Source organism: Streptomyces nogalater (assembly GCF_039532885.1).
GTDB classification, from domain to species: Bacteria; Actinomycetota; Actinomycetes; order Streptomycetales; family Streptomycetaceae; genus Streptomyces; species Streptomyces nogalater.
Genome location: NZ_BAAASM010000015.1, coordinates 1 through 50298 on the forward strand (window position 1 = coordinate 1; position 50298 = coordinate 50298).

Here is a 50298-nt window from a genome sequence, read left to right on the forward strand (position 1 = left end):
GGGTGATGCCGTTGATCTCCATCGGCCCGGAGATGATCTTCCCGACCGTCTGCCGCGGATTCAGCGACGAGTAGGGATCCTGGAAGATCATCTGGATCTCGGAGCGGATGGGGGCGAGCTGTCTGCGCGTGGCGTGGCTGATGTCCCGGCCGCGGTAGGTGATCGTGCCGCCGGTCGGCTCCAGCAGGCGGGTGATCAGCCGGCCGGTGGTCGACTTGCCGCAGCCGGACTCGCCGACCAGGCCCAGGCTCTCGCCCTCGGCGACCTGGAAGTCCAGTCCGTCGACGGCCTGCACGGCACCGACGGTCCGCTTGACGGGGAAGCCGCCCTTGATCGGGAAGTGCTTGGTGAGCCCCGAGACCTCCAGCAGGGGCTCCGGCGGCGCGCCGGCACCGGGCTCGCGGGCGGCGGGGAGGACCAGGTCCTCTGTCATGACGGTTGTCCTCCTAGCCCAGTCGGGGCTTGATCTCTTCGGCGAAGATGGTGCGTTTCTGTTCGGCGCCGAGATGGCAGGCCGAGGAGCGGCCCGGTGCCAGCGCGGGGCGCTCGGTGACGCAGCGGTCGCCGCCGACCCGGTCCCGGAAGGCGCACCGGGGGTGGAAGCGGCAGCCGGACGGCGGGGTGAGCAGGCTCGGCGGCGTCCCGGGAATGGGCGACAGCGGGGTGGCGAGGTCGGAGTCCAGCCGGGGCATGGAGTTCAGCAGGCCCCAGGTGTACGGGTGCCGCGGCGAGCGGAGCACCTCGTCGACCGTGCCGCGTTCCACCGCGCGTCCGGCGTACATCACCATGATGTCGTCGGCCACGTCGGCGATGACCCCGAGGTCGTGGGTGATGAAGACGATCGCGGTGCCGAACTCCCGCTGGAGGTCCTTGAGCAGGTCCAGGATCTGGGCCTGCACGGTCACGTCCAGCGCGGTGGTCGGCTCGTCGGCGATCAGGAGGTCCGGGTCGCAGACCAGCGCCATGGCGATCATCGCGCGCTGGCGCATACCGCCGGAGAACTGGTGCGGGTAGTCCCGGGCACGCTCCTGCGGGTGGGGGATGCCGACCTTGCCGAGCATCTCCACGGCGCGTTCCCAGGCGGCCTTCTTCGAGGCGCCGGTGTGCTTCCTGTACGGCTCGGCGATCTGCCGGCCGATGGTGTAGAAGGGCGACAGCGCGGTGAGCGGGTCCTGGAAGATCATCGCCACCCGGTTGCCGCGGAGCTTCTCCAGCTCCTTCTCGGTGGCGGTGATCAGCTCCTTGCCGTCCAGGACGATCTCCCCGTCGACCGTCGTGAACAGCGGGTCGTGCAGCCCGAGGACGGTCAGGTTGGTGACCGACTTGCCCGAGCCCGACTCGCCCACGATGCCGAGGGTCCGGCCGCGGTCGACATCGAAGGAGAGCCCGTCGACGGCCCTGACCGGGCCGTCCTCGGTGGAGAACGTCACCTGGAGATCGCGCACCGAGAGAAATCCGCCCGGCCCGGTCGGGCCCGGCGCGCCCTCGGCCTTGGTCACTGTGGTCACGATGGCTGGTCTTCCTAGGAGAGCCGGATGCGGGGGTCGATCCACGCGTAGGTGATGTCGGTGAGGATGTTGATGAGCAGGATGAAGAAGGCGCCGAACAGCATCACTCCCATCGTCAGCGGCAGGTCCTTGTTGACCGCGCCGTCCACGGCAAGCCGGCCGATGCCCTGGAGGGAGAAGGTCAGTTCGGTGACGACGGCACCGCCCAGCAGGGAGCTGAGGTCGATGCCGAGGATGGTGACGATGGGGATGAGCGAGCCGCGCCAGGCGTAGCGCAGGAAGACGTACCTGCGGGACATGCCCTTGGCACGGGCGGTGCGCACATGGTCCTCGGCGAGCTGCTCGATCATCGACGAGCGCGCCATACGGGTGTACTGCGCGGTGAAGATCGTGGCCAGCACGCAGACGGGGATCGACATCCCGACGAACCAGCCGACCGGGTCCGAGGTGAGGGGCACGTACTTCGGGTCCTCCATCCAGCCGGTGCTGTACACGAGGATCGTCAGCACGACCGGGCCGAGGAAGTAGATCTGGAAGGAGCTGAGCACCATGGAGGTGCCGGTGGCGACCTTGTCCACCAGGGTGCCGCGCCGGTAGGCGGCGAGCATGCCGGCGCCGATCCCGATGAGGAGGAAGACGACGGCGCCGCCGGCGGTCAGGGTGAGGGTCAGCGGGAACCGGTCCATGATGGTGCTCCAGACCATGTCCCCGGAGTAGAACGACACGCCCAGGCAGGGCGCCGAGCAGTGACCGGTGGGGAAGTCCCGGCCCGTCACGACGCCCGACATGAAGTCCCAGAACTGCCGGGCCAGGGGCAGATCGAGCCCCAGTACCTCCCTGATGTCCGCCAGCCGCTGGGGCGAGCAGTCCTTGCCGCAGGCCAGGGAGGCGTAGTCGGAGGGTGCGGCCACGAAGAGGAAGAACGTCGCCGCCCCGATGAGGAACAGCGTGACGAAGGCGCCGACCGTGCGCCGGATGATGAACTGGACCATGGCGGGCTGGCTGCTCTCTGCGGAGTCGGTGGGGGACGGATGGCGGGCCGGGACGGCCGGGGAGGCGGGGCGCCCGCCGCGCGGCGCGCCCGGCGTCCCCGGCCGCGCGTCACGACTTCAGGTACAGCCGGTTGATGTCGATGAGGCTGGACACCGTGCTGTAGCGCCCGCCGCCCACGTTGGAGCCGGAGAGCTGGAACTTCTTCGCGTACCACAGCGGGGCCGCCGGGATGATGTTCTCCAGCAGGTAGTGGTGGGCTTCCTTCCAGGTCTTGGCGGCCTCGGCCGGCTCCTGGGTCAGGGCCTTCTTGATGAGGGCGTCGACCTTCGGGTCCTTGACGTGCGCGTAGTTGGAGGACCCGTCGAACACCTGCGAGCCGTCGTAGATCGGTGTGACGACCGTGCCGGGGGACGGCCAGTCCTGGCCCCATCCGGTGATGTAGATGTCGTAGGGGTTGTCGAGCTTGCCGATCTGCTCGTAGTAGCTCGCCGCGTCGACCTCCTTGGCGATGACGTCGAAGCCGGCCTTGCTCAGCGCGTCCTCGACGGCGACCTTGCGGCGCTGGCCGATCTCGCTGTTGGCGTAGGCGAAGACGAGCCTCTTCGCGGCGGCGGGGAGGTCCTTGAGGATCTCCTTGGCCTTGGCGAGGTTGCCCTGCGGGGTCTTCAGACGGCCGTAGGGGTCGTAGGCGGGTTCGTAGCCGGGCAGCGTCGGCGCGAAGAGGTTCGGCGCCACGTCGCCGCCGTAGGCCCCGCCCTCCCCGGCGATGAGGGACTTGGAGTTGACCGCGTAGGCGGCGGCCTCGCGGACCTTCTTGTCCTTGACCCGGTCGAGGTTGAAGGTCAGCGACATGACGTACGGCTGGTAGCCCCTGACGGTGCGCTTGTTGACGTCCGGGTTCTTGATGACGTCCTGGATCTGGGTGGCGTCGACACCGCGGGTGAGCTGGATGGCGTTCTTGTTGTCGCCCTCGTCGGCGATCAGCCGCTTGGTCTGGGTGGACTCGGTGACGCCGAACCGGATGTCGAAGCCGTCGACGTACTGGTGGCGCACGGAGTCGGTCTTGGGGTCCCAGTGGGTGTTGCGCACCAGCTTCAGGTTCTTGCCGGCCTTGTTCTCGGCGATCTTGTACGGTCCGGTGGCGACGGGCTTCTTCTCGTACCGCTCCTTGGTGTCGCCCTTGGCGGGGACGACGGCGTAGCCGGGCAGGGCGAGCGTCTGCGGCAGGTCCGGGCGCGGCTGGTCGAAGTGGAAGACCACCGTCTTGTCGTCGGGGGTGTCCAGCACCGAGGCCGGCAGGTGCTTGCCGTCGTAGCCGCCGCCGGGCAGGGCCTTGCGGTAGTCGGTGCCGCTCAGCCAGGTCTGCAGATAGGTGGGGCCGTCGAAGATGAACTTCGCGTACTGGCGCTCGACGGTGTGCCGGATGTCGGCCGAGGTGAGGGGGTTGCCGTTCTCGTCCTTGACGCCCTCCTTCAGCGTGAACGTCCAGGTCCTGCCGCCCTCGGAGGGCTTGCCGGAGTCGGTGGCGAGGTCGCCGGCGACCGTGACGTTGCCCTGGTCGTCCTCCTGGAACTGGGTCAGTCGGCGGAAGAGCAGATTGGCGACCTGGCCGGAGTCGGCGACGTAGATCTGGCCGGGGTCCAGATGGGACAGGCCCGCTTCCTGGTAGACGGTGATCGTGCCGCCGGGCCGGGCGCCGGGCACGTCCTCGGCGGGGCCGGTCGATCCCGCGGCGTCGGCGTAGGCGACCGCCTTGGACTGGACCGCCGCCTCCTTCTGGTCCTCCTTGGTGTCCTTGCCGGCCTTGCCGCCCTCGTTCTTCGAGCAGGCCGTGAGAGCGAGGGAGCCGGCCGCGAGGGCGATCACGACGGCACGCGCTGCGCGGGCACGCTGAGACATCATGTGGCCTATCCACCTACCTGTCGGGTCTGTGATCCGTGAGATCTGCCGGGCGCCGGCCGGGCCGGCCGGCGGGGGCGGCAGCCACCCCCCACCCAACGGACGTCCTAGCGCCCGGACTTGGGGTCGAACGCGTCCCGTACGGAGTCCCCGAGGAGGTTGAAGCACAGGACGAAGATCACCAGCGCCACCCCGGGGAAGAACATGAACGCCGGGTCCTGCTCGGCGTACCGGGCGCCGGCCGCGAAGAGGCGTCCCCAGTCGGGCGTCGGCTCGACGAAGCCGACCCCGGCGAAGGACAGGAAGGCGATGCTGAGGATGGTGCTGGGCAGCTGGTACGTGAACTGCACCAGGATCGGGGTGACGACGTTGGGCAGGATCTCCTTGCGTACGATCCGCCACGGCGAGGCGCCCGAGACCCTGGCCGCCTCCACGAACTCGCGCTCGCGCAGGGAGAGCACGGTGGAGCGCACCAGCCGGGCCATGCCCATCCAGCCCAGCAGCCACAGCACGATCAGCATGGCCACGGCGCGGAAGTAGGTCGGCGTCTCCTCGCGCGGGTCCACGAAGAACGACGTCACGACGGGCATGAACGCGATGAAGAACAGCTGTTGCGGAAAGGAGAGGAAGAAGTCGGTGCCGCGGCCGATCCAGTAGTCCGTGCGGCCGCCGAAGTACCCGCCGACCAGGCCGATCACGACCCCGGTGAGCATGATGAGGGCGGTGATGCCGAGCGCCATGTACAGGGAGGTGCGCATGCCGTACAGCAGCATGGCGAAGAGGTCGCGGCCGTACTGCGGCTCCACGCCGAACCAGTGCTCGCCCGAGACGCCCCCCAAGTAGCCGAGCGGCAGCCCGAATTCGTCGAGGACGGGATGGTCGGCGTAGGTGGGGTCCTGGCCGTAGAGGGTGTACGGATCGGTGCCGGGCAGCCTCACCAGCAGCGGCGCGAGCAGCGCGACGACGAAGTAGCCGATCACCACCACGGCGCAGACCACGCCCGTGCGGTCACGCCGGAAGCGCAGCCACATCAGCCGGCCGGGCGACCGGCCCGCGAGTTCGACGGCCTGGGCCCCCGGCTCCGGCCTTAACTCCCCGGAGGCGACGACCGACGCCCCGCCGCCCTCCGTATCGATAGGACTTGTCACGGTTCGTCCGTTTCACAGGTGTAAGCGTGAGAGATACCCGGGTACTCCGAGAACGCGCGGACACCCCCTGGTGCTCGTGAGCCGGACGCCGTCCCCACGGCGCGAGACCCATTGACCCGAGCGCTACGCCGCTAACTATCTGCCATCGGTCGACTACCGACCACCGCCCGTAGATCTCAATTCCGTCACGGCTCGCGCGTAGACCTTCCAAAAACTGGACAAACTGTTCGCCGGAAGAAGGCGCGAAACGGACTTGTTACATGGGTATCGGGCACTGATCACCACATGTCGGACATCGATGCCCGGAAAACGGGTTGCAAAAAGCCCGGGTGCCCCCCCGTGACGGGGGCACCCGGGCTCAAGTGCCGGGAGATCAGCCGTGCTTGGCGCGGCTCGCGGCGCGGGCGCGGTCGCGCTGGTCGAGCACGACCTTGCGGATGCGAACGGCCTCCGGGGTCACCTCGACGCACTCGTCGTCGCGGCAGAACTCCAGCGACTGCTCCAGCGACAGCTTGCGCGGCGGGACGATCGACTCGGTCACATCGGCCGTCGAGGACCGCATGTTGGTGAGCTTCTTCTCCTTGGTGATGTTGACGTCCATGTCGTCGGAGCGGGAGTTCTCGCCGACGATCATGCCCTCGTACACCTCGGTGCCCGGCTCCACGAAGAGCACGCCGCGCTCCTGGAGGTTCGTCATCGCGAACGCGGTGACGGCACCGGAGCGGTCGGCGACCAGGGAGCCGTTGTTCCGGGTCTGCAGCGTGCCGAACCAGGGCTCATGGCCCTCGTGGATGGAGTGGGCGATGCCGGTGCCGCGGGTCTGGGTCAGGAACTCGGTGCGGAAGCCGATCAGACCGCGGGACGGCACGACGAACTCCATGCGGACCCAGCCGGAGCCGTGGTTGGACATGTTGTCCATGCGGCCCTTGCGGACGCCCATGAGCTGCGTGACCGCGCCCATGTGCTCCTCGGGCACGTCGATCGTCATGCGCTCGACCGGCTCGTAGACCTTGCCGTCGACCTCCTTGGTGACGACCTGCGGCTTGCCGACGGTCAGCTCGTAACCCTCCCGGCGCATGGTCTCGACCAGGATGGCGAGCGCCAGCTCACCACGGCCCTGCACCTCCCAGGCGTCCGGGCGCTCGGTGTCCAGGACCCGGAGGCTGACGTTACCGATCAGCTCACGGTCCAGGCGGTCCTTGACCTGGCGGGCGGTGACCTTGCGGTCCTTGACGGCCGCCTTGTTGTCGGCGCCCTTGCCGGTGGCACCACGGCCGACCAGCGGCGAGGTGTTGGTGCCGATCACCATGGAGATGGCCGGCTCGTCCACCGTGATCAGCGGCAGCGGAACCGGGTTCTCCGGGTCGGCCAGGGTCTCGCCGATCATGATGTCCGGAATGCCGGCGACCGCGCAGATGTCGCCCGGGCCGGCCTTCTCGGCGGGCTTGCGGGTGAGCGCCTCGGTCATCATCAGCTCGGAGATCCGCACGTTCTGCACGGAGCCGTCGCGCTTGATCCAGGCCACGGTCTGGCCCTTGCGCAGCTCGCCCTGCTCGACCCGGAGCAGCGCGATACGGCCGAGGAAGTTGTCGGCGTCGAGGTTGGTGACGTGGGCCTGGAGCGGGGCGTCCTTGTCGTAGGTGGGCGCCGGGATGTGCTCCAGGATCGTGGAGAAGAACGGCTCCAGGCTGTCGCTGTCGGCCGGGACGGTGCCGTCGGCCGGCTTGGTCAGCGAGGCGACGCCGTCACGGCCGCAGGCGTAGACGATCGGGAACTCGATCTGCTCCTCGTCCGCGTCCAGGTCGAGGAAGAGGTCGTAGGTCTCGTTGACGACCTCGTCGATCCGGGCGTCCGGGCGGTCCGTCTTGTTGATGCACAGGATGACGGGCAGGCGCTGCTGGAGCGCCTTGCGCAGCACGAAGCGGGTCTGCGGCAGCGGGCCCTCGGAGGCGTCGACGAGCAGGACGACACCGTCGACCATCGACAGACCACGCTCGACCTCGCCGCCGAAGTCGGCGTGGCCGGGGGTGTCGATGATGTTGATCGTGATCGGGTCCCCGCCGTCCTTCGGGTGGTACTTGACCGCCGTGTTCTTGGCGAGGATCGTGATGCCCTTCTCACGCTCCAGGTCGTTCGAGTCCATCACCCGGTCGTCGACCTGGTCGAGCTGATGGGCGGCGAAGGCGCCGGCCTGCTTCAGCATGCCGTCGACGATGGTGGTCTTGCCGTGGTCGACGTGGGCGACGATGGCGACGTTGCGGATGTCGTGACGCGTAGAAAACGCAGTCATATTGTGGCGTACTCCCGGAGTGTGCGGACTGCCCTGCGCGTACGTCCGTGTCGCGCGGGCCCTGCCGGGCTGGACACGCCACGGCCTCACCCCATGGTACTTGGCCGCCGCCGAAGGGGCTCGCCCGGGCCGTCCTACCCCTTGCCCGGGCCGGGCGAGACCTTCGCTCCCTTCTTCAAGAAGCCCATGTCCTCGTACACCGGCGTCCGGAATCCGAAGGCCCCCGCGTTGACGACGTTCGTGCGCGCTGCCACCAGCTGGGGGCGCTGGTAGAGCGGGATGGAGCCCGCCGCCGCCCAGATCCGGGAGTCGGCCTTCTTGATCAGGTCCCGCGCCTCGTCCTCGTCCAGCGTGGTCGCGGCCTGGTCGAAGAGCTGGTCCACCTGGTCGGTGCCGACCCGGGTGTAGTTCTGCTCGACGTTCACCGAGCCGTCCGCCGCCGGCAGCGGCTTGGCGTAGACGGGCCGGGCGTCGGTCGCCGGGAAGGCGGTGGCGGGCCAGGAGTACAGGGCGAGGTCGTAGTCGCCGGCGGCGATGTGGTCCTTGAAGTAGCTCTCGTCCGAGACCTTGGTGATCGTCGCGCGGATGCCGACCTGCTCCAGCATCACCGAGATCCGCTCGGCGACCGAGTTCAGGGTGTCCGAGCCCGGCCCGGAGGGCAGCACGAAGCGCAGCGCGAGCGGCTTGCCGTCCTTGGCGAGCGGCCCGGCCGGCGCCGCGGCCGGGGCGGCCGTGCCCTTGGGGGCGTAGGCGCCGGCGGCACCGCCGTGCCGGCCCTCCCGGGCGAGCTGCGGGTCGGTGCGCTCGTGCTGGTCGCCGGCCGTCTCGTGGCGGTTGCCCTTGTCGTCCTCGCCGACGACGTACGCGCCGTCCTCGCCGCCCGGCGAGACGTCCTCGCCGTGATGCTCGGAGCCCGCCGCCTTCCGGGTCTTGTCCTGCTCCTTGAGCGGGCCGCCGCGCACCCAGCCGGCGTCGGCGAGCAGCGCCTGGGCCTCCTTGGCGTCCTGGGCGCCGAGCGCGCCGCTGTTGTCGGCGTAGGCGGCCTGCCCGGACAGGGCGAGGTGGCTGCCGACGGGTACGGCGGGCAGCCCCAGCGGGGTGAGCACCAGCCGGGCCAGTTCCACGCGGTCCAGGGCGCGGGCGACGGCCCGGCGCACCCGCTCGTCGGCCAGGGGGCCGCCGCCGCCGTTGAGGGCGAGCTGGGTGTAGGCGGGCTCCAGCGATTTGCGGATCTCCACGTCCCGCAGCGCCTGCTGCTGCTCCAGGTACCGGCCGATGGTCCTGCCCAGCTCTCCCCGGCCGGTGTCCTTCCCGGCCTCCAGACCGTGGGCGAGCGCCCAGTCGCGCAGCTTCTTCACGGAGGTGCGGCCGCCGCCCTGGAGCGGGGTCCCGGTGCCCCCCGCGCGGTGGGCGAGCCCGATCCGCTGGGCGTCGGCGGTGTCGACCTCGGCCAGGTCCACGCTGCCGTCGGCGAGCGCGGCGGCCCGCTGGTCGCGGGGTACGGCGTGCAGCACGAGCCGGTCGAGCTTGGCCGGCCTGCCCCACCAGCGCGGGTTGCGGGTGAGCACCACGTCCTTGTTCGCGGTGTCGACCTTCTCCACCCGGAAGGGGCCGGCGGTGACCTTCAGCTTGCGGCGGGCGCCGTCGTTGAAGGCGTCCGGGGTGCCCATGACGTCCTTCGGGTACAGCGGGGAGAACAGCGACTTCCAGTCGGCGTAGGGGCGGGAGAAGGTGACCCGGACCTGGAGGTCGTTCTCGCCGCGCTCGATCTTGGCGATGCGGTCGTAGCCGGCGTTGCGGGCGGTCCAGTAGGCGCTGTTGCGGCCGGACAGGGCGCGCCACTGGGCGGCGAAGTCGGCGGCCCCGATCTCCCGGCCGTCGCTCCAGACGGCCTGCTGGTTCAGCTTGTACAGCACCACCTGGCGCGGCTCGGTCTCGATGACCTCGGCGGATTCCAGGTAGGCGGGGTTGGCCACCGGCCGGCCGTTCTCGTCCAGCCGGAACATCGAGGGCAGCACGGCCTGGGCGACCCGGCTGGTGCCGGCGTCGGCGTCGGCCTGGAAGGTGTTCAGCGTCTCCGGCAGGGCGTCCACGGCCCACTTCAGGGTGGAGCCGTCGGCGACCAGGTCCCGGGCGACCGGGGCGATGTCCTGCCCGGCGAGCGGGGCGGGGGGCTTGTCGTCCTCGCCGCAGCCGGCGAGCAGCGGCACGGCGAGGGCGCCGGCGGTGAGGAAGGTGAGCGAGCGCAGGGCGCCGCGCCGGAGGGCCCGGGGTGCGGTGCGGGCCGGGCGCCGGCGTGTCGTGGCCGGCCGCGCGCCTGTGGGGCGCGGCCCCGCCGCGACCGCGTGGGGGGCGTCGCCGTCGTAGGACATTTCTGCTACCTCCGGGGAGCCACGGGCCTTATGCTCGCATTTGGCGGTATATGGAGCTGATCAGATCTATGCCGCCACTGAAGAGGAAAGGATCCGGTCACGGCGGGCGACACGGCGGCGACAGCCGGTAAGCCCACCCATGCGGCGCACACCGCCCGGACGATGCACCCGTACGCCCCGGCCAATCGCCGCACATCCCTTCACACCGGCAGGCCGAGGCGCGACACTCCAAGGCGCATGAACGTTGCCGCCCATGGCCCGCCGGTCCCGTGGAAGCGAGGGCAAGTCATGTCCGTGCACGACGACATCAACGCCGTCCAGCGCTGTCTGGACGATCTCAACCGCTCGCTGGGCCGCCTGGAGCACCAGCTGGGCCGCGGCGGACTGGAGATACGCCGGGTCCGGCTGGACGCCGCGCACCTGCGCGAGAGCCTGGCCCTGCTGCGGGAGACCGCCACCGCCCCGGCCGCGCCCCCTCGGCCCGACCTCGTCACCATCTCCGACACGCCCTACGACATCAGCCTGTGGACGGACTCGGACGACGAGGGCCTGGGCGCCCGCGACCGCCGCGCCCCCTGAACCCGCTACCGACCGGAGTCCCGACTTGGCCACTGGTACGGAATCCCCCCAGCAGCGCGGCGGCGTACGCACCGGTACGCGCGCCGCGATCACCGCACCGCACCTGCGGACCGACCGCTGGTGGCTGGCGCCCGCCTGCACCGCGGCCGGTCTGCTCGCCTTCGTCGTCTACTCGACCTGGCGGGCCTTCGCGAACGCGCACTACTACGCCGCGCCGTACGTCTCGCCGTTCTACTCGCCGTGCCTGGCGGAGAACTGCCGGGCCATGCGCGCCGGGCCCAACGCCGACCTGTTCGGCGGCTGGTGGGGCGTCTCGCCCGCGATCATCATCCTGATCTTCCCGCTCGGCTTCCGCCTGACCTGCTACTACTACCGCAAGGCGTACTACCGCGCCTTCTGGGCGTCCCCGCCGGCCTGCGCGGTGGCCGAGCCGCACCGGTCGTACACCGGCGAGAGCCGCTTCCCGCTGATCCTGCAGAACGTCCACCGGTACTTCTTCTACGCCGCCCTGCTGGTGGCCGGGGTGCTCACCTACGACACCGTGCTGGCCTTCCGGGACGAGCACTACCGGTGGGGGCACATGGGCCTGGGCACCCTGGTGTTCCTCGCCAACATCGTGCTGATCTGGGCGTACACCCTCTCCTGCCACTCCTGCCGGCACATCGTCGGCGGCAAGCTCAAGCACTTCTCCAAGCACCCGGCGCGCTACCGGGCCTGGCAGTTCGTCGGGCGGCTCAACGCCCGCCACATGCAGCTGGCCTGGGCCTCGCTGCTGAGCGTGGCGCTCGCCGACTTCTACGTGTACCTGGTCGCGTCCGGTGTCTTCGACGATCCGAGGTTCTTCTGATGGCAGCGGTGGAACGGCAGCAGTGGGACGTCGTGGTCGTCGGCGCCGGCGGCGCCGGGCTGCGGGCCGCGATCGAGGCCCGCGAGCGGGGCGCCCGTACGGCCGTGATCTGCAAGTCGCTGTTCGGCAAGGCGCACACGGTGATGGCGGAGGGCGGCATCGCGGCGGCGATGGCCAACGCCAACGTAAACGACGGCTGGCAGGTCCACTTCCGCGACACCATGCGCGGCGGCAAGTTCCTGAACCAGTGGCGGATGGCCGAGCTGCACGCCCGGGAGGCCCCGGACCGGGTGTGGGAGTTGGAGACCTGGGGGGCGCTGTTCGACCGGACCGAGGACGGGCGGATCTCCCAGCGCAACTTCGGCGGCCACGAGTACCCGCGGCTCGCGCACGTCGGCGACCGCACGGGGCTGGAGCTGATCCGCACCCTCCAGCAGAAGATCGTCGCGCTCCAGCAGGAGGACCACCGGGAGACCGGGGACTACGAGTCCCGGCTGAAGGTCTTCCAGGAGTGCACGGTCACCCGCGTACTCAAGGACGGTGAGCGCGTTGCGGGGGTCTTCGGCTACGAGCGGGAGACCGGCCGTTTCCTGGTGCTGGAGGCCCCGGCGGTGGTCCTGGCGACCGGCGGCATCGGCAAGTCCTTCAAGGTCACCTCCAACTCCTGGGAGTACACCGGGGACGGCCACGCGCTGGCGCTGCTGGCGGGCGCTCCCCTGGTGAACATGGAGTTCGTGCAGTTCCATCCGACCGGCATGGTCTGGCCGCCGTCGGTGAAGGGCATCCTGGTCACCGAGTCGGTGCGCGGGGACGGCGGGGTCCTCAGGAACTCCGAGGGCAGGCGGTTCATGTTCGACTACGTCCCGGACGTCTTCAAGGACAAGTACGCCGAGTCGGAGGAGGAGGCCGACGGGTGGTACGAGGACCCGGACCACCACCGCCGCCCGCCGGAGCTGCTCCCCCGCGACGAGGTGGCCCGTGCGATCAACTCCGAGGTGAAGGCGGGCCGGGGCTCCCCGCACGGCGGGGTCTTCCTCGACGTCTCCACCCGGATGCCCGCCGAGGTGGTCCGGCGCCGGCTGCCGTCGATGTACCACCAGTTCAAGGAGCTGGCGGACGTCGACATCACGGCCGAGCCGATGGAGGTCGGGCCGACCTGCCACTACGTGATGGGCGGGGTCGCGGTCGACTCCGACACGGCGGCGGCGCGCGGGGTGCCCGGGCTGTACGCGGCCGGGGAGGTGGCCGGCGGCATGCACGGCTCGAACCGGCTCGGCGGCAACTCGCTGTCCGACCTGCTGGTGTTCGGCCGCCGCGCGGGTCTGCACGCGGCCGGGTACGCGCGGGGCCTGGCGAACCGGCGCCCGCCGGTGGACGAGGCCCAGGTGAGCGCGGCGGCGGCGGAGGCACTGCGCCCGTTCTCCGCGGAGGCCGCGGGTGAGCCCGCCACCGGGGCCGGAGGCTTTGCCGGGGCCGGGGCTTTTGCCGGGGGTGAGGCGGGGCCGCCGGAGAACCCCTACACCCTGCACCAGGAACTCCAGCAGACCATGAACGACCTGGTCGGCATCATCCGCCGGGCGGGCGAGATGGAGCAGGCCCTGCGCAGGCTGGCCGAGCTGCGGGTCCGGGCCCGGCGGGCCGGGGTGGAGGGCCACCGCCAGTTCAACCCCGGCTGGCACCTCGCCCTGGACCTCAGGAACATGCTGCTGGTCAGCGAGTGCGTGGCCCGGGCCGCGCTGGAGCGCACCGAGTCGCGCGGCGGGCACACCCGCGAGGACCACCCGGCGATGGACCGCGCCTGGCGCAACGTGAACCTGCTGTGCGCCCTCGCCGACCCCACCGGCACCCTCGCGGCCGCCGACCCCGCCCGGGCGCAGATCCGGCTCACCCGCGAGAGAACCGACCCCATCCGCCCGGACCTGCTCGCCCTCTTCGAGAAGGAGGAGCTGGTCAAGTACCTCGCCGAAGAGGAGCTGTACGAATGAGCGGCTACGAGGCCCGCTTCAGGGTGTGGCGGGGCGACGCCGACGGCGGCGGTCTGCGGGACTTCACCGTCGAGGTGAACGAGGGCGAGGTGGTGCTGGACATCGTGCACCGCCTCCAGGCCACGCAGGCACCCGACCTGGCCGTGCGCTGGAACTGCAAGGCGGGCAAGTGCGGTTCGTGCTCGGCGGAGATCAACGGCCGCCCGCGGCTGATGTGCATGACCCGCATGTCGGTCTTCGACCCCGCCGAGACGATCACGATCACCCCGCTGCGCGCCTTCCCGGTGATCCGCGATCTGGTGACGGACGTCGGCTTCAACTACGACAAGGCGCGGGAGGTCCCGGCCTTCGTGCCGCCGGCCGGGCTGGGGCCGGGCGAGTACCGCATGTTCCAGCAGGACGTGGAGCGCTCGCAGGAGTTCCGCAAGTGCATCGAGTGCTTCCTGTGCCAGGACACCTGCCATGTGGTGCGCGACCACGAGGAGAACAAGCCGGCGTTCGCCGGTCCGCGCTTCCTGATGCGCGTCGCCGAACTGGACATGCACCCGCTGGACGCGGCGGCCGAGGCCGGCCTGGACCGCGCCCGCGCCGCGCAGGACCAATACGGCCTCGGCTACTGCAACATCACCAAGTGCTGTACGGAGGTGTGCCCCGAGGGCATCAAGATCACCGACAACGCGCTGATCCCGCTGAAGGAACGGGCCGTGGACCGCAAGTACGACCCGTTGGTGTGGCTCGGTTCGAAGATCAGGAGGCGGTCGGGGGCGTAGCCGCCCAGCCGTCCCGGTACGCCCGCCAGTCCGCCTCGGTGGCCGCGAAGTCGACGTAGAGGGCGACGCCGAAGCGGGCGCGGCCGGCGTCGGTGCGGCTCAGGCCGAGCCGGACCCCGCGCACGGCGGCCGGGACGGTCTCGGCGTGCGCCCAGTGGCCGAACCGGTTCTCGTGGTAGAAGGGCAGGCCCATCAGCAGGTCGGTGCCGTCCGGGGTGACCTCCAGGGCGAGGCTCGTCTGCTGGGCCACATAGCCGCCGTACAGGCTCTGCAACGGCTGCATGGTGTCGTACGACATGACGGCGATCTGGTCCACCCGGCGGGCCACCTGCCCGAAGTGCGCCTGCGACCACCACTTGGGGTGGCCGGTGGTCGTGCCCCAGAAGGAGTGGAAGGCGGGCAGCGGGTCGATCTGGTGGGCGGCGACGGACAGCACGGCGCCCCGGGCGTGGGTGAGGGCGCGCAGGTCGTCGAGGAGGGCGAGGTAGTCCTGGTCGCCGGAGTGCAGGGGCTCCAGGTCGAAGTGCGCGCCCTGGAAGCCGGCGGCGAGGACGGCGCGGGTGGAGTCGAGGATCGCGGCCCGGGTCGCCGCGCGCTCCAGGCGCAGCCCGTCGGGGGTCTCGGTGGCCAGCACGTCGCCGAGCCATGCCTGCACCCGGACGCCGGGGAGTTCCCGGTGCACGGCCGAGGTGAACCAGCGGGCCTTCTCGTACGCCGACGCGGGCAGGGTGCCGTCGTGTTCCAGGGGGCCCGAGTGGACGTACAGATCCCGGATGCCGGTGCCGCTCAGCCGCCGGGCGAGGGCCCGGACGTCCCGGTCGGTCTTCCGGCCGTCCACCCAGGCATGCCCCAGCCAGAGGGCGTCCCGGTGCCGGGTGCGGGTGCCGGGGGCCGGGTCGCCGGTGTAGTTGATCCGGAGCGCGGTCTCGGCGGTGAGCAGCGGGAGCAGGAGGAGGGCGAGGAGAGCGGCGAGGAGACGCAGGACCCGTCGCCTGCGGCTGTTGCCGGCCGCGTGGGTTTCGTCCGGCCGGCTCTCCGGCGCGGGCTTTTCCCCGGCCGCTTTCTCGTCCGCGTGGCTGTCGTCGCCCCGGACCTCGTCCATCGGCTTCTCGCCCATCGGCTTCTCGCCCATTCCGCCCCCTCGTGTGGCTGGTCCCCCGCCCGTATCCGCCCGCTCGCGGAGCCGTCCACCCGCCCATACGCTCCGAAAGGTGACGTCCTTCCTGATCCGGGGCCGGCCCCGGCGCGCCACGGCGCACATACGGGTACGGGTGGCGCATGCCCTGCTGGGCGTCCTGACGGGGACCGTGTGGCTGGTGTTGCCGCTGACGACGGTCGAGGCCCCTGGTCCGGTTCCCACGGCCCGCGCCGGCGCGACGGCGCGCTCCGCCGCGCCCCGGCCGGAGGGGACGCCGGCCGCCGACCTCGTGCTGCCGCTCATCGCCGGGGTCGCGGCCGTGGCCCTGGCCGGGTACGGCCGGCTGCGGCGCGCCCGGCGGGCCCGCACCCGGACGACTCCGGGGAACGTCCGGGCCGTCGCCGCCACGCGTACCTCCCCCGGGGGAGGGCGACGGTGACTGCCCGCCCGCCCTCCAGGCGGCCGGGCCGGGTGAGCGGGTGGGCGAGGAAGGGTCAGAACAGGCTCAGCAGGGCCTCCGCCGGGTCGGTGAGGCCGCCCTCGCCTCCGGGCAGCGGCAGCTCGAACCACACCGTCTTGCCGCGGGGCGTCCGCCGTGAGCCCCACGCCGCGCTGAGCAGGCCGACCAGTTGCAGGCCCCGTCCGCCCTCGTCGGTGTCGCGGGCGCGCCTGCGGCGGGGCTGGACCAGGCCGGAGTCCCAGACCTCGCACACCAGCGTGCGGTCCAGCAGCAGCCGCAGCCGGATCTCCCCCTCGCCGTACCGCAGGGCGTTCGTCACCAGCTCGCTGACCAGCAGCTCGGTCGTGTCGACCAGCGCCTCCAGGCCCCAGGACTGCAGCCGGTTCCGGGCGTACTCGCGGGCCCGGCCCACGCTGCGCGGCTCGCGGGGCAGCGTCCAGTCCCCGACGGAGTCCGCGGGCAGGCCCTGCACCCGGGCCATCAGCAGGGCGATGTCGTCCTCGCCGTGGTGGGTGTCGAGAGTGCTCAGGACGTGGTCGCAGACGTCCTCCAGCGGCCGGCAGGGATCCGTGAGGGCCCCGATGAAAGCCTGGAGGCCCTCGTCCAGCGGATGGTCGCGGGACTCGACCAGGCCGTCCGTGTAGAGGGCGAGCAGCGCGCCCTCCGGCAGTTCGACCTCGACCTCCTCGAACGGCTCGCCGCCCACCCCGAGCGGCATGCCCGGCGGCACGTCCAGCATCAGCGCCGGCTCGCCGGGCTCGACCAGCACCGGCGGCAGATGGCCCGCGTTGGCGAACGTACATCGTCTGGTGACGGAGTCGTAGACGGCGTAGACGCAGGTCGCGAGGTACACCTCGGACAGGTCGGCGTCCCTGGGCTGCCGGGCGGTACGGGTGGCCTGCTGGACCCCGCCCGGCGTGCCGAGGCCGCGGGCGATCTCGTCCAGCGCGGACAGCACTTCCGCCGGTTCCAGGTCCAGCAGCGCCAGGGTGCGTACGGCGGTGCGCAGTTCGCCCATCGCGACGGCCGCGCGCAGGCCCCGGCCCATCACGTCGCCGACGACCAGCGCCGTGCGGTGGCCGGGCAGTTCGATGACGTCGAACCAGTCGCCGCCCACCTCGGTCGCCGCGTTGCCGGGCAGATAGCGGCAGGCGATGTCCAGACCGGACGCCTCCGGGTCGCCGGGCGGGAGCAGGGATCGTTGCAGTATCAGCGCCCGTTCGTGTTCCCGGCGGTACAGGCGCGCGTTGTCTATGCAGACGGCGGCGCGCGCGGCCAGTTCGACGGCGAGGTCCCGGTCCCGGTCGCCGAACGGCTCGCTGCCCTTGGTGCGGGCGAACTGGGCGAGCCCCACGACCGTGTCGTGGGCGACCATCGGCACGGCCAGCGTCGACTGCACCAGGCCCCCCTCCTCGGCGGGCACCCGCTGCGGGCGGGCGGTGCGCAGGGCCTCGGCGCAGGGCGAGTGGAACGGGAAGTGGTGGACCGCGCCGACGTCGACGGGCTGCCCGGAGCTGCTGAAGGGGGCGCCGGAGACCGCGCTGGCGAAGGCGACGCGGCGCAGTTCGGCGCTGCCGTCGGCGTGGCCGGGCGGGGTCTCGTCGCCGGCCAGCAGGCCCTGGTACAGGTCGACGGTGGCCAGGTCGCAGAAGCCGGGGACGACCACGTCGAGGAGTTCCCGGGCGGTGGTCTCCAGGTCGAGGGAGTTGCCGATGCGGGCGCCGGCCTCGTTGAGCAGCGCGAGGTTGCGGCGGGCGGCGGCGGCCTCGCGGGCGGCGGCCCGGCGGGCGGTGATGTCCGTGCCGAGCCAGGCGACGCCGATGGGCCGGCCGCTGCCGCTGTGCACGCGGTAGAGGTTGATGGACCAGTGCCGGCGTTCCTCGGAGCCGGGCACGTACCCGGTGACGTGCATGTCGGTGATGGACTCGCCGGACTCCAGCACCCGCCGCATGGTCGCCGAGACCCGCTCTGCCTCGGGGCGCGGCAGATAGTCGTGCACGCCCTTGCCGCGGTGGTCGTCCGGGATGCCGCCGAAGATGGAGGCGAACCGCTCGTTGGCGCGGCGGACCCGCAGGTCGGTGTCGATCAGCAGGAAGCCGAAGGGCGACTGGCCGAATATCGCCTGCGAGGCGGCGAGATCGGTCTCGATGCTGCGCAGGGTGCGCACGTCCACGACGATACAGACGGCGGCCTTCTCGCCCTCGGCGGTGCGCGTCGGCATGACGTACACCTCGGCCAGGCCCTCCTCGCCGCGGCTGCCGTCGGGCCGGTCCGGCATCCGGAACGGCACCACTCCGGTCCACTCGCGCCCGTCGAGGATTTCGGCCATCTTGCGCTGGCCGCGCTCGCGCAGATCGGGATCGACGAAGGCCTCTATGGGGTCCATGCCGACGGCGCGGTCGGCGGGGATGCCGAACAGCTGCTCGGCGCGCAGACTCCACTGGTCGACGAGGCCGCCGGGACTGATGGAGAAGGACGCCACCCGGATGTAGTCGTAGATGGATCCGGGCGGACTGCTCTGCCACATGGCGTCGCCGCGTGCCGCCTCCGCCTCAGCCTCCGCGGCCTGACTCCTCGCGCCGTCCGACGGGTCCTCGGACTCCGTGGCCTTCGCTGGTATCTCGCTCACGCGAACCGTCCCCTCCAGCTCACCGCGTCCGGCACCGGTCACCGGGGGCGGCTGCCCGCAGTATCCAGCACTACGGCGCCACAGGACACGGTGTTCACGATCACAGGTCGGTCCAGATGTTTTTCGGACCGGTCCGTGACAACACTTCCACTCTTCTAACCAGGGAACACACCGCCGAACCACCCGCCGTCGAACCATGTGCGCCCCCGGCGCGCACGCCGTACGGCACGTCGACGGCCGTACACCCCCGTGCCCCGCGGGTGCCCCCGGCTCACCCGGGCACCGCGAGCTCGAACCAGACCGTCTTCCCCTTCGCCCCGGGCCGGGTGCCCCAGCGGCGGGAGGAGCCGGCCACCAGCTGGAGGCCGCGTCCGCTCTCGTCCTCGGGGTGGGCGACGCGTTCGCGCGGGGGGACGGGGAGCGGGTCGGAGACCTCCACCCGCAGGGTGTCGCCGAGTCCGGCGGGGCGCAGCAGCCGTACGCCGATGGGGCCGGTGGCGTGCCGCAGCGAGTTGGTGACCAGTTCGCTGACGAGCAGCGCGGCGAGGTCGGCGACGCAGTCCAGGTCCCAGCCGTGCAACTGGCCCCGGACCACCGCGCGGGCGGAGCGCACGGCGCCCGGCTCCGCGGGAAACGTCCACTCGGCGCAGCCGCCATCGGTGTCGATCACGCCGATCACTTCCCAGGCCAGCGGAGCCCACCCACGTCCGGTTTCGTGGGGTTAATGGGGACATACCCGATATGCGGTGGGCAGTACCGCGCGGGACGGCGCACTGTGGCACGAACGGCGTACGGGGTGCTCCGCGGGGGTCGCCGGCCCCCGGCGTCCCGGGTCGGCGCGTGTCCCCGGGTTTCGTCAGGGCCGGCCGTCTCCCGCGCTCCAGCGGGCGACGACCTCGCGCACCGCCGGGACGTCCTGGCCCAGCCAGTCGACGTCCCAGACGCGGTCCGGGGTGAGCCAGCGCAGCTCGTCGTGGTCCTGGAGGGGCCGGGGGGCGGGCGAGCCGGGGCGCAGGCGGACGGTCCACACCCGCAGGACGTACGGCGCGCGCAGCGGCCACTGTCCCGGCACACGTTCGACCGGTTCGGCGTCGACGCCCAGCTCCTCGCGCAGTTCACGCGCCAGGGCGTCCTCGGGCCGTTCGCCGGGCTCGACCTTGCCGCCGGGCAGTTCCCAGCGCCCGGCCAGGTCGGCGGGCGCGCTGCGGCGCGCGGCGAGCAGCCGGCCGTCGTCGAACAGGGCGGCTCCCACCACCACGATCGGTTCCACCCGGGCAGTCGTGCGCGTCATGGAGGGGAGCCTACGGGAGCGCGCGCCCGGTCAGTTCTGCGCGCCGTCCCCGTTCTGGCCGATGCGCTCGACCCAGTAGAGCTGTTCGCGCCCCTGGCCGCCGAGGCTGTCGGCGGTCTTCTGCGCCTCCGCGCGGGTCGCGTACCGGCCGACGCGGTAGCGATTGCCGTTGTCGTCCTGCCGTATCACGATCCAGGGCAGGGAGACCGTGCCCTCACTCATCGCCCCCACCGCCCGTGCCCCTTCCCGCACCGTCCCACCCGCCTTCCGCGGACGAGGAAACCGCACTCCGCATATGCCCGAGCGTACGCCCTACCTTCACGCTGCGCATACGGCTTTTCACAAAGAGGTACGCAACCAGCCAGAACGCCGGGGGCGCACACCACCGAACGCGCCGCCGGGGATACCACCGCCCCGGCTCACGGCCCCGCCGGGCCGACCGGGGGCCCACCTGGGACGACGGCCGGATCCCCGGGGCGCCGGGAGAGAACGGCGGCGCCCTGCGGACACCACCGGCCGGCCCGGCGGCGCACGGTGGTGTGCGCTAGCTCACTCCGAGCGGATGACACGATTCCGCCCGCCGCGGCCGCCGACCGGGGTGACCGGGGTCATCCGCCGGGCGGGGCCGGGACCATCCAACGGGGTGGGACCGAGGGAACGCGACGGGCGGGGCCGGGGCCATCGACAGGCAGGGCCGGTGGCAGGCGTCGGGCACCGTCCGGGCGGGTGGGGTCACTTCACGGGCAGGTGGTAGGCGACTCGGTAGCGGTCGGCCGGGATGACCACGTCGGCGGTCTCGACCGGGCGGCCGGAGGCGAAGTAGGTGCGCTGGACGACCAGCACCACATGGCCGGGGACCCCGCCGAGCAGGTGCAGTTCCTCGGCGAGGCCGGGGCGGGCGCCGACCTCCTCGGTGACGTTGTCCACGATGACGTCGATGGCCCGCATCCGCTCGACCACGCCCATCCCCCCGAGCGGGCCCTCCTCGGGCAGCATCACGGGCGTGCGGCCGGTGACCGCGAGGGGTTCCCAGGAGGTGGAGAGCATCATCGGCTCGCCGGCCTCCCGGAAGACGTACCGGGTGCGCATCACCCGGTCCCCGGCCTGGATCGCGAGCCGTTCGGCGACGGCCACGCCGGCCTCGGCCTGCTCGCTGCTGGACTCCCAGGTGCCGCGCACCGAGGTGTCGGCCTGCTCCTGCCGGAAGGGGGTGGCGCCGCCGGCCGGGCGGTATCCGGAGCGGGCCACCCGCCGGGGCACGGGCCGCTCGCGCACATAGGTGCCCGAACCGGAGCGGCCCTCGACCAGCCCCTCGGCCATCAGCACCTTGCGGGCCTCCAGCGCGACCGTGTCCGAGACGCCGTACTCCTCGCGGATGCGGGCCTGCGAGGGCAACCGGGTGTGGGGCGGCAGCAAGCCGTCGACGATCTTCTTGCGGAGATCCCCCGCGACGCGCAGATACGCCGGCTGCTCACCGAAAGCCACTGGCCACTCCCCTCAGGTTGTACAGACAGCAACAGCCTGGCAACCGTGGGTTGAGCGGTGCAAGCAGAGGCCAGAGAATCACTCGATGTGATGACTTGGTGGCGGGTAGGCCTTTACGCAGGCACTTTTCCTCTCGTATAGGTGCCCTCGGTCCGCACCGGCTCACACCTGCATGCCGCTGCCTCTTCCCGCGTCGTCCGCTGCCGTGGGCGGGGTCGTGGCCAGCCCGAGGACCGACCGGACGAACACCGCGCGGACCGGATCGATCAGGTCCAGGCCGTTGTCGTAGTGCGTGGTGAAGGTGTCCGCGTCCCCGGCCGCGGCCGCCTCGGCCCACTCCGCGCGCGCCTTGTCGAGGTCGGCGGTGAGCGCGGTGACCGGCCCGGCGGCGTCGGCCGGCCAGGAGTGCGCGCGCAGCATCCGGGCCTGCTCGCCGAGCGCGGCCGACACCCGGCCCGCCCACGCCCGGTGGCCCGGCAGGTCGTCCTCCGCGTACTCCTCGTCGGGGGCGGTCTCCAGCGCCGCGTTGAGCACGTGGGCGGCCTTCAGATAGGCGACCTGGTCGGCGTCCAGGTCGGTCTCGTCGTTGCGCAGCGTCCCGGTGAGGTCGCCGCCCTCGTCGGTGTGCCCGAACACGCAGGTGACCTCGCGGTCCCCGGCGTCCCAGCTCTCCTCGGTCGGCGTCAGGAAGTACACGTCGACGTACCCCGGCACGGCCCAGCCGTCCATCGCGTAACCGTCCCGCAGCGCCTGGCAGCGCTGGTCGGCGCTCTCGGTGACGGCGTCGTCCCCCGGGTAGGGGCCGCCGCCCGGCAGCCGGAAGACCGCGAAGGCCTCGCCGTCGTGCGCGCCGGTGCACGGCACCGTGTCCACGTCGTACGTCACACCGGACAGCGCACCGCCCGGCGCGTTGAAGCACTGACCCTCCGTCAGCGAGGCGGTGGCGCCGTCGCGTGCGCCCTCTTTGATTCCGTGCCACAGGGCAGAGGCACCGCCCGTGGCGAACAGCAGCGCCCACAGCAGCAGTCCCACCCCGGACAGCACCGCGCCGCCCACGGCCAGTCCGGTGCCGCGCTCGCCGCGCCGGCGGATCTGCCGCAGCCCGGCCAGCCCGAGCACCAGCCCGACGCCGGGCAGGAAGCACAGCGCCCCGAGCACCAGGGAGGCGATGGCGAGGCCGTTGACCGGCGCCGGGACGGCGTGGGGGCGGTAGCCCTGCGTCCACGGCTGATACGCCGGCGGTCCGGGAGAGGCGTGCGGGGGCCGGGGGTACGGTGGCGGGCCGTACGGCCCCTGGGGCGGCGGGGCGGATCCTTCTGGCTGGTGGGGGCCGGAAGGCGGGGGTATGGACACCGGTACCGTGCTCCTGGGTCGGGCGGCGGCAGCACAGGACCGGCGGCCGGCCGGCGGCTGGACTGACGTACGACTGGCCGCATGGTAAGCGGGGCCCGGGCGGGGGCGGAACACGGCCCCGGACGGGCACGGGACGAGCGGGGGCGGGCAGGCGATGAGCGGGACGGGCCGGGAGGGGCGCGAGTGAGCGGGGTGGCCGAGGAGACGGTCCGGCGGGTCAACGGGCTGACGGCCCGCTGGGCGCAGGCCCTGACCGGGGGGACGGTGTTCTCGGCGCCGGGCGCGTGGCCCCTGCTGGCCTTCCTGGCCGACGGCGCGGCCGGCCCGGCGCGCGCGGAGCTGTCCGGTGCCCTGGGGGTGCCGGCCGGTCAGGCGGCCGGGGCCGCCCGGGAGTTGCTGGCGGGGCTCGCGTCGGTGCCCGGTCTGGACGCGGCGCTCGGCCTGTGGACGCACCACTCGCTGGTCCTCGCCGAGGAGTGGCGGGCCGGGCTGCCCGCCGGCGCCCACGGCCGCTTCGGGGACGACCTGGTCACCGCGCAGGAGCGGCTGGACGCGTGGGCGGCCGAGCGGACCGGCGGGCTGGTCGAGCGGATGCCGGTGACGCTGACCCGCGACAGCCTGATGGTGCTGGCCAGTGCGCTGGCGCTGCGGACCCGCTGGCGCCAGCCCTTCACCGAGCTGCCGTTGCTGCCGGATGCCGGGCCCTGGCGGGACCGGACCCTGCGCGGGCTGTACCGGCGCAGTGTGCGGCCGGACCGGGTGGGGGTGACGGGCACCCCGGACGGTTTCGTCACCGCGCTGACGGTCCCCGGGGACAACGGCGTCGACGTCCATCTCGTGCTGGGCGAGGAGCGGATGGCGCCGGGCCAGGTGCTGGCGGCCGGGGTGGGCATCGTGGAGCGCGGTCTGCCGCTGACCGGGGGCGGTGCCCTGCCGCACGGGCATGTCGGCCCCGGCCTGCATGTGGAGCAGCAGCCGGCCGTCACACCGGAGCCGAGGACGCTGGACGTGCGGACGGTGGCGTACGAGGTCCGGGCCGACCACGATCTGCTCGCCCTGTCCGGCCTGTTCGGGCTGACCACGGCGATGGACCGCCGGGCCGGGCACTTCCCGGGGGTGAGCGACCGTCCGCTGGCCGTCGGCGAGGCCCGGCAGTCGGCGGTGGCCCAGTTCGGCGCGCTGGGCTTCCGGGCGGCGGCGGTGACGGCGGTGCCGATGACGCCGGGCGGACTGCCGGAGTACCGCTACGAGACCACGGTCGTGCGGGTCGCCTTCGACCGCCCCTTCGGCTTCCTCGCCGCCGACCGCGACTCCCGTCTGGTGCTGGCCGCGGGCTGGGTCACGGACCCGGCGCCGTACCCGGCCACGGCCCTGGAGCCGGGCGTTCCGGCGGCCCTCTGAGTGCCGCCGGGGGCCGGCCGTCCACCGGGCCCCGGACACCGGCCGGTGGTGGTCCGGTGGCGGCCGGTTGGTGATATCGGGCCGGTATAGCTCCCGGCGGGACGCTCGTGGTCATGACGGAGACCATCACCTGGGCCCCCGCGGAGATCACTCCGGCGGACGGCCCGCTGCCCGGCCTGCTGGCCGGGCGCCTTGACGAGTTGCTGCCGAGCGCCGGTGCCGTGGTGTTCCGCGGTTTCGGGATCACGCCTTCCGCGCTGGACGGCGTACTGGACCGCGTCCTGCGCGACCGGCTCGCGTACGTGCACGGCAATTCGCCCCGCAGCCATGTGGGCGACCGCGTGTACACGTCCACGGAGTACCCCGCCGAGCACACGATCTCGATGCACAACGAGTTGTCGTACTCGGCGCGCTGGCCGGCCCGGCTGGCCTTCTACTGCGAGACCGCGCCGGGTTCGGGCGGTGCCACCCCGGTCGTGTCCGGCGCCGCCTGGCTGGCCGCGCTCCCGCCCGGGCTGCGCGCCGCCTTCGCCGGGGGTGTGCGCTACACGCAGAACCTCCATGACGGCCACGGCTTCGGCAAGAGCTGGCAGGAGACGTTCGAGGCCGCCGACCGGGCCGAGGTGGAACGGTATCTGGCGGGGATGCCCGGCACGGCCTGGGAGTGGAAGCGGGACGGCGGGCTGCGGATCACGCAGGTCCGCCCGGCGACCGTCACCCATCCGGTCACCGGCACGGAGGTCTGGTTCAACCAGGCCGACCAGTGGCATCACGCGGCGCTCGGCGACGAGACCGCCGCCGCGCTGGCCCGGATCATGCCGGAGGAGGACCTGCCGCAGCACGTCACCTTCGCGGACGGTTCGCCGATCGACCCGGCGTACGTCCTGGAGATCCGCGACCGGGGCCTGGCCGCCGCGGTGGACGTCGACTGGCGGGTGGGGGACCTCCTGGTCGTCGACAACGTACTGGTGGCACACGGGCGCAGGCCCTATACGGGGCCGCGCCGCGTCCTGGTGGCGATGTCCGGCTGAAATCCCGGACCGCACACGGAAAGCCCGCCTCCGCGATCAGGGAGCCGGGCTTTCCGTGTGCGCTTGGAGCGCATTTCCGCACTTCGGCCGTATCAGCCTTTGTATAGGGCTCTTATAGCGCCTGGGCCAACGGTTGCGGGAGGTACTTCGAGGAGGAGTGGCTATGGACGGAACGGCTGCGGGCAGCATCCTCGGAACAGTCGGGGGCACGCCCTTGGTGGAGCTGCACCGGCTTCTGCCCGGATTCGGCGGAAGGGTATTCGCCAAGATCGAAGGTTTCAATCCGGGGGGCAGCATAAAAGACCGGACCGCGGTGAGCATGGTCCTCGACCGGATCCGCAGCGGGGAAATCGACCCGGCCCGTTCGGTGGTGGTCGAATCCAGTTCGGGCAATCTCGCCGTGGGAATCGCCCAGTTGTGCCGCTACCACGGAATCCGGTTCATCTGCGTCGTGGACGCGAAGACGTCGCGGCAGAACCTGGCGATCCTGCGGGCCTACGGCGCCGAGATCGACGAGGTGACCGAACCGGACCCGCGCACCGGCGAGTTCCTGGAGCGCCGGCTGGAGCGGGTCCGCCGGCTGGTGGCGGCCATCCCCCACGCCTTCTGGCCCAACCAGTACGCCAACCCGCTCAACCCCGCCGCGCACGAACACACGATGGGGGAGATCGCGCACGCCCTGGACGGCCGAGTCGACTACCTGTTCTGCGCCACCAGCACCACCGGAACCCTCCAGGGCTGCGCCCGGTACGCCCGGGCCCACGGCCTGGGGACGACCATGGTCGCGGTCGACGCCGTCGGCAGCGTGCTCTTCGGCGACGGGGGCCGGGTACGGCGCCTCATCCCCGGGCACGGCGCGTCGGTCCGGCCGGCCCTGTTCGATGCCTCGGCCGCCGACCGGGTGGTGCACGTGACCGACCTGGACTGTGTGGTGGGCTGCCGGCGGCTGGTCGGCAGCGAGGCGGTGCTGGCCGGCGGCTCGTCCGGGGCGGTGGTCGCGGCGCTCCAGCAGATCCGCGACGAGATCCCGGACGGCGCCACCTGTGTGCTGGTCTTCCCCGACCGGGGCGACCGCTATCTCGACACCATCTACGACGACCTCTGGGTGAGCGAGCGGTTCGGCGAGGTCTCGCAGCTGTGGAAGCCGGAACTCCCCGTCCCCTCCTCCTGAGCGGCCGCCGGGCGCGCGGATCCGGCAGCCCGGCGGCCCGCCGTTCCCCCGGCGGCCCGCCGCCCGGCCCCACCGGCGCCGGCCTTCCGGCCGGCCGGTGGTCCGCGCGGCCCGCCGCCTCCACCCGACTTCGCAACCGGGATCTGTCACGCCTTCACCGACACCGCGCCGGCCCCGCGCCGGTGCCGCCGCCACGGGGCCGGATGTGCCGTTGCCCGAATCCCGAATATGGAGCGGGTATGGCGGCCGTCGCCAGCATCGGAAGGCTGATAGTCATCCATGACTGGAAGAGGCCGAGATGACCCCGAGAGAATCCGTGATGGCGCAGCCCGCCGACGAGGTGCGCGCCGAGCTGCTGCGGCAGCGGCTGGCCGGAGGGGGGCGGCGCGCGCGAGCGGTCATCGAGCCGGCCGATCGCTCGGGCGCGCTGCCGCTGTCGTTCGGCCAGGAACAGATGTGGTTCCTCAGCCGGCTCGACCCGGGCAGCACCGAGTACCTGGTCCCGGTCTCGTTCCGGCTGCGCGGACCGCTCGACGCGGGCGCGCTCGGCCGGGCCTGGGACGCGATGGTCGAGCGGCACGAGATCCTGCGCACCCGGCACGTGCTGACCGGCGCCGAGCCCGAGCAGGTCGTCGACCCGGCCCGGCCGGGCACGCTCGCCGTCGCCGAGGCGGGCGACGAGGCACACGCCCGCGAGACGGTGGAGGACGCGTGCGCGCGCGCCTTCGACCTGGCGCGCGACTGGCCGACGCGGGCCCTGCTGATCCGGCTCACGGACGACGACCACGTGCTGCTGCTGGTCTCCCACCACATAGCCTGCGACGCCTGGTCGACCGGCATCCTGGTCGCCGAGCTGGCGGCCGCCTACGCGGCCGGAGCCGAGGGCCGAAAGCTGCCGCTGCCCGCACCCGCGCTGCAGTACGCCGACTTCGCCGCCTGGCAGCGCGGGCAGGCCTCCGGTGACCGGTTCGCCGGGCAGCTCGCCTACTGGAAGTCCCAGCTGACCGGCGTGGAACCGCTGGAGCTGCCCTTCGACCGGCCGCGTCCGGCGGTGCGCGGCCACGAAGGGGCCGAGGTCGGCCTGGACTTCCCCGAGGGCCTGGCCGAGCGGGTCGGATCGGTCGCCGACGAGCGGGGCACCACGGTGTTCACGGTGCTGCTCGCCGCCTATCAGGTGCTGCTCGGCCGCTACACCGGCCGCCGGGACGTGGCGGTCGGCACCGTCGTCTCCGGGCGCACCCGGCCCGAGTTGCAGGGCATGCTCGGCTACGGCGTCAACACCCTGGTGCTGAAGACGCGGTGGGCCGCCGACGACTCCTTCGCCGCCCTGGTCGACCGGGTGAAGCGCACCAGCCTGGACGCGTACGACCACCAGGCCGTTCCCTTCGCCAAGGTCGTCGCCGAGGTCGAGCCCGAGCGGGACCTCTCCCGCACCCCGCTCTACCAGGCGGTGTTCACCCTGCACGAGGGCGGTGGCGCCCGGTTCGGGCTGCCCGGCGTCACGGCCGAACCCTTCCTCGCCGACGGCGGTGTGGCCCGCTGCGACCTCGAACTACAGGTGCGCGACTCCCGCGCGGACGGTTTCACCGGCCGGCTGATCTACGCCACCGACCTGTTCGACCACGACACCGTCGCCCGGATGGGCCGCCACCTCGTCCGGCTGCTGGACGAACTCACCGCCGCCCCCGGACGTCCGCTGTCCGCCGTGGAGATCCTGGACGACGCCGAACGGGACCGGTTCCTGGCCGCGGGCCGGGGCGCGCCCGCCGCCCCCTACCGCTCCGTGCCGGAACGGTTCACCGAGCGGGTCGCGGCCACCCCGGACGCCCCCGCCGTCACCGGCGCCGGCGGCACCGTGTCCTTCCGGGCCCTGGACGACCGCGCCGGAATCCTCGCCGGCCGCCTGGCCCGGCGCGGTGTGGCCGCGGAGGCGGTCGTCGGCGTGCTGCTCGACCGCGGCCCCGACCTGCTCGCCGCCCTCCTCGGCACCTGGCGCGCGGGCGGCGGCTACATCCCGCTGGACCCGGAGTTCCCCCCGGAGCGCTGGGCCGCGCTGCTCGCCGACGCGGGCGCCTGGGTCGCCGTCACCGACCGGGCCCGGGCCGGCCGGCTCGCCGAGGTCTTCCCCGGCGAGATCGTCGTGGTGGACGAGGCCGATCCCCAAGACGCCCCCGGCCCCCGCGTGCTGCCCGGCCCCGACGCGCTGGCGTACATCATCCACACCTCGGGCTCCACCGGCCGCCCCAAGGGCGTGCAGATCTCGCACGGGTCGCTGGCCGTGCACCTCGACTGGGTGCTGGCCGAGTACATCGGCGGCACCCGGGCGACCGGCGCCCCGCTGTTCTCCACGGTCGCCTCCGACGTCGTCGTCCCGGTGCTGTTCGGCCCGCTGCTCGCCGGGCTGCCGGTGCACATGCTCCCGCAGGACCTCGACCTCGCCGACCTGGGTGCCCTGCTGACCCGGGACGCGCCGTACGCGTTCGTCAAGCTCACCCCCGGCCACCTGGAACTGCTGGGCCACCAGCTCGCCGACGCCGACATCGACGGGCTCGCCCATACCGTCGTCACCGGCGGGGACGCCCTGCTCGGCCCGACCGCGGAACGCTGGGACACCCTGCTGGGCGCGGGCCGCCTGGTCAACGAGTACGGCCCCACCGAGATCACCGTCGGCAACTCGACGCACACGGTGGCCGGCGCCCAGCGCGAGGTCGTCCCGATCGGGCTGCCCATCCCCGGCACCACCATGTACGTGCTCGACGAGACCCTCTCCCCCGTCCCGCCCGGGGTCACCGGCGAGGTCTGCGTCGGCGGCGCCGGGGTGGCCCGGGGCTACGCGGGACGGCCGGCGGCGACCGCCGACACGTTCCTGCCCGACCCCTACGGCGAGCCCGGCTCCCGCCTGTACCGCACCGGCGACCTCGGCCGGGTCCTCGCGGACGGCACCGTCGAGTTCGCCGGCCGCGCCGACCGCCAGCTGAAGATCCGCGGGTACCGGGTGGAACCGGCCGAGGTGGAGGCCGCGCTGGCCGGGCATCCGTCCGTCACCGAGGCGCGGGTGCTCGCCGTGGACGGCAGGCTCGCCGCGTACTACGTGCCCGAGGGGGACGCCCCGGACCCGGGCGCGCTGCGCGAGCGGCTGGCGCTGAGCCTGCCCGAGCACATGATCCCCGGCACGTTCACGGCGCTGGAGCGGATCCCGCTCACCCCGGTCGGCAAGCTGGACGTGGCGGCCCTGCCCGCCCCGGGTCCGGCGCGGGACGCGGCCGGGACGGCCCCGCGCACCCCGCTGGAGGAACGGGTCGCCGCGGTCTGGGCGCACGTCCTGCCGGGCGGCGCGGTCGGCGTCCACGACAGCTTCTTCGACCTCGGCGGCGACTCCATCCGGGCGGTCGCGCTGGTCGGCGCGTTGCGGGAGGCGGGTCTGGACGTGTCGGTCCGGGACGTGTTCGCCCACCACACCGTCGCCGCGCTGTGCGACCTGGTGGCCGCCCGCCCGGCGCTGGCCGGGCAGGACCGGGGTGTCGCCCCGTTCACGCTGATCGGCGAGGAGGACCGGGCCCGGCTGCCCGAGGATGCCGTCGACGCGTATCCGCTGTCGCAGAACCAGATCGGCATGCTCGTCGAGATGCTCGCCGACGAGCAGAACAGCTATCACAACGTCACCTCGTTCCGGATCAAGGACCCGAAGCCGTTCTCGCTCGCGGCCTGGCGGGAGGCGGCCCGGATCGCGGTGGCCCGGCACGAGATCCTGCGCACCTCGCTGCACCTGTCCGGCTACACGGTGCCGACGCAGGTCGTGCACGCCGAGGCGGTGATGCCGGTCGGCGTGGAGGTGCTGGGCCCGCTCCCGGACGAGGAGGTCCAGCGGGTCCTCGCCGACTACGCGGCCCGGGACCGCGCGGACCTGTTCGACCTGGGTACGCCCACCCTGATGCGGGTCTTCTGCCATGTGACCGACGACGGCGGCTACTGGCTGTCGGTCACCGAATGCCACCCGATCCTGGAGGGCTGGGGCCACCACACCCTGATCATGGAGCTGCTCGGGCTGTACGACCGGCTCCGGGACGGCCTCGAACCCGAGCCGTTCGAGCGGCCGGCCGTCCGGTTCGCCGACTTCGTCGCGGCCGAACTGGCCTCCGTGGACTCGGCGGAGGACCGCGCCTACTGGAAGGGGATCACCAGCGGCTACGCGCCGATGCGGGTGCCCGCGGGCTGGGGCGACCCGTCGCTGCCCACCGGCTCCCGGTACCTGGTCCGCCGTACGCCCTGGTCCCACCTGGAGGACGGGCTGCGCGCGCTCGCCTCGGCGGCCGACGCCTCGCTGAAGAGCGTGATGGTCGCCGCCTACACCAAGGTGATGAGCCAGCTCACCGACGAGGCGGCGTTCCACACCGGGCTGATCTGCGACGCCCGGCCGGAGACGGCCGGCGCCGACCGGGTCTACGGCATGTACCTCAACACGCTGCCGTTCCCCGCCGACCGGACCGCGGCGACCTGGCGCGATCTGGTCCGCCGTACCTTCGAGCGCGAGGTGGAGCTCTGGCCGCACCGCCGGTTCCCGCTCGCGGAGATCCAGCGGGACGTGCCCGGCCGGCAGCGCCTGGTCAACGTGTACTTCAACTACCAGGACTTCCGGCAGGTCGACACCGATCTGATCGACATGGCCGGGACCGACGACAGCCCGACCGAGTTCCCGCTGACCGTCTCCTCCCGCGCGGGCCACATCTGGGTGACCGCGGACCCCCGCTTCGTGGACGAGCGCAACGCCGACCGGGTCGCCGGGATGTTCCGCGCGGTGCTGGAGTCCATGGCCGCCGGCCCGGACGGCGACGCGCGGGCCATCCGGCTGCCCGAGGGCGAGCGCGAGCGGCTCGCCGCGTGGACCGCGAACGCCCGCACCCCGCTCACCCTGGACGTCCCCGGGCGGGTCGCCGGGTTCGCGCGCGAGACCCCGGACGCGCCCGCCCTGACCGATGCGACGGGCACGCTCACCTACCGGGAGCTGGACGAGCGCTCCGGCCGGCTGGCCCGCCGGCTGACCGCCGAGGGCGTCGGCCCGGACACCGTGGTGGGCCTGTGCATGGACCGCTCCGCGGAGCTGGTCGTCGCGGTGCTGGCGGTGCTCAGGGCGGGCGCGGCCTATCTGCCGCTCGACCCGGAGCTGCCCGCGGACCGCCTCGCCTACATGCTCGCCGACGCCGGTGCCCGCCGGCTGGTGACCGGCCCCGGCGCCCCGGACGGCCTGAGCGCCGGCATCGTGCCGCGCCTGGCGGTTCCGGAAACGGGCGGGGCGTCAGGCGTGACGGTCCCGGACACGGGCGGCGCACCGGGCCTGGACGCCCCGGACACCGGCCGGTCGCCGACCCTGGACAACCCGGACACCGGCCGGTCGCCGGGCCTCGCGGGCCCGGACGCGGACAGCGCGCCGGCCGACCGTCCGGCGGACCCGGAGAACCTGGCCTACGTCATCTACACCTCCGGTTCCACCGGCCTGCCCAAGGGGGTGCTGGTGCACCGGCGCGGCATGGGCAACCACCTGCTGGCCAAGGTGGAGGACCTCGGGCTGACCGGCGCCGACACGATCGTGCAGAACGCCTCCCAGGGCTTCGACATCTCCGTGTGGCAGATGCTCGCGGGCCTGGTCACGGGGGGCCGCACCCGGGTGGCCGACCGCTCGGTGGCGCTCGACCCGAAGGCGCTGTTCGGCCTGGTGGACGCCGAGTCCGTGACCGTGCTGGAGGTCGTCCCGTCCCTGCTGCGGGCCGCCCTCGACCTGTGGGACCTGGGCACCGGCGCGCCTTCGCTGGAGACGCTGCGCTGGCTGGTGGTCACCGGTGAGGAGCTGCCGCCCGAGCTGTGCGCGCGCTGGTTCCGGCGCTTCCCCGGCATCCCGCTGGTCAACGCCTACGGCCCCACCGAGTGCTCCGACGACATCACCCACGCGATCCTGACCCCGGACACCGCGCCGGCCCAGCGGGTGCCCATCGGCACGGTGGTCCGCAACACCGAGCTGTACGTCCTCGACGAGGAGCTGCGCCTGCTGCCGGCCGGGGTCGCGGGCGAACTGTACGCGGGCGGCGCCGGGGTCGCCCGGGGCTACGGCGGCCGGCCCGCGCTGACCGCCGAGCGCTTCGTCCCCGACCCGTTCGGCGGGCGGCCCGGCGACCGGCTCTACCGCACCGGCGACCTGGCCCGCTGGCGGGCGGACGGCAGCCTGGAGTACCTCGGCCGGGTGGACGACCAGGTGAAGATCCGCGGACACCGGGTGGAGCTGGGCGAGATCGAGGCCGCGCTCACCGCGACCGGGCTGGTGCGGCAGGCCGTCGTGGCCGTGCGGGGCGGGCAGCCGGTGGGGTACGTGGTGGCCGAGGCGGCCGACCCCGCCGCGCTCCGGGCCGCGCTGGCCCCCACCCTGCCCGACTACATGATCCCGGCCGCGTTCGTCGCGCTGGAGCGCGTCCCGCTCACCGCGAACGGGAAGGTGGACCGCAAGGCGCTGCCCGATCCCGGAGCCGCGGCGTTCGCCCGGGCCGCCCACGTGGCCCCCCGCACCGCCCTGGAGCGGCGGGTGGCCGCGGCCTGGCTCGACGCGCTGCCGGTGGACCGGGTGGGGGTGGAGAACGCCTTCTTCGACCTCGGCGGCGACTCCATCCGGGCCGTCACCGTGGCGGGCGTGCTGCGCGCCGAGGGCCTGGACGTGACCGTGCGGGACATCTTCCAGCTGCGGACCGTCGCCGCGCTCTGCGCGGTGCTGGAGCGACGGCCGCTGCTCGACGCCGCCGCCCAGCGGGTCGTGGCACCGTTCGCGCTGGTGCCCGAGGAGGACCGGCCGCTGCTGCCCGACGGGCTCGCCGACGCCTATCCGCTGGCGCAGAACCAGATCGGCATGGCCGTGGAGATGCTGTCCGGCGACGGCCGCGACAGCTATCACGACGTCACCTCGTTCCGGATCAAGGACGAGCGGCCGTTCGTGCCCGAGGCGTTCCGCCGGGCGGTGGACGAACTGACGGCACGGCACGAGATGCTGCGGACCTCGATGCACCTGTCCGGGTACTCCGTGCCGATGCAGCTCGTCCACGACGGCGCGCACATCCCGGTCGAGGTCCGCGACCTGAGCGACGGCACCCCGGCCGGCGTGGAGGCGGCCGTACGCGCGATGGCCGGGCAGGGTGACCTGTTCGACCTGGCGCGGGCGCCGCTGATGCGGATGACCGTGCTGCTGGAACCGGACGGCCACTGGACGGTCGTCTTCACCCAGGCGCATCTGATCACCGAGGGGTGGACCTACCACCAGCTGCTGATGGAGCTGGTCGCCTGCTACCGCCGGCTCAGGGACGGGCTGGAGCCGGAACCGCACCGGCCCCCCGCCGTCCGGTTCGCCGACTTCGTCGCCGAGGAACTGGCCTCGCTCGCCTCGGCGGAGGACCGCGCCTACTGGGAGGGCGTCCTGGCGGACCGGGTGCCCTTCGCCTTCCCCGACAGCTGGGGAGGCGACGGTGCCGAACCGGCGGACACCGCCGACGTGGTGGTGGGGCTCGCCGATCTCCAGCCCGCGCTGCGGGACCTCGCCGCGCGCGCCGAGGCCTCGGTGAAGAGCGTGCTGCTGGCCGCGTTCGTCAAGGTGATGGGGGCGCTCACCGACGAGCGGGACGTCCATGTGGGGCTGGTGTGCGACACCCGGCCGGAGCGGATCGGCGCCGACCGGGTGCACGGGATGTACCTGAACACGGTGCCGTTCCCGGTGGACCGGACGGCGGCGACCTGGCGGGAGCTGGTGCGGTCGGTGTACCGGCGCGAGGTCGGGCTGTGGCCGCACCGCCGCTACCCGATGTCGGCGCTCCAGCGCGGCTGGAGCACCGGCCGGCTGATCGACACCATCTTCAACTTCGTGGACTTCCACCAGGTGGACAGCGAGCTGGTCGACGTCGCGGCCGGCCGGGGCGGCAGCCTGCGGACCGAGTTCGGGCTCAATGTGATCGCCCGGCCGGACCGGCTGGGGCTGAGCCACGACCCGCGTGCCGTGTCCCGGTCCGAGGCCGAACGCGTCGGGCGGATGCTGCGCACCGTGCTGGAGGCCATGGCCGGGGACCCGGAGGGCGATGCCCGCGGCCCGGTCCTGCCCGGCCCGGCCGCCGTGCCGGAGCCGGCCGCACCGGTCCGGGCCCGGCTGCACGAACTGGTCCGGCAGCAGGCGGCCCGGATCCCGCACCGGCCCGCGGTGGTGTCCGGGCCGGTCACCCTCTCGTACGCGGCGCTCGACCGGCGCGCGGACGACCTGGCCGCGCGGCTGGCCGGGCACGGGGTCCGCCCGGGCGACCGGGTCGGCGTGCACGTGGAACGCTCCGCCGACCTCGTCGTGGCGCTGCTGGGCGTACTCAAGTCGGGCGCCGCCTACCTGCCGCTCGACCCGGCCCTGCCGGCCGGCCGGCTCACCGGGTACGCGGCCGACGCGGGCGCCCGGATCGCGGTGACCGGGACGGGGCTCGCCGCCCTGCCCGGACTCGACTCCGTGTCCCCCGCCGCGAGCGGGCGTCCCGTGGCCGCCCCGGAACCGGCCGGAGACCTGGCGTACGTGATCCACACCTCCGGTTCGACGGGACGGCCCAGGGGCGTCGCGGTCACCCACACCCAGGCGGCGTCGGTCGTCCTGGCCGCGCTGGAACGGATCGGCATGGCCGAGGGCGAGGTGTGGGCGCTGACCCACTCCCCGGCGTTCGACGTGTCGGTCTTCGAGATCTTCGGCGCGCTGCTGTCGGGCGGGACGCTGGTCGTCCCGGACCGGGAGACCGCCCGGTCACCGCGCGAACTGCTCGACCTGGTCGACGAGCACGGTGTGACGGTGCTCTGCCAGACGCCGACGGCCTTCCGGGGGCTGACGGAGCTGGTCGCACAGGGCGCCGACCCCGGGCTGCGGGCGGTGGTGCTCGCCGGGGAGAAGGCGCGCTTCGCGGAGCTGGCCCCGTGGGCGGGGCGGCTGGGGCGTACGGTCCTCGTCAACATGTACGGCCCGACGGAGACCGCCATCTACGCCACCGCGCACCGGATCACCGCCGACGACCTCGCCCGTACCGGCCGGAGCGTGATCGGCCGGCCGCTGCCGGGCGTGCGCGCCGAGCCGCTGGACGCGGCGGGGCACCCGGTCCCGGACGGGGTGCCGGGCGAGCTGTACATCGGCGGTGCGGGGGTGGCCCTCGGCTACCTCGGCGACCCCGGGGGCACGGCCGCGCGGTTCGTACCCGACCCTGCGGGCGGGCCGGGGGCCCGCCGGTTCCGCACCGGCGACCGGGTCCGCCGGCTGGCCGACGGCTCCCTGGAGTTCCTGGGCCGGCTCGACGACCAGCTGAAGATCCGCGGGCACCGGGTGGAGCCCGGCGAGGTCCGCGCCGCCCTGCTGGCGACCGGTCTGGTCACCGAGGCGGCCGTGGTCGCGGTCGGCGGCGAACTGGTGGCGTATGCGGTGGGGCGGCAAAGCACGGGTCCGGCCGAGCTGCGCGGGGCGCTGGCCCGGGTGCTGCCCGAGCCGATGATCCCCGTGGCGTACGTGCTGCTGGACGCCCTTCCCCGCACGGTCACCGGCAAGACCGACCTGCGCGGGCTGCCCCTGCCCGGGCCCGGGGCGTACGTGAGGGCTGTGCCGGTCGCGCCCCGGACACCGCTGGAGGAGCGGGTCGTGGCCGTCTGGCGGTCGGTCCTCCCGGTGGACGAGATCGGTGTCGAGGACGACTTCTTCGACCTCGGCGGCGACTCCGTCCGGGCCTTCCGGGCGACCGAGACCCTGCGCCGCGAGGGCGTGCGCGTCTCGGTCCGCGAGGTGTTCGAGTACCGCACGGCGGCGAGGCTCTGCACCGCCCTCACGTAACCGCTCCGCGGGCCCCGCGGCTCCCACGGCGAAGGCTCTCCACCCCACTCGGGGCGGAGAGCCTTCGCCGTACACGGGCACCGGCCCGACACCCTGCCCCGCCCGAGCGACAGACACCTCGCGTACGGACCGGCGCCGCGCGCAAACGGGCCCCGGTCGGCGGGGCTCCCCCTGTGCGGGGTCCCGCCGGCCGGGGCTTCTGGTGTACGGGTGGGTCCGGCCGGTGAGGCTGTTCGTGGGCCGGGGGCTGTGGGCGGGGGTTTTCGTGGGGGTGGCCGACGGCTTGAGGCTCCCCGCCCGGTGACCGGGTGGGGAGCCTCAGGCGTCGGGGGATGCGGCTGTGCTCACGGGTGGCGGATCGCCGGGCTGACGGCGGCCGTGACGGTGCAGACGAGCATGGCCGCGGCGACGCCGAGCAGGACGGTGCCGGTGCCGAACGCGGACAGCAGGAAGCCCGCGGCCAGCGCGCCCAGGGAGTTGGCGCCCCAGGAGGCCAGCATGACCGCGCTCATCGCCTTGCCGTGGATCTCGTCGGGGACCAGGTGCGCCATATAGGCGCCGGCGCCGACGTTGAGCGCCGCCCCCGTGAAGGACATCGCCGCGTACAGCGCCAGCAGGACCCCGTACTGCGTGGTCAGGGCCACCGCGGGGACCAGGACCGTCCAGCTCAGCAGGGTGCCGAGCAGGATGTTCGGCAGCCGGATCCCGGTCAGCAGCTTGCCCGCCGACAGTGCGCCGGCCACCCCGCCGAGGCCGGAGACCAGCCCGATCAGCCCGACCTGGGCCGCCGAGCCGCCGTGTTCCCGGATGACGACGAGCGGGGCCATGTTGACGATCTGGAACAGCAGGTTGGTCACCGCCACCACGCAGATCGCCGCGCGCAGGAACCGCTGGCCCCACAGCCAGGACAGGCCCTGGCGCACCTCCGCCTTCCAGTCCCGTCCGCCCGGTCCGCGTTCCTCCTGGAAGGGCGCCTTGACCAGGCTGAGGTTGACGAGGGACAGCAGGTGCCCGGCCGCGACCACCCCGAACGGCAGCCAGCCCGCGACCGAGAACGCGGCACCGCCGACCGGCTGCCCGAGCAGGCCCGCCGCCCGTCCCCGCGCCTCGTTCTGGGCCAGCGCGAAGGACAGCCGGTCGGGATGCACCACGTTGCGGACCGCGGTGCGCTCGGCCAGCTGGTAGAAGATCGTCGCCGCGCCGTCCACGAAGGCGACCGCGAGGATGTGCGGCAGCCAGACCCGGCCGGCCAGCACCACGGCCACCACGCTGGCCATCGCCGCCAGACCGATCAGGTTGCAGACCAGCATCAGGCGGCGCCGGTCCCAGCGGTCGACCATCACCCCGGCGGGCAGCTGGAGCACCAGCATGGGCAGCAGGCCGGCGAACGCGACCAGCCCGGCGTCGGCGGCGGTGCCGTCGCCCCACAGGACGAGCAGCGGGTAGGCGATCACGCCGGTGCGGGCGCCGAGCTGGGTGGCGCCCGCACCGGTCCACAGCAGCAGGAAGTCCCGGTTGCGCCGCAACGGCGGCGGCGCGCCGGCCTTGGCCGACGCGCCGCTGGGACTGATCCCGGTCACCACAGGGAGGCCTTTTCGCTCCCGGTACGGCCCTCCCCGACGGCCGCGCCCGCCACGCGGTCCTCCATGGGGGCGCCGTGGCACCACTCCAGGACCGCCATGGCGCTGTGCATCTTGTTCTCGGCCTGCTGGAAGGCGATGCTCATCGGGCCGTCCAGCACGTCCGCGGTGACCTCCTCGCCCCGGTGGGCGGGCAGGTCGTGCATGAACACCGCGTCCGGGCTGCCCCGCCACAGTTCCCGGGTCACCTGGAACGGCTGGAAGGTCCGCCGCCAGCCGGGGTCGGGCTTGGTGGTGCCGGTGGTCTGCCAGCGCGTGGTGTAGACGACGTCGAAGCCGCGGGGCGCGGGCTCCATCCGGTGGCTCTCCTCGATCCGGGCCCCCGACCGCCGGGCGTGGCCGCGGGCCAGTTCCAGGAAGCGCGGGTCGAGGCCGTAGCCGGGCGGGGTGCGCAGCTGGAGTTCCACGCCGGGGGTGCGGCCCAGGGCCAGCGCCAGCGCCGAGGCGGTGTTGTTGCCCTCGCCGACGTAGAGCACCCGCAGTCCTTCGAGGGAGCCGAAGTGGCGCCGCAAGGTGGTGAGGTCGGCGAGCGCCTGGGTCGGGTGCTCCTCCTCGGTCATGGCGTTGACCACCGGCATCCGGTGCTGCCCGGCCCACTCCGCCAGTTCCCCGGTGGGCCGGCCGGTCCGCGCGACGAGCACGTCGAGCATCCCCGACAGCACCCGCCCGGTGTCCGAGGACGCCTCACCGGTGTTGGTCTGCAGGTCCGACGGCCCGAAGTTGATGACGTGGGCGCCGAGCCGGAGCGCCGAGGACCAGAACGCGGTCCTGGTCCTGGTCGAGGTCATCCCGAAGTAGATGCCGACCACCTGGCCGGCCAGCGGCTCGTGGTGGACGGAGGTGCCCGCGGAGTGGGAGACGCCCCGGCGCACGATCCGCTCCAGGTCACCGTCGCCGAGGTCCTCCAGCGACACCAGCCTGCGGGCGCCGCTCATCGGGCCGCGGCCATCCGGCGGCGCAGGCTCGCCGGCCGCAGGTCGGTCCAGATCTTGCCGATGTGGGCCAGGCATTCGTCCTTGCTGCCCTCGGTGCCCTCCGGATGCCAGCCGGCCGGCAGGGCCCGGTCGGCCCACCAGACGGAGTACTGCTCCTCGTCGTTGAGCACCACGAGATAGCGGCGGTCGTCGGCTTCCTCAGCGTGCATTTCCCACCTCCGGTGAACAGGGGATCCGTGCCGAGACGGACCCTCCCGAGCTTCGGGAACCGGCCATAACCAAGCCATATTCGCCAGATACAGCGAGGCCAGGAGCGGTGCGCGCGGCCGGATCCGGCCGACCGGGGCGCACGTATGGGACGGATATAGATCGCGCCCCTACCGTCCCGGATATGGATACGGGAACGGCGATGGTGCGGCTTGAGTCCGTGAGCAGAGGATTCGGCAAGCGCGACAACAGGGTCATCGCCCTCGACGACGTGACGCTGGACTTCCCCGAAGGGGTCTTCACCGCGGTGATGGGACCCTCGGGCTCGGGCAAGTCGACCATGTTGCAGTGCGCGGCCGGCATCGACCGGGTCGACTCCGGGGAGGTGACGCTGGCCGGCACCCGGCTGCGCGGGCTGAGCGAGGCCGCGCTGACCAGGCTGAGGAGACAGCATGTCGGTTTCGTCTTCCAGACGTTCAACCTCATCCCGTCGCTGACCGCGCGGCAGAACGTGGCGCTCCCGCTGATGCTCGCGGGGCAGAAGCCCGCCCGCAAGGCCGTGGACGAGGCGCTGGACCGGCTGGGGCTGGGCGAGCGCAAGCAGCACCGGCCCGGCGAACTGTCCGGCGGCCAGCAGCAGCGGGTCGCGCTCGCGCGGGCGCTGCTGACCGGGCCGAAGGTGCTGTTCGCCGACGAGCCGACCGGGGCGCTGGACTCCAAGTCCTCCCGGCAGGTGATGCAGTTGCTGCGCGAACTGGTCGACACCACCGGGCAGACCATCATCATGGTCACCCATGACCCGGTCGCCGCCTCCTACGCCGACCAGATCGTCTTCCTCGCCGACGGCCGCCCGGCGGGCCTGCTGGAATCCCCCACCCCCGAGCTGGCCGCGGCGCGGATCACGAAACTGGAGCAGTCATGGTGAGGCTTGCGCTCGCGACCGTGCGAGCCCGTGCCGTCTCGTTCGCGGGCGCGTTCCTCGCCCTCGCGCTGGGGGTCGGCATCATCGCGATGATGACACTCGCCCTGTGGGCCGTGGGATCCGCCGATCTGTCGGGGCCGCAGCGGTACGCCGCGGCCCCCGCCGTCGTGACCCAGCCCGTCACCTACAAACTGACCGACGACGACGGCGATCCGCGGGAGTTCCCGATCGCGCGCCCGGGCGACCTGCCCGCGCGGACCGTGAGCGCGCTGGCCGCCACCGGCAGAACCATCGAGGACCGGTCGTTCCCGGCCCGGCTGCCCGGCGGTCCCGGCGACCAGGTCGGCCATCCGTGGTCGACGGCCGCCTTCACCCCGTACCGGCTCGCCGAGGGCCGGGCGCCTCGGGCCGCCGACGAGATCGTGGTCGGCGGCGGCGACCCCGCCCTGCTGGGCAAGCGGGTCGAGGTCGCCGTGGACGGCGCCTTCACCGGCTACCGGGTCGTCGGCGTCACCGAGCTGGTCTGGTTCGAGGACGCCGTGTTCTTCACCGACGCCGAGGCCGGGAGACTGTCGCCCGGCGTCCAGGCCGTCGTGGCCTACGGCCCGCTCGACCAGGTCCGCTCGGCGGCCGGCCGGGCGAGCGTGCTGACCGGGGAGTCCCGGCTGCTCGCCGAGGCCGACCAGGAGGGCGGCCGGGACCAGCTGAGGGACGCCGAGGGCATGGCGGGCACCTCGCTGATGATCGTGGCCTTCGTCGCGGTCTTCGTGGTGATCGCCACCTTCGCGTTCGTGGTCGACCAGCGCCGCCGCGAACTCGCCCTGTTCCGCACCATCGGGGCGACCCCCTGGCAGGTGCGGCGGATGGTGCTGCTGGAGGCGCTGCTGCTGGCCTCCGCGGCCTCCGCGCTGGGCTGTCTGGCCGGTGCCCGGTTCGCCGCGCTGCTGCGGGACTTCATGGTGGACAAGGACATCGCCCCGGCCTGGTACGAGATCGACGTCGTCTGGCCGCCCCTGGTGATCGCGTTCGCGGCCGGCCTGCTGTCGGCGATGCTCGGCACCGCCGCCGTGTCCTGGAAGGCGGGCCGGGTCAAGCCCGCCGAGGCGCTGCGCGAGGCCACCGGGCGCCGCCGGGTGCTGACCCCCGTCCGCCTGGTGCTCGGCATCGCCCTGCTGGGCCTCGGCCTGCAGAAGAGCTTCTCGGCGGTGGACAACCCGCTCACCGCGATGAGCATGCAGAACTACTTCCCGGTGCCCGTGCTGATCGTGGGCGGCTGCGCGCTGCTGACCCCGCTGCTGCTGCGCCCGGTGCTGTTCCTCGCGTCCTGGCCGCTGGGCAGGCTGGGCGCCGGGGCCATGATCGTCCGGGAAGGCGCGCTGTTCGCGGGCCGTCGCACCGCCTCGGTCGCGGCGCCGGTGGTGCTGGCGCTCGGTCTCGGCGGCGCGCTGCTCACCGCGCCGGTGGCCGCCGGTGACGCCGGGGCCGCGGGGCTGCGGGCCCAGGCGAGGGCCGACTTCACCATGGTCGCCGACGACGGCGCGGCCATCGGCGCCGCCACCCGGGAGAAGGTGCTCGCCCTGCCGGGCGTCCGGGCCGCCGCGCTGACCCCCGGTGAACTGCGCCTGTCCGGGGCGAAGGACCGCTACATCGGGACGCTGTCCAGCTGGGCGGTGGACCCCGGGGCGCTGGCCGCCACCCAGAACCTGAAGATCACCGAGGGTTCGCTGGACCGGTTCGGCGACGGGCAGCTCGTCCTGGACGAGGACACCGCGGCCGAGTTCGGCATCGGGGCCGGGGACGAGGTGAAGGCCGGGCTGCCCGACGGGACGGCGGTGAACCTGACGGTGGCGGCGCTGACGGGACCCTCGGTGCTCGGCGAGACCGGTTATGTGTCGGCCGCGCACGCGGCCGGTGGCGAGCCGACCCGGATCGACGTCAAGGTCGGCCGGGACGGCGACCGGGCCGCGGTCGCCGCGGCGCTGCGCGAGGCGGCGCGCGACCAGCCGGTCCAGGTGGCGCCGATGGCCGCGTTCCTGGACGAGGTCCGCGACGACCAGCAGGAGCAGGCCCGGCTCGCGACGCTGATCGTGTTCGCGCTCGCGCTGGGCTACGCGCTGCTCGCGATCGCCAACACCCTGGTGATGGCGGCCCCCGGCCGGCGCCGGGAGCTGGCGGCCCTCAACCTGACCGGCGCCACCCGCGGCGACACGCTCAAGTACGTCGCCGCGGAGACCGCGGTCGCGGCGGTGGCCGGGGGGATCCTCGGCGCGGTCGCGGCCGGTCTGGTGGTGGTCGGCCAGCGGGCCGCGCTCACCAAGCTGGCCGGCGGGTTCGCGTTCTCCGTCCCGTGGGGGGCCGTCGTCGCCGTGGGTGCCGCCTGCGCGGTCGTGGCGGTGACGGTCGCGGTCGTCGCCACCCGCTTCTTCCTGCGGGGCCGGCTGCTCGATCTGGCCGGCAAGGGGGAGTAGGGCCACACCGAAGGGGCGGGATCCTGTGGGATCCCGCCCCTTCGGCATGCCCTCGGCCCGGACTTCGCGTGTCCTTCGGCGCGGGCTTGGCGCTCTCAGACCCGGACTTCGCGGACGAGTCCCGCCACGACCCGGCACAGGTCGGCGGCCGGATCGTCGATGAAGTAGTGGTCGCCGGCCACCTCGGCGAGCTCGAAGCCGCCGATGGTGTGCGCCGCCCAGCGGCCCATCTCCGCCACCCCGCACCCGTGGTCGCCGGTGCCGGCGATGGCGGTGACCGGGCAGGTCACCCTGGCGCCGGGACGCACCGTGTAGGTCTCCGACATCATCAGGTCCGCGGCCAGCGAGGGAGCCGCCAGCTGCCACAGGTCGGGGTCGGCCGCCGCCCGGCGGGCCGCCTCGCCCGAGCGCTCGGCCCAGGCCCGCAGCACGGCGTCCGCCCGGAAGTCCCGCCCGCTCGGCCGGTGGTCGGCGGGCGCCTTGCGGGCGGAGACGAACAGCCGGACGACCGGGGACGGGAACCTGGGGAGCATCCGGCGGGCCACCTCGAAGCCGACCGTGGCGCCCAGGCTGTGCCCGAACAGCGCGACGGGTGGGCCGTCCAGGGCGGTCAGCTCGCCCGCGATCCGGTCGGCCAGCGCCGCCAGGTCCGCGACCGGGGCCTCGGCGCGCCGGTCCTGACGGCCCGGGTACTGCACGGCCACGACCTCGATCTCGGGCGGCAGCTTCTGTGCCAGCGCGCGGTAGAGGCCCGCGCCGCCGCCTGCGTAGGGAAGGCAGACCAGACGGACGCGGGCCTCGGGCCGGGCGTGGAACGTGCGGAACCAGCTCACCGCGCGACCGCCGGGACGACGGGCTCGGCCATGGCCACGGCGATCCTGCGCGGGCCGGTGAACGGCTCCCGGCCGTGCGCCGCCAGCATGTTGTCGACCAGGAGCACGTCCCCGCGCCGCCAGTCGAACCTGCGGGAGGCCGTGCGGTAGCAGTCGCGCAGGTGGGCGACGACCTCGTCGGGGATGGTGCCGCCGTCGCCGTAGTAGCTGTTGGCCGGCAGGCCGTCGTCCCCGAACAGCTCCAGCAGGCCTTCCCGGACGTCCGGCGGGAGCGTGCTGCCGTGGAAGAAGGTGATGTGGTTGAACCAGACGGACTCCCCCGTCACCGGGTGCCGGTGGACGGCCCCGCGGACGCCCTCGGTGCGCAGCACGTCGCCGTCCGTCCAGGAGCAGCGCAGGTCGCGGGCCGCGCACAGGCGGGCGATCTCGGCGCGGTCCTCGGTGCCGAAGGAGGTCCGCCAGTCGACGCCGAAGCGCGGCCGGTAGGTGCGTACGACCATCCAGCCGCGCTCGGCGAACTCCGCCCGGACCGCCGGGTCGATCGAGCGGTATATCTCGCGGGTGTCGGCGAGCGGGGTCGCCCCCCGGGTGAGGGGCGGCTCGACGCAGGTGAAGAACAGCACGCCCGGCCAGGTGGCCTGGTAGGAGTTCTCGTTGTGCAGGAAGATCTCCTCGTCGGGCGGATAGTCCGTGGAGGTGTAGATGTTGCCGTGCAGGGCCGTCCGCGGGGACGACTGCTCGGCGTACTCCAGCGGTGGGCCCGAGAAGGCGCGGACCACGTCGTCGACGCCGCGCAGCTGGTCGGGGCCGGTGGAGAAGCCCCGCAGCAGCACGGCGCCGTGGCGGGACAGCCGGGCCCGCAGGTCGTCCCGGTGGAGCGCGGTGAACTCGGGCAGCGGCGGGGCGCCGGGCGCGCCCTCGACGAGGTGGGGCAGGTCGCTCATGGGATCTCCGTTTTCTTCTCCGGGACGGACGGCCAGGCAAGCCGCGTCCGCTCCTCGGCGGTCTGCTCGATGCGGTCCATCGCCCTGCGCAGCAGGGGCGGGGCCATGAGGGAGGTGACGATCGCGACGAGCACGATCGTGGTGTAGGCGGTGGCGTTGAGGACGCCGAGCCGTAGCCCGGTCATCGCGACGATCACCTCGATGACACCGCGGGCGTTCATGCCGGCGCCGCAGGCCAGGGCCTCCGCCGTGCCGAGACCGCCGGCGGCGGCGCCCATCCAGGCGCCGAGGAACTTGCCGGCGACGGCCAGCAGCAGGATGCCGGCGGCGACCGCGGCGACCTCGGGATCGGCCAGCGCGGTCATATCCATGCGCAGTCCGGCCAGGGCGAAGAACAGCGGCGCCAGGACGGTCAGGACGACCTTGCGCAGCGGGGCCAGGGTCTCCGGGCGGGGGGCGACCGACGCGATCACGACCCCGCAGACGAAGGCGCCGAACACCGCCTCGATACCGAGGGCCTGGGTGGCGGCGGCGCCCAACAGGATGATGACCGTCACCGGCGCGATCCCCGGCCCGCGCCGCAGCACGGCACGGGCCGCGGGCCGGAGCACGAACGCGGCGACCAGCAGCACGGCGGCGATCTCGGCCACGGAGCCCAGCACCGTGGCGGCACCGAGCCCGGTCGTGGCCATCGCGGAGACCACCGAGAGCATCAGCCAGCCGAACACGTCGTCGATGACGGCCGCGGTCAGGGTCAGCTGGCCCACGTCGCGGTGCAGCAGGTTCATGTCCAGCAGCGTCTTGGCGATGACGGGGATCGCGCTCACGCACATCGCCACGCCGAGGAACAGCGCGACGACCGTCCGGTCCGCGCCGCCCGACAGCAGCGACAGCGGCAGCACGAAGCCCGCCGCCACCCCGAAGGCGAGCGGCACCAGCAGCCCGCCGAGGCTGATCTTCGCCGCGGTCGCCCCGCGCGTGCGCACGAGCCGCAGGTCCAGCTCGGCGCCGGAGAGGCCGACCAGCAGCAGGACGCCCAGCTGGCCGGTGGCGTCGAGCAGATGCAGCTGCTCGGTGCCGGGGCCGTGCCACAGGCCGAGCGCGCCGAGCACCGACGGGCCGAGCAGCACTCCGGCGCACAGCTCGCCGGCGATCGCGGGCAGGTTCACCCGCCGGGCCAGCCTGCCGAGCACCAGCGCGGTGGCCAGCAGCAGGCCCGCCTGGAGCAGAAAGGCCAGCAGCCGGTCCGCGGGAAGGGGCGCCACCGGATTCGCGGCTATCACCATGGGGCCGAGCGTCGAAGCGCATCCGATAAGGCGCCCATATTGCCGCTATACCCGTCCGGCGTCATGACCGGAGGTCGTTTTGCTATAGGCCGCTGATAGCCGGGCCGCGCACGCTCTCCGGCATGGAATACCAACGGCGGCTTCCGCTCTCCATGGCGCAGCAGGGCGTCTGGTTCGCCCACCAGCTGGACCCTTCGGGCCGGCGCTACAACTGCGGTGAGTGCATCGACATCCGCGGCGACCTGGACCCCGAGGTGCTCCGGCGGGCCTGGACGCGGTTGTGTTCCGAGGCCGAGGTGCTGCGGGTGACCTCGGTCGGCGAGGACGGCGAGGGTCTGCGGCAATACGTGACCGAGGCCCCGGCGAAAGCGCCTGCCCTGGTCGATCTGCGGGAGAGCGCCGACCCGGAGGGGGCCGCCCGGAAATGGATGGAAGCCGATCTGGCGACGTCCGTGGACCTGGAGAAAGGGCCGTTGTCGCACGCGGCCGTTTTCCGGCTCGGCCCGGAACGGCTGCTGTTCTACTACAGAATTCACCACATACTCGTGGACGCCTACGGGGTGCATCTGCTGCGCCGCCGGCTCGCCGAACTGTGCGGCAAACGGCCCGGCCCGGCCGGCTTCGAGCCGTTGCACACACTCGCCGAGGAGGAGGCGGGCTACCGCCGCTCGCCCCGGTTCGAGGCCGACCGCGCCTACTGGACGGCCCGCTTCGCGGACCGCCCGGACCCCGTCCAGCTGCCCGGCGTCGCCCCCGCCGGTGGCCGGCCGCCGCGCCTGCGCCGGGAGCAGCCGCTGCCCGAGGCCGGGCGCGCCGCGCTGGACCGGGCCGCACAGGCCGCCGGCACCACCTGGCAGACCCTCCTCGTCGCGGCCACCGCCGCTTACGTCGGCCGGATGACCGGGCGCACCGACGTGATCCTCGGCCTGCCGGTCTCCGGGCGGCGCGGTCCCGGTGCGCGCCGGGTGCCCGGGATGGCGACGGGCACGGTCGCGCTGCGCTTCGACGTCCCGCCGCGGGCGAGCCTCGCCGAGCTGGTGCCCGTGGTGGCGGCGGAGATCGGTGCCGCGCTGCGGCACGAGCGCTACCGGCACGAGGACCTGTGCCGCGAACTGGGCGTCACCGGGCGGGAGGGCGGCCTGCTCGGGACCCTGGTCAACTTCATGCCGTACGAGCGCGACCTGGACTTCGGCGGCGTCGGCGGCCGGGTGACGAACCTGGCCTCCGGCCCCTCCCCCGGCCTGTCCGTGGCGGTCGGCGGCCGTGTCGACGGCTCGCCGGGCGCGCTGCTCTTCGACGCCGACCCCGGGCTGCACGACACCGCCGGTCTGGCCGCGCACGCGGCGCGGCTGACCGCGTTCGTCCTGCGGGCGGCGGGCTCGGTGCACACGCCGGTCGGCGAGCTGGAGCTGCTGACCCCAAACGAGCGGGCGGCCCTGCTGCCGGACCGGGCGCCCTCCCCGGCGTACGGCGGTGACGTGCCCGGGCTGGTCGCCGCCCGCCCGGCCGGGGCACCGGCCGTGGAGTGCGGGGGCACCACGCTGACCTACGGCGAACTCAACGCGCGCGCCGACGCCCTGGCCGCCCGGCTGCGCGAGCGGGGGGCGGGAGAGGGGACGAACGTCGCGCTGCTGATGCCGCGCACGGCCGGCCTCGTCGTGGCGATGCTCGCCTGCCTGCGGGCCGGTGCCGCCTACGTGCCGGTCGACCCCGGATACCCGCGGGAGCGGATCGACCACCTGCTGGCGGACGCCGCTCCGGTGTGCGTCCTCACCGAGGAGGGTCCCGCCGGGGCGGGCGGGGGCGCGTTCGGCCGTCCCGACCCGGACTCGGCCGCGTACCTCATCTACACCTCGGGCTCGACCGGACTGCCCAAGGGCGTGGTCGTCCCGCACGGGGCGCTCGCCAACCTCGCCCTCGACCACGCCGAGCGGTTCGGGCTCGGGCCGGGCAGCCGGGTGCTGCAGTACCTCTCGCCCGGCTTCGACGCCGCCGTCGGCGACATCTGGCCCGCGCTGGTCTCCGGTGCCGCGCTGGTACTCGCGCCGGAGACCTCCGCCCTGGCACCGGACGACCTCGCGGAACTGCTGCGCACGGCCCGTATCACCCATCTGGCGCTGCCGACCGCCGTCCTGGCCGGTCTGCCCGCCCGGGAGCTGCCCGACCTGGACGTGCTGATCGTCGGCGGGGAGGCCGTGGACGAGGCGCTCGTCGCCCGCTGGGCGCCGGGCCGCCGCATGTTCAACATGTACGGGCCGACCGAGGCGACCGTGGCGGCGACCGGCAGCGGCCCGCTGGACGGCGAGAGCCGGCCGCCGATCGGCCGCCCGGTCTCCGGGGCGCGGGTCTACGTACTGGACGAGCGGCTGGAGCCGGTGCCCGCCGGCTGCCCCGGCGAGCTGTACATCGCGGGCGCCGGGGTGGCGCGCGGCTACCACGGCCGCCCGGAGCTGACCGCGGACCGTTTCCTGCCCTGCCCGTACGGCCCAGGCGGCGACCGCATGTACCGGACCGGGGACCGCGTCCGGTGGCGGCCGGACGGCCAGCTGGAGTATCTCGGCCGCGGCGACGGGCAGTTCAAGCTGCGCGGGCTGCGGATCGAGGCGGGCGAGGTCGAGGCGGCGCTGAGCCGGCATCCCGGTGTCCGCGCGGCGGCCGTGGCGGTCCGCGAGGACCGTCCCGGCACCCGGCGCCTGGTCGGCTATCTGGTACCGGCCGGACCGCTCGACCCCGCCGAGGTCCGGGAACTGGCCCGGCGGATCCTGCCGGAGGCCATGGTGCCCTCCGCACTCGTCGTGCTCGACGCCTTTCCGCTGACCCCGCACGGCAAGCTCGACCGCCGCGCGCTGCCCGCCCCGCCCGAGGCGCGGGAGGACGACACGGACCTGCCCGGTTCCCCGGCCGAGGAGACGCTCCGCGCGCTCTTCGCCGAGGTCCTGGGGCTGGACCGGGTGGGCGCCGGGGCCTCCTTCTTCGACCGGGGCGGCGACAGCATCATGGCGCTGCAACTGGTCAGCCGCGCCCGCAGGGCCGGGCTCGAACTCACCTCGCGCGAGGTGTTCCTGCACCCGACCGCCGCCGAACTGGCCGCCATCGCACGGCCGTTGCCGGACGCGGGGGCCGTCGAGCCCGACGGCGCGGGGATCGGCGAGGTGCCGCTCACCCCGATCGTGGCCTGGCTGGCCGGACAGGACGCCCCCAGCTCGCGCTTCAGCCAGTCGGTAACGGTCCGGACGCCCGCGGGCACCACGGCCGACGCCCTGTCCGACGGCCTGCGCACCCTCGTCGACCACCACGACGCGCTGCGCCTGCGGCTGCGCGAGGGAGGACGCCTGGAGGTCAGGCCGCCCGGCACGGTGGCACCCGAGCTGACCGTCGTACCGGAGCCGGCCGTCGTGTCCGAGACCGTCGTACCCGAGCCAGCCGTCGTATCCGAGCCGACCGCCGTGTCCGAGACCGTCGTACCCGAGCCAGCCGGCGTATCCGAGGCGAACGCCGTGCCCGAGTCGGCCCGCGTGTCGGAGCCGACCGTCGTACCCGAGCCGACCGTCGTACCCGAGTTGGCCGTCGTATCCGAGTCGGCCCTCGTATCCGGACCGGGCCGCGCGGACGACCGGCGGGCGGCGGCGCGGGACCGGCTCGACCCGGCGCGGGGCGTGCTGCACCAGGCCGTCTGGTCCCCCGGCGGACCCGGCGCGCCCGGCCTGCTGGAGCTGACCGTGCACCACCTGGCCGTGGACGGCGTGTCCTGGCGGGTGCTGCTCCAGGACCTCGCCTCGGCGATGACCGGCGCCCCGCTGCCCGCGGTGGGCACCTCGCTGCGCACCTGGGCCCGCCGGCTCGCCGCGGCGGCCCCGGAGCGGGCCGGCGAGCTTGCGATGTGGGAGCACATCGCGCGCACCCCCGATCCGGCGGTCGCGGCCGGTGACCTGGACCCGGCCGCCGACCTGTTCGCCACCGCCCGCAGCGTGCGGGTGGCCCTCTCCCCCGAGACGACCGGGGCTCTGCTCACCGAGGTGCCCGCCGCGTTCCGCGCGGGGGTCACCGAGGTACTGCTGACCGGGCTGGCCCTGGCCTGCCGCCGCTGGCGCGGCGCGGACGGCGCGGTGCTGTGCGAGCTGGAGGGGCACGGCCGGGAGGACGTCTTCACCGGCGTCCGCCTGGACCGCACCGTGGGCTGGTTCACCAGCATGTACCCGGCCCGTCTGGACCCGGGCGAGGTCGCCTGGCCGGAGGTCGTGGCGGCGGGCCCGGCCCTGGGCGACGCGCTCAAGCGGGTCAAGGAGCAGCTGCGCGCGCTGCCCGACCACGGCCTCGGCTACGGCATGCTGCGCTACCTCCACGAACCGGCCCGGGCCCGGCTGTCGGGGCTGCCCGCGCCGCGGATCGGCTTCAACTACCTGGGCCGGTTCTCCTCGGGGCAGGACGCCGACTGGGAGCTGACCGACGGGGGTTTCCACGCCGACCCCGACCCGCGGATGCCGTTCGCGCACGAACTGGAGATCCTCGCGGCCACCTTCGACGGCCCGTCGGGCCCCGAGCTGACCGTCACCCTCCACTGGCCGCGGCGGCTCTTCCAGGAGGAGCGGATCACCGAGCTGGCCACCCTGTTCCGCACGGCCCTGGAAGCCCTGGCCCGGCACGGGCGGGGTCCCGGGGCGGGCGGGCTCACCCCGTCCGACGTGCCGCTGGTCGGACTGTCCCAGGACGAGATCGACGAACTGGCCGGGCACTACGGGCCGCTCGCCGACCTGCTGCCGCTCTCCCCGCTGCAAGAAGGTTTCCTCGTCCACAGCATGCGGACGGAGCACACGCTCGACGTCTACGCGGCCCAGCTGGCCGTCGACCTCGAAG

At 73.5% G+C, this 50298-nt stretch carries 32 protein-coding genes; 12 read left to right on the top strand and 20 right to left on the bottom strand.

The genetic code is table 11. The features are described 5' to 3' along the window. From ABD350_RS13755 to ABD350_RS13785, 7 genes are all read right to left on the bottom strand, one after another. Positions 1 to 433, bottom strand: a 433-nt coding sequence (locus tag ABD350_RS13755) for an ATP-binding cassette domain-containing protein (protein ID WP_344348281.1), incomplete at its 3' end; no start/stop codon positions are given. A gap of 13 nt (positions 434 to 446) precedes the next feature. After that, complete coding sequence (locus ABD350_RS13760) at positions 447 to 1508, bottom strand: ABC transporter ATP-binding protein (protein WP_344348282.1); 1062 nt, start codon at positions 1506 to 1508, stop codon at positions 447 to 449. 14 nt (positions 1509 to 1522) lie between these two features. Beyond that, on the bottom strand, positions 1523 to 2500 hold the full coding sequence (locus ABD350_RS13765) for an ABC transporter permease (protein ID WP_344348283.1): 978 nt from the start codon (positions 2498 to 2500) through the stop codon (positions 1523 to 1525). 109 nt (positions 2501 to 2609) lie between these two features. Beyond that, positions 2610 to 4403 carry an ABC transporter substrate-binding protein gene (locus ABD350_RS13770; RefSeq protein ID WP_344348284.1) on the bottom strand — a complete coding sequence of 598 codons (1794 nt, stop codon included), beginning with the start codon at positions 4401 to 4403 and terminating at the stop codon, positions 2610 to 2612. Between the two features lie 104 nt (positions 4404 to 4507). Next, positions 4508 to 5548 carry an ABC transporter permease gene (locus ABD350_RS13775; RefSeq protein WP_344348285.1) on the bottom strand — a complete coding sequence of 347 codons (1041 nt, stop codon included), beginning with the start codon at positions 5546 to 5548 and terminating at the stop codon, positions 4508 to 4510. Positions 5549 to 5921: 373 nt separating this feature from the next. Then, positions 5922 to 7838, bottom strand: a complete 1917-nt coding sequence (typA, locus tag ABD350_RS13780) for a translational GTPase TypA (protein WP_344348286.1) — start codon at positions 7836 to 7838, stop codon at positions 5922 to 5924. A gap of 134 nt (positions 7839 to 7972) precedes the next feature. Continuing rightward, entirely contained in the window at positions 7973 to 10210 is a 2238-nt protein-coding gene (locus tag ABD350_RS13785) for an ABC transporter family substrate-binding protein (RefSeq protein WP_344348287.1), read from the bottom strand. A 288-nt stretch (positions 10211 to 10498) separates the two neighbouring features. Between ABD350_RS13785 and ABD350_RS13790 the strand changes: the two genes are divergently transcribed. The 4 genes from ABD350_RS13790 to ABD350_RS13805 are packed head-to-tail and all read left to right on the top strand — an operon-like array spanning position 10499 to position 14391. Next, positions 10499 to 10789, top strand: coding sequence for a hypothetical protein (locus tag ABD350_RS13790; RefSeq protein ID WP_344348288.1), 291 nt, complete (start codon positions 10499 to 10501; stop codon positions 10787 to 10789). 25 nt (positions 10790 to 10814) lie between these two features. Further along, on the top strand, positions 10815 to 11636 hold the full coding sequence (locus ABD350_RS13795; protein WP_344348289.1) for a hypothetical protein: 822 nt from the start codon (positions 10815 to 10817) through the stop codon (positions 11634 to 11636). Beyond that, positions 11636 to 13621 carry a fumarate reductase/succinate dehydrogenase flavoprotein subunit gene (locus tag ABD350_RS13800; protein WP_344348291.1) on the top strand — a complete coding sequence of 662 codons (1986 nt, stop codon included), beginning with the start codon at positions 11636 to 11638 and terminating at the stop codon, positions 13619 to 13621. Before ABD350_RS13795 ends, ABD350_RS13800 begins: the two co-directional genes overlap by 1 nt. Then, positions 13618 to 14391 carry a succinate dehydrogenase/fumarate reductase iron-sulfur subunit gene (locus ABD350_RS13805; RefSeq protein WP_344348292.1) on the top strand — a complete coding sequence of 258 codons (774 nt, stop codon included), beginning with the start codon at positions 13618 to 13620 and terminating at the stop codon, positions 14389 to 14391. The genes ABD350_RS13800 and ABD350_RS13805 overlap by 4 nt, the downstream gene beginning before the upstream one ends. Here ABD350_RS13805 and ABD350_RS13810 read toward each other — a convergent pair. Next, entirely contained in the window at positions 14369 to 15523 is a 1155-nt protein-coding gene (locus ABD350_RS13810) for a glycoside hydrolase family 18 protein (protein ID WP_344348293.1), read from the bottom strand. The two genes, ABD350_RS13805 and ABD350_RS13810, sit on opposite strands and share 23 nt — an antisense overlap. A gap of 79 nt (positions 15524 to 15602) precedes the next feature. Between ABD350_RS13810 and ABD350_RS13815 the strand changes: the two genes are divergently transcribed. Then, positions 15603 to 15968, top strand: a complete 366-nt coding sequence (locus ABD350_RS13815) for a hypothetical protein (protein WP_344348294.1) — start codon at positions 15603 to 15605, stop codon at positions 15966 to 15968. Between the two features lie 55 nt (positions 15969 to 16023). Here the strand turns inward: ABD350_RS13815 and ABD350_RS13820 are convergent, their stop codons facing one another. The 6 genes from ABD350_RS13820 to ABD350_RS13845 all read right to left on the bottom strand — a co-directional run bounded on the left by ABD350_RS13820 (position 16024) and on the right by ABD350_RS13845 (position 22747). Next, positions 16024 to 18618, bottom strand: a complete 2595-nt coding sequence (locus tag ABD350_RS13820) for a SpoIIE family protein phosphatase (protein WP_344348295.1) — start codon at positions 18616 to 18618, stop codon at positions 16024 to 16026. Between the two features lie 271 nt (positions 18619 to 18889). After that, positions 18890 to 19297, bottom strand: a complete 408-nt coding sequence (locus ABD350_RS13825; RefSeq protein WP_344348296.1) for an ATP-binding protein — start codon at positions 19295 to 19297, stop codon at positions 18890 to 18892. A gap of 177 nt (positions 19298 to 19474) precedes the next feature. After that, on the bottom strand, positions 19475 to 19909 hold the full coding sequence (locus tag ABD350_RS13830) for a (deoxy)nucleoside triphosphate pyrophosphohydrolase (protein ID WP_344348297.1): 435 nt from the start codon (positions 19907 to 19909) through the stop codon (positions 19475 to 19477). Positions 19910 to 19939: 30 nt separating this feature from the next. Next, entirely contained in the window at positions 19940 to 20131 is a 192-nt protein-coding gene (locus tag ABD350_RS13835; protein ID WP_344348298.1) for an SPOR domain-containing protein, read from the bottom strand. A gap of 510 nt (positions 20132 to 20641) precedes the next feature. Then, complete coding sequence (locus tag ABD350_RS13840; RefSeq protein WP_344348300.1) at positions 20642 to 21394, bottom strand: GntR family transcriptional regulator; 753 nt, start codon at positions 21392 to 21394, stop codon at positions 20642 to 20644. 162 nt (positions 21395 to 21556) lie between these two features. After that, a complete protein-coding gene (locus ABD350_RS13845) occupies positions 21557 to 22747 on the bottom strand; it encodes a DUF4190 domain-containing protein (protein ID WP_344348301.1) in 1191 nt (396 codons plus the stop codon). 183 nt (positions 22748 to 22930) lie between these two features. Here ABD350_RS13845 and ABD350_RS13850 point away from each other — a divergent pair, with 183 nt between their 5' ends. The 4 genes from ABD350_RS13850 (at position 22931) to ABD350_RS13865 (ending at position 36209) form a co-directional block, all read left to right on the top strand. Continuing rightward, positions 22931 to 24148, top strand: a complete 1218-nt coding sequence (locus ABD350_RS13850) for a serpin family protein (protein WP_382466693.1) — start codon at positions 22931 to 22933, stop codon at positions 24146 to 24148. 113 nt (positions 24149 to 24261) lie between these two features. Beyond that, complete coding sequence (locus ABD350_RS13855; protein ID WP_344348302.1) at positions 24262 to 25179, top strand: TauD/TfdA family dioxygenase; 918 nt, start codon at positions 24262 to 24264, stop codon at positions 25177 to 25179. Between the two features lie 163 nt (positions 25180 to 25342). Further along, positions 25343 to 26350, top strand: a complete 1008-nt coding sequence (gene sbnA, locus ABD350_RS13860; RefSeq protein WP_344348303.1) for a 2,3-diaminopropionate biosynthesis protein SbnA — start codon at positions 25343 to 25345, stop codon at positions 26348 to 26350. Between the two features lie 298 nt (positions 26351 to 26648). After that, positions 26649 to 36209 carry a non-ribosomal peptide synthetase gene (locus ABD350_RS13865; RefSeq protein WP_344348304.1) on the top strand — a complete coding sequence of 3187 codons (9561 nt, stop codon included), beginning with the start codon at positions 26649 to 26651 and terminating at the stop codon, positions 36207 to 36209. A 344-nt stretch (positions 36210 to 36553) separates the two neighbouring features. Here ABD350_RS13865 and ABD350_RS13870 read toward each other — a convergent pair whose 3' ends face one another. Genes ABD350_RS13870 through ABD350_RS13880 form a run of 3 tightly spaced genes read right to left on the bottom strand, consistent with a single transcriptional unit; the run spans position 36554 to position 38993 of the window. Then, entirely contained in the window at positions 36554 to 37789 is a 1236-nt protein-coding gene (locus ABD350_RS13870) for an MFS transporter (protein ID WP_344348306.1), read from the bottom strand. Then, positions 37786 to 38784: an ornithine carbamoyltransferase gene (locus ABD350_RS13875; protein ID WP_344348307.1), complete on the bottom strand. Its 999-nt coding sequence runs from the start codon at positions 38782 to 38784 to the stop codon at positions 37786 to 37788. Before ABD350_RS13875 ends, ABD350_RS13870 begins: the two co-directional genes overlap by 4 nt. After that, on the bottom strand, positions 38781 to 38993 hold the full coding sequence (locus ABD350_RS13880; protein WP_318201608.1) for an MbtH family protein: 213 nt from the start codon (positions 38991 to 38993) through the stop codon (positions 38781 to 38783). Before ABD350_RS13880 ends, ABD350_RS13875 begins: the two co-directional genes overlap by 4 nt. Positions 38994 to 39175: 182 nt before the next feature. Between ABD350_RS13880 and ABD350_RS13885 the strand changes: the two genes are divergently transcribed. Both ABD350_RS13885 and ABD350_RS13890 read left to right on the top strand, forming a co-directional pair. Further along, on the top strand, positions 39176 to 39916 hold the full coding sequence (locus ABD350_RS13885; protein WP_344348308.1) for an ABC transporter ATP-binding protein: 741 nt from the start codon (positions 39176 to 39178) through the stop codon (positions 39914 to 39916). Next, positions 39910 to 42381, top strand: a complete 2472-nt coding sequence (locus ABD350_RS13890; protein ID WP_344348309.1) for an ABC transporter permease — start codon at positions 39910 to 39912, stop codon at positions 42379 to 42381. Before ABD350_RS13885 ends, ABD350_RS13890 begins: the two co-directional genes overlap by 7 nt. A gap of 95 nt (positions 42382 to 42476) precedes the next feature. Here ABD350_RS13890 and ABD350_RS13895 read toward each other — a convergent pair whose 3' ends face one another. Genes ABD350_RS13895 through ABD350_RS13905 form a run of 3 tightly spaced genes read right to left on the bottom strand, consistent with a single transcriptional unit; the run spans position 42477 to position 45444 of the window. After that, entirely contained in the window at positions 42477 to 43214 is a 738-nt protein-coding gene (locus ABD350_RS13895) for a thioesterase II family protein (protein WP_344348310.1), read from the bottom strand. After that, positions 43211 to 44158 carry a TauD/TfdA family dioxygenase gene (locus ABD350_RS13900; protein ID WP_344348311.1) on the bottom strand — a complete coding sequence of 316 codons (948 nt, stop codon included), beginning with the start codon at positions 44156 to 44158 and terminating at the stop codon, positions 43211 to 43213. The genes ABD350_RS13895 and ABD350_RS13900 overlap by 4 nt, the downstream gene beginning before the upstream one ends. Then, on the bottom strand, positions 44155 to 45444 hold the full coding sequence (locus ABD350_RS13905) for a cation:proton antiporter (protein ID WP_344348312.1): 1290 nt from the start codon (positions 45442 to 45444) through the stop codon (positions 44155 to 44157). The genes ABD350_RS13900 and ABD350_RS13905 overlap by 4 nt, the downstream gene beginning before the upstream one ends. A gap of 122 nt (positions 45445 to 45566) precedes the next feature. Between ABD350_RS13905 and ABD350_RS13910 the strand changes: the two genes are divergently transcribed. Next, a partial coding sequence (locus ABD350_RS13910; protein ID WP_344348313.1) for an amino acid adenylation domain-containing protein occupies positions 45567 to 50298 on the top strand: 4732 nt, incomplete at its 3' end.

What these genes read in the sequence shown, in the direction of transcription:
- sbnA (WP_344348303.1), top strand. Translation starts at nt 25,343, where the DNA reads ATGGACGGAACGGCTGCGGGCAGCATCCTCGGAACAGTCGGGGGCACG.
- ABD350_RS13830 (WP_344348297.1), bottom strand. Translation starts at nt 19,909, where the DNA reads ATGACGCGCACGACTGCCCGGGTGGAACCGATCGTGGTGGTGGGAGCC.
- typA (WP_344348286.1), bottom strand. Translation starts at nt 7,838, where the DNA reads ATGACTGCGTTTTCTACGCGTCACGACATCCGCAACGTCGCCATCGTC.
- ABD350_RS13805 (WP_344348292.1), top strand. Translation starts at nt 13,618, where the DNA reads ATGAGCGGCTACGAGGCCCGCTTCAGGGTGTGGCGGGGCGACGCCGAC.
- ABD350_RS13765 (WP_344348283.1), bottom strand. Translation starts at nt 2,500, where the DNA reads ATGGTCCAGTTCATCATCCGGCGCACGGTCGGCGCCTTCGTCACGCTG.
- ABD350_RS13800 (WP_344348291.1), top strand. Translation starts at nt 11,636, where the DNA reads ATGGCAGCGGTGGAACGGCAGCAGTGGGACGTCGTGGTCGTCGGCGCC.
- ABD350_RS13855 (WP_344348302.1), top strand. Translation starts at nt 24,262, where the DNA reads ATGACGGAGACCATCACCTGGGCCCCCGCGGAGATCACTCCGGCGGAC.
- ABD350_RS13790 (WP_344348288.1), top strand. Translation starts at nt 10,499, where the DNA reads ATGTCCGTGCACGACGACATCAACGCCGTCCAGCGCTGTCTGGACGAT.
- ABD350_RS13880 (WP_318201608.1), bottom strand. Translation starts at nt 38,993, where the DNA reads ATGCACGCTGAGGAAGCCGACGACCGCCGCTATCTCGTGGTGCTCAAC.
- ABD350_RS13905 (WP_344348312.1), bottom strand. Translation starts at nt 45,444, where the DNA reads ATGGTGATAGCCGCGAATCCGGTGGCGCCCCTTCCCGCGGACCGGCTG.
- ABD350_RS13885 (WP_344348308.1), top strand. Translation starts at nt 39,176, where the DNA reads ATGGATACGGGAACGGCGATGGTGCGGCTTGAGTCCGTGAGCAGAGGA.
- ABD350_RS13770 (WP_344348284.1), bottom strand. Translation starts at nt 4,403, where the DNA reads ATGATGTCTCAGCGTGCCCGCGCAGCGCGTGCCGTCGTGATCGCCCTC.
- ABD350_RS13835 (WP_344348298.1), bottom strand. Translation starts at nt 20,131, where the DNA reads ATGAGTGAGGGCACGGTCTCCCTGCCCTGGATCGTGATACGGCAGGAC.
- ABD350_RS13890 (WP_344348309.1), top strand. Translation starts at nt 39,910, where the DNA reads ATGGTGAGGCTTGCGCTCGCGACCGTGCGAGCCCGTGCCGTCTCGTTC.
- ABD350_RS13875 (WP_344348307.1), bottom strand. Translation starts at nt 38,784, where the DNA reads ATGAGCGGCGCCCGCAGGCTGGTGTCGCTGGAGGACCTCGGCGACGGT.
- ABD350_RS13810 (WP_344348293.1), bottom strand. Translation starts at nt 15,523, where the DNA reads ATGGGCGAGAAGCCGATGGGCGAGAAGCCGATGGACGAGGTCCGGGGC.
- ABD350_RS13785 (WP_344348287.1), bottom strand. Translation starts at nt 10,210, where the DNA reads ATGTCCTACGACGGCGACGCCCCCCACGCGGTCGCGGCGGGGCCGCGC.
- ABD350_RS13865 (WP_344348304.1), top strand. Translation starts at nt 26,649, where the DNA reads ATGACCCCGAGAGAATCCGTGATGGCGCAGCCCGCCGACGAGGTGCGC.
- ABD350_RS13900 (WP_344348311.1), bottom strand. Translation starts at nt 44,158, where the DNA reads ATGAGCGACCTGCCCCACCTCGTCGAGGGCGCGCCCGGCGCCCCGCCG.